This window comes from Streptomyces sp. NPDC030840 (assembly GCF_055572015.1).
This window is the reverse complement of sequence record NZ_JBVIEE010000011.1, coordinates 172,714-230,384: the sequence shown is the minus strand read 5'-3', so window position 1 is coordinate 230,384 and position 57,671 is coordinate 172,714. Positions and strand designations below refer to the sequence as shown.

Annotated in this window: 44 protein-coding genes and 2 pseudogenes (1 of these 46 running past the window's edge); 32 read left to right on the top strand and 14 right to left on the bottom strand. The window is 70.3% G+C overall.

Annotated features, from left to right (window positions below; genetic code table 11):
* Positions 1-245 precede the first annotated feature (245 nt).
* Positions 246-707: a nuclear transport factor 2 family protein gene (locus ACZ49J_RS24375; protein ID WP_467452545.1), complete on the top strand. Its 462-nt coding sequence runs from the start codon at positions 246-248 to the stop codon at positions 705-707.
* Positions 708-737: 30 nt separating this feature from the next.
* Complete coding sequence (locus tag ACZ49J_RS24370; protein WP_467452546.1) at positions 738-1,328, top strand: flavin reductase family protein; 591 nt, start codon at positions 738-740, stop codon at positions 1,326-1,328.
* Between the two features lie 46 nt (positions 1,329-1,374).
* Here the strand turns inward: ACZ49J_RS24370 and ACZ49J_RS24365 are convergent, their stop codons facing one another.
* Positions 1,375-1,995, bottom strand: coding sequence for a MerR family transcriptional regulator (locus tag ACZ49J_RS24365; protein ID WP_467452762.1), 621 nt, complete (start codon positions 1,993-1,995; stop codon positions 1,375-1,377).
* A 185-nt stretch (positions 1,996-2,180) separates the two neighbouring features.
* Here ACZ49J_RS24365 and ACZ49J_RS24360 point away from each other — a divergent pair, with 185 nt between their 5' ends.
* Genes ACZ49J_RS24360 through ACZ49J_RS24350 form a run of 3 tightly spaced genes read left to right on the top strand, consistent with a single transcriptional unit; the run spans position 2,181 to position 5,769 of the window.
* Entirely contained in the window at positions 2,181-3,884 is a 1,704-nt protein-coding gene (locus tag ACZ49J_RS24360; protein ID WP_467452547.1) for a flavin-containing monooxygenase, read from the top strand.
* Positions 3,881-4,873 carry an alpha/beta fold hydrolase gene (locus ACZ49J_RS24355; protein ID WP_467452548.1) on the top strand — a complete coding sequence of 331 codons (993 nt, stop codon included), beginning with the start codon at positions 3,881-3,883 and terminating at the stop codon, positions 4,871-4,873. The genes ACZ49J_RS24360 and ACZ49J_RS24355 overlap by 4 nt, the downstream gene beginning before the upstream one ends.
* Positions 4,870-5,769, top strand: coding sequence for an SDR family oxidoreductase (locus tag ACZ49J_RS24350; protein ID WP_467452550.1), 900 nt, complete (start codon positions 4,870-4,872; stop codon positions 5,767-5,769). Before ACZ49J_RS24355 ends, ACZ49J_RS24350 begins: the two co-directional genes overlap by 4 nt.
* Before the next feature lie 299 nt (positions 5,770-6,068).
* On the opposite strand, the gene ACZ49J_RS24345 is transcribed toward ACZ49J_RS24350, so the two are convergent.
* Positions 6,069-9,476, bottom strand: a complete 3,408-nt coding sequence (locus tag ACZ49J_RS24345) for a S41 family peptidase (RefSeq protein WP_467452551.1) — start codon at positions 9,474-9,476, stop codon at positions 6,069-6,071.
* 268 nt (positions 9,477-9,744) lie between these two features.
* On the opposite strand from ACZ49J_RS24345, the gene ACZ49J_RS24340 reads away from it, so the two are divergent.
* The 3 genes from ACZ49J_RS24340 (at position 9,745) to ACZ49J_RS24330 (ending at position 13,574) form a co-directional block, all read left to right on the top strand.
* Positions 9,745-10,344 (top strand): TetR/AcrR family transcriptional regulator, encoded by a 600-nt coding sequence (locus ACZ49J_RS24340; protein ID WP_467452552.1) that lies wholly within the window; start codon positions 9,745-9,747, stop codon positions 10,342-10,344.
* Between the two features lie 297 nt (positions 10,345-10,641).
* The gene (locus tag ACZ49J_RS24335) at positions 10,642-12,903 is read left to right on the top strand and encodes an MMPL family transporter (protein ID WP_467452553.1); all 2,262 of its coding nucleotides are present in this window, start codon (positions 10,642-10,644) and stop codon (positions 12,901-12,903) included.
* A 116-nt stretch (positions 12,904-13,019) separates the two neighbouring features.
* Positions 13,020-13,574 (top strand): cysteine hydrolase family protein, encoded by a 555-nt coding sequence (locus tag ACZ49J_RS24330; RefSeq protein ID WP_467452554.1) that lies wholly within the window; start codon positions 13,020-13,022, stop codon positions 13,572-13,574.
* Positions 13,575-13,589: 15 nt separating this feature from the next.
* Here ACZ49J_RS24330 and ACZ49J_RS24325 read toward each other — a convergent pair whose 3' ends face one another.
* On the bottom strand, positions 13,590-14,081 hold the full coding sequence (locus ACZ49J_RS24325; protein WP_467452555.1) for a Uma2 family endonuclease: 492 nt from the start codon (positions 14,079-14,081) through the stop codon (positions 13,590-13,592).
* 383 nt (positions 14,082-14,464) lie between these two features.
* On the opposite strand from ACZ49J_RS24325, the gene ACZ49J_RS24320 reads away from it, so the two are divergent.
* On the top strand, positions 14,465-15,343 hold the full coding sequence (locus tag ACZ49J_RS24320) for an intradiol ring-cleavage dioxygenase (protein ID WP_467452556.1): 879 nt from the start codon (positions 14,465-14,467) through the stop codon (positions 15,341-15,343).
* Between the two features lie 17 nt (positions 15,344-15,360).
* On the opposite strand, the gene ACZ49J_RS24315 is transcribed toward ACZ49J_RS24320, so the two are convergent.
* Positions 15,361-15,732: an SsgA family sporulation/cell division regulator gene (locus ACZ49J_RS24315; protein ID WP_467452557.1), complete on the bottom strand. Its 372-nt coding sequence runs from the start codon at positions 15,730-15,732 to the stop codon at positions 15,361-15,363.
* A gap of 241 nt (positions 15,733-15,973) precedes the next feature.
* Here ACZ49J_RS24315 and ACZ49J_RS24310 point away from each other — a divergent pair, with 241 nt between their 5' ends.
* From ACZ49J_RS24310 to ACZ49J_RS24285, 6 genes are all read left to right on the top strand, one after another.
* On the top strand, positions 15,974-17,053 hold the full coding sequence (locus ACZ49J_RS24310) for an energy-coupling factor ABC transporter permease (protein WP_467452559.1): 1,080 nt from the start codon (positions 15,974-15,976) through the stop codon (positions 17,051-17,053).
* 1 nt (position 17,054) lies between these two features.
* Complete coding sequence (cbiQ, locus tag ACZ49J_RS24305; RefSeq protein ID WP_467452560.1) at positions 17,055-17,816, top strand: cobalt ECF transporter T component CbiQ; 762 nt, start codon at positions 17,055-17,057, stop codon at positions 17,814-17,816.
* Positions 17,804-18,562 (top strand): energy-coupling factor ABC transporter ATP-binding protein, encoded by a 759-nt coding sequence (locus ACZ49J_RS24300; protein WP_467452561.1) that lies wholly within the window; start codon positions 17,804-17,806, stop codon positions 18,560-18,562. Before cbiQ ends, ACZ49J_RS24300 begins: the two co-directional genes overlap by 13 nt.
* Positions 18,559-19,038 (top strand): MarR family winged helix-turn-helix transcriptional regulator, encoded by a 480-nt coding sequence (locus tag ACZ49J_RS24295; RefSeq protein WP_467452562.1) that lies wholly within the window; start codon positions 18,559-18,561, stop codon positions 19,036-19,038. Before ACZ49J_RS24300 ends, ACZ49J_RS24295 begins: the two co-directional genes overlap by 4 nt.
* A gap of 232 nt (positions 19,039-19,270) precedes the next feature.
* Positions 19,271-19,675, top strand: a complete 405-nt coding sequence (locus tag ACZ49J_RS24290) for an organic hydroperoxide resistance protein (protein WP_467452763.1) — start codon at positions 19,271-19,273, stop codon at positions 19,673-19,675.
* Positions 19,676-19,740: 65 nt separating this feature from the next.
* Positions 19,741-20,901, top strand: coding sequence for a serine hydrolase domain-containing protein (locus tag ACZ49J_RS24285; protein WP_467452563.1), 1,161 nt, complete (start codon positions 19,741-19,743; stop codon positions 20,899-20,901).
* A 60-nt stretch (positions 20,902-20,961) separates the two neighbouring features.
* On the opposite strand, the gene ACZ49J_RS24280 is transcribed toward ACZ49J_RS24285, so the two are convergent.
* On the bottom strand, positions 20,962-21,237 hold the full coding sequence (locus ACZ49J_RS24280; RefSeq protein WP_467452564.1) for a DUF1876 domain-containing protein: 276 nt from the start codon (positions 21,235-21,237) through the stop codon (positions 20,962-20,964).
* A gap of 137 nt (positions 21,238-21,374) precedes the next feature.
* On the opposite strand from ACZ49J_RS24280, the gene ACZ49J_RS24275 reads away from it, so the two are divergent.
* Positions 21,375-21,791, top strand: coding sequence for a hypothetical protein (locus tag ACZ49J_RS24275; RefSeq protein WP_467452565.1), 417 nt, complete (start codon positions 21,375-21,377; stop codon positions 21,789-21,791).
* A gap of 184 nt (positions 21,792-21,975) precedes the next feature.
* A complete protein-coding gene (locus tag ACZ49J_RS24270; protein ID WP_467452566.1) occupies positions 21,976-22,659 on the top strand; it encodes a maleylpyruvate isomerase family mycothiol-dependent enzyme in 684 nt (227 codons plus the stop codon).
* A gap of 28 nt (positions 22,660-22,687) precedes the next feature.
* Here the strand turns inward: ACZ49J_RS24270 and ACZ49J_RS24265 are convergent.
* From ACZ49J_RS24265 to ACZ49J_RS24245, 5 genes and pseudogenes are all read right to left on the bottom strand, one after another.
* A pseudogene (locus ACZ49J_RS24265) lies at positions 22,688-22,774 on the bottom strand (EamA family transporter); the annotation flags it as partial.
* Positions 22,771-23,286 (bottom strand): YbaK/EbsC family protein, encoded by a 516-nt coding sequence (locus ACZ49J_RS24260; RefSeq protein ID WP_467452567.1) that lies wholly within the window; start codon positions 23,284-23,286, stop codon positions 22,771-22,773. The pseudogene ACZ49J_RS24265 and the gene ACZ49J_RS24260, both read right to left, overlap by 4 nt.
* A gap of 196 nt (positions 23,287-23,482) precedes the next feature.
* A complete protein-coding gene (locus ACZ49J_RS24255) occupies positions 23,483-25,195 on the bottom strand; it encodes a penicillin-binding transpeptidase domain-containing protein (RefSeq protein ID WP_467452568.1) in 1,713 nt (570 codons plus the stop codon).
* A gap of 100 nt (positions 25,196-25,295) precedes the next feature.
* Positions 25,296-26,924 (bottom strand): penicillin-binding transpeptidase domain-containing protein, encoded by a 1,629-nt coding sequence (locus ACZ49J_RS24250; RefSeq protein ID WP_467452569.1) that lies wholly within the window; start codon positions 26,922-26,924, stop codon positions 25,296-25,298.
* Positions 26,925-27,156: 232 nt separating this feature from the next.
* A complete protein-coding gene (locus ACZ49J_RS24245; protein ID WP_467452764.1) occupies positions 27,157-28,875 on the bottom strand; it encodes a dolichyl-phosphate-mannose--protein mannosyltransferase in 1,719 nt (572 codons plus the stop codon).
* A 92-nt stretch (positions 28,876-28,967) separates the two neighbouring features.
* On the opposite strand from ACZ49J_RS24245, the gene rsmI reads away from it, so the two are divergent.
* The 9 genes from rsmI (at position 28,968) to ACZ49J_RS24200 (ending at position 40,500) form a co-directional block, all read left to right on the top strand.
* Positions 28,968-29,819 (top strand): 16S rRNA (cytidine(1402)-2'-O)-methyltransferase, encoded by an 852-nt coding sequence (gene rsmI, locus ACZ49J_RS24240; protein WP_467452570.1) that lies wholly within the window; start codon positions 28,968-28,970, stop codon positions 29,817-29,819.
* Positions 29,820-30,363: 544 nt separating this feature from the next.
* The gene (locus tag ACZ49J_RS24235) at positions 30,364-30,798 is read left to right on the top strand and encodes a hypothetical protein (RefSeq protein WP_467452572.1); all 435 of its coding nucleotides are present in this window, start codon (positions 30,364-30,366) and stop codon (positions 30,796-30,798) included.
* Between the two features lie 47 nt (positions 30,799-30,845).
* On the top strand, positions 30,846-31,718 hold the full coding sequence (locus ACZ49J_RS24230) for a TatD family hydrolase (protein WP_467452573.1): 873 nt from the start codon (positions 30,846-30,848) through the stop codon (positions 31,716-31,718).
* 181 nt (positions 31,719-31,899) lie between these two features.
* Positions 31,900-33,279 carry a ubiquitin-like domain-containing protein gene (locus ACZ49J_RS24225; protein WP_467452574.1) on the top strand — a complete coding sequence of 460 codons (1,380 nt, stop codon included), beginning with the start codon at positions 31,900-31,902 and terminating at the stop codon, positions 33,277-33,279.
* 294 nt (positions 33,280-33,573) lie between these two features.
* Positions 33,574-34,470, top strand: coding sequence for a 16S rRNA (adenine(1518)-N(6)/adenine(1519)-N(6))-dimethyltransferase RsmA (gene rsmA / locus ACZ49J_RS24220; protein WP_467452576.1), 897 nt, complete (start codon positions 33,574-33,576; stop codon positions 34,468-34,470).
* Entirely contained in the window at positions 34,467-35,384 is a 918-nt protein-coding gene (locus tag ACZ49J_RS24215; protein WP_467452577.1) for a 4-(cytidine 5'-diphospho)-2-C-methyl-D-erythritol kinase, read from the top strand. The genes rsmA and ACZ49J_RS24215 overlap by 4 nt, the downstream gene beginning before the upstream one ends.
* A 227-nt stretch (positions 35,385-35,611) precedes the next feature.
* On the top strand, positions 35,612-37,423 hold the full coding sequence (locus ACZ49J_RS24210; RefSeq protein ID WP_467452578.1) for an ABC-F family ATP-binding cassette domain-containing protein: 1,812 nt from the start codon (positions 35,612-35,614) through the stop codon (positions 37,421-37,423).
* Between the two features lie 318 nt (positions 37,424-37,741).
* On the top strand, positions 37,742-39,517 hold the full coding sequence (locus ACZ49J_RS24205; RefSeq protein WP_467452580.1) for an outer membrane protein assembly factor BamB family protein: 1,776 nt from the start codon (positions 37,742-37,744) through the stop codon (positions 39,515-39,517).
* 278 nt (positions 39,518-39,795) lie between these two features.
* Positions 39,796-40,500, top strand: a complete 705-nt coding sequence (locus ACZ49J_RS24200) for a helix-turn-helix transcriptional regulator (RefSeq protein WP_467452582.1) — start codon at positions 39,796-39,798, stop codon at positions 40,498-40,500.
* A gap of 168 nt (positions 40,501-40,668) precedes the next feature.
* On the opposite strand, the gene ACZ49J_RS24195 is transcribed toward ACZ49J_RS24200, so the two are convergent.
* Positions 40,669-44,178: a DNRLRE domain-containing protein gene (locus tag ACZ49J_RS24195; protein WP_467452584.1), complete on the bottom strand. Its 3,510-nt coding sequence runs from the start codon at positions 44,176-44,178 to the stop codon at positions 40,669-40,671.
* A gap of 629 nt (positions 44,179-44,807) precedes the next feature.
* Between ACZ49J_RS24195 and ACZ49J_RS24190 the strand changes: the two genes are divergently transcribed.
* The 3 genes from ACZ49J_RS24190 (at position 44,808) to ACZ49J_RS24180 (ending at position 53,824) form a co-directional block, all read left to right on the top strand.
* A complete protein-coding gene (locus ACZ49J_RS24190; RefSeq protein ID WP_467452585.1) occupies positions 44,808-52,442 on the top strand; it encodes a ricin-type beta-trefoil lectin domain protein in 7,635 nt (2,544 codons plus the stop codon).
* A gap of 100 nt (positions 52,443-52,542) precedes the next feature.
* Positions 52,543-53,079, top strand: a complete 537-nt coding sequence (locus ACZ49J_RS24185; RefSeq protein WP_467452586.1) for a hypothetical protein — start codon at positions 52,543-52,545, stop codon at positions 53,077-53,079.
* Positions 53,080-53,161: 82 nt separating this feature from the next.
* A complete protein-coding gene (locus ACZ49J_RS24180; protein WP_467452588.1) occupies positions 53,162-53,824 on the top strand; it encodes a hypothetical protein in 663 nt (220 codons plus the stop codon).
* Positions 53,825-54,182: 358 nt separating this feature from the next.
* Here ACZ49J_RS24180 and ACZ49J_RS24175 read toward each other — a convergent pair whose 3' ends face one another.
* Together ACZ49J_RS24175 and ACZ49J_RS24170 are read right to left on the bottom strand one after the other, a co-directional pair.
* Entirely contained in the window at positions 54,183-54,386 is a 204-nt protein-coding gene (locus tag ACZ49J_RS24175) for a DUF397 domain-containing protein (protein ID WP_467452589.1), read from the bottom strand.
* Positions 54,387-54,394: 8 nt separating this feature from the next.
* Positions 54,395-55,246 (bottom strand): helix-turn-helix domain-containing protein, encoded by an 852-nt coding sequence (locus ACZ49J_RS24170; protein WP_467452590.1) that lies wholly within the window; start codon positions 55,244-55,246, stop codon positions 54,395-54,397.
* A 236-nt stretch (positions 55,247-55,482) separates the two neighbouring features.
* Here ACZ49J_RS24170 and ACZ49J_RS24165 point away from each other — a divergent pair.
* Positions 55,483-55,927 (top strand): annotated as a pseudogene (locus tag ACZ49J_RS24165) (ATP-binding protein).
* Here ACZ49J_RS24165 and ACZ49J_RS24160 read toward each other — a convergent pair.
* The gene (locus ACZ49J_RS24160; protein ID WP_467452591.1) at positions 55,928-56,161 is read right to left on the bottom strand and encodes a hypothetical protein; all 234 of its coding nucleotides are present in this window, start codon (positions 56,159-56,161) and stop codon (positions 55,928-55,930) included.
* Between the two features lie 305 nt (positions 56,162-56,466).
* On the opposite strand from ACZ49J_RS24160, the gene ACZ49J_RS24155 reads away from it, so the two are divergent.
* Positions 56,467-57,027, top strand: a complete 561-nt coding sequence (locus ACZ49J_RS24155) for a hypothetical protein (protein WP_467452592.1) — start codon at positions 56,467-56,469, stop codon at positions 57,025-57,027.
* Between the two features lie 162 nt (positions 57,028-57,189).
* A protein-coding gene (locus ACZ49J_RS24150) for a hypothetical protein (protein ID WP_467452593.1) crosses the window boundary here: on the top strand, positions 57,190-57,671 show its 5' portion. 73 nt of this gene lie beyond the right edge of the window; the window shows 482 of its 555 coding nt (coding positions 1-482); its start codon is at positions 57,190-57,192; the stop codon falls past the right edge of the window.

The following is a 57,671-nucleotide window of genomic DNA, read 5'->3' as shown; positions in this document are numbered from 1 at the left end:
CGTTGAATCTTTCAGCACGTGTTCGACGCTAGGCAGAGCCCTCGGGGCATGTCAAACCTTCCCGAAGGTTTTTTATGGTCGGTAACGCAGGGTTAACCAACGCCCGCGCGACCCGCGGGCATCGAACGGCTGGTGGCAGCACCACCACGAGCTGTGCCCCTGGGAGAAGTTCGCTCTGGCAACCCGTCGGTCGCGCTGCGAATACTCGCCATGACCGACCGACACCACCGAACACAGGAGTCACCGTGACCGATCAGCAGCTGCGCGACCGCTACGAGATCGTCGAACTGTGCTCCCGCATGGGCTGGCACCTCGACCACTGCGAATGGGACAGGCTGCCCGAACTGTTCACCGACCACATTCGGCTCGACTACACCAGCCTCAACGGCGGTGAACCGGTGACACTCCCGAGCAAGGAGGTCATCGAGAAGTGGCGCGGCAACCGCGAGGGCCTCGCCGCCACCCAGCACCTCGTCTCCAACCAGCTCGTGGACCTCCACGGCGACACGGCGAGCGCCACCGCCATGTTCCAGGCGACCCACCTGCTCCCCAATCGCTTCGGAGGGCCCACGTGGACGCTGGGAGGCGAGTACCGCTACGGCCTGACCCGCACGGACGACGGCTGGCGTATCAGCGCCCTGACCATGAACATCATCTGGGCCGACGGCAACCGCAACATCAGGGATCTGGCCGTACAGGGCAGCTGACCGCCTCCACCCACTCTCCGAGGAGCCTGCATGGCTACGGACCTGACCGTCGTGACCACCGCCGACACCACCGCAACTGACGACATGAACCCGCCGCACCCGAGCCCGCCGACGCTGCCGCCGGTCGCGCCGGCGCACTTCCGCCGCGTCCTCGGCCACTTCCCGACCGGGGTCGTGGTGATCTCGGCCGTCGACGACGGCGAACCCGTGGGCCTCGCCGTGGGGTCCTTCGCCTCCGTGTCCCTCGACCCGCCGATGGTCGGCTTCTTCCCGGACAAGTCCTCGACCAGCTGGCCGCGCATCCGACGCGCCGGCTCGTTCGTCGTGAACGTCCTCGGCGACCACCAACAGGACATCTGCCGGGCTTTCGCCGCCAGCGGCGGCGACAAGTTCGCCGGAATCGACTGGCATCGCGCATCCAACGGCGCACCCGTCCTCCACGGCGTCACCACCTGGATCGAGTGCGACCTGCACGACATCACCGACGCCGGTGACCACTGGTTCGTCCTCGGCCGGGTGAGGGACCTGGCCGTGACCAGCGACCGCGGCCCCCTGCTCTTCTTCCAGGGCCGCTACGCCCGACTCCAGACCCCGGCGGGCGGCGTGGGCGTGGACCAGTAGCCGGACGGGCGGGAGCAGGCCCGGAGCAGGCCCGGACCAGGGTTGGCTAGGGCTGCTTCCTCAGTTTCCTGTCCAGCGCCAGTGACAGCTCCGCCTCCACCACGCTCCGTGCCAGTGGGCGCAGGCGTGGGAGGTCGGCCTCCGAGGCGTGGGTGAGGACCAGCTCGGTGAACAGTTCCGCGAGGGCGTCGGCGTGTTCGCGTACGCGCTTGCCCGTCTCCAGGACGGCGGACAGCGGGATGCCCTCGCGGACCAGCTGGGACGACACCTCCAGCAGGCGGCGGCTGATGTGCACGATCTCGCCGCCGTCCGTTCCCAGGTAGCCGAGTTCCAGCGCGGCGGCCAGGTTCTCCGGGGTGGCCTGGTCCGCGAAGGCATCGGCGAGTTCCTCGGGCGAGAGGCGGACCGGTATCTCCTCGGTGGGGGCGCCCAGGCCGAGGAGTTCGGCGACGTCGCGGCCGTGGTCGAAGGCCTCGGCCAGCTCGGCTATGCCACTGAGGGTGTGGCCGCGTTCCAGGAGCGCGGCGATGGTGCGCAGACGGGCCAGGTGCGTGTCGTCGTACCAGGCGATGCGGCCCTCGCGGCGGGGTGGCGGGATCAGCCTGCGTTCCCGGTAGAAGCGCAGGGTGCGTACCGTGATGCCGGCCTCCTCGGCCAGCTCCTCCATGCGGTACTCGCGTCGTCCGCCGTGTTCTCCCGATTCGTCAGCCACGACCGGAAGCCTATGTTGTACCGCCGGTAACTTCTTTGGTTCCGCCCCCTACCCATCGGTACGGTCCTGCCCTACGCTCCCACTGCGCCAGTGTTCACTGGCACGGTGGCGAGGCCGGTACGAGGCAAGGAGGCGTCGGGATGGCCGAGCGCGAGCGTGAGCCGGAACGGGAGCCGGACCAACAGACACCGCACCAGCGGAAGTCGGCACCGCCGAAGCCGGAACAGCACAAGTCCGAACAGCGCAAGTCGGTACAGCGGAAGTCGGCACAGGGGAAGAACCAGAAGCCGGGACCGGGGCACCCGCACGTGCGGGTGGCCGTCGTCGGCTCCGGGTTCGGCGGGCTGGGCGCCGCCGTGCGGCTGCGGCGCGCGGGTGTCACCGACTTCGTCGTGCTGGAACGGGCCGGCTCCGTCGGCGGCACCTGGCGGGACAACAGCTATCCGGGCTGCGCCTGTGACGTGCCGTCGCACCTGTACTCGTTCTCCTTCGCGCCCAACCCCGACTGGCCGCGCGCCTTCTCCGGGCAGGAACACATCCGCGCCTACCTGGAGCACGTGACGGACGTCTTCCGGCTGCGCCCGCACATCCGCTTCAACTCCGAGGTGCGGCGGATGACATGGGACGGCGAGCGGCTCCGCTGGGACATCGAGACCAGCGGGGGCCGGCTCTCCGCCGACGTCGTCGTCTCCGCCACCGGGCCCCTGGCCGACCCCAAAATCCCAGACATCCCCGGGATCGGCACCTTCCCCGGCAAGATCTTCCACTCCGCCCGCTGGGACCACGACTACGACCTGCGCGGCAAGCGGGTCGCGATGGTCGGCACGGGCGCGTCCGCCATCCAGATCGTGCCGGAGATCCAGCCGCGGGTCGGCCGCCTCACCCTCTTCCAGCGCACCCCGCCCTGGGTACTGCCCCGCGTCGACCGCGCCATCAGCGGCCTGGAACGCCGGCTGCACCGGGAACTGCCCTTCACCGCCCGGCTCAGGCGCGGATTCCTGTGGGGCGTACGGGAGTTGCAGGTACAGGCGTTCACCAAGCACCCGAACGAGCTCGGGCTGGTCGAGCACATGGCGAAGCGGAACATGGCCCGCGCCGTCAAGGACCCGGCCCTGCGCGCCAAGCTCACACCCGACTACCGCATCGGCTGCAAGCGCATCCTGCTGTCGAACACGTACTACCCGGCGCTGACCCGGCCCAACGTCGACGTCGTGGCCTCAGGCCTCGCCGGGATCGACGGCTCCACCGTCATCGCCGCCGACGGCACCCGCGCCGAGGTCGACGCCATCGTCTTCGGCACCGGCTTCCACGTCACCGACATGCCCATCACCGACCGGGTCGTGGGCGCGGACGGCCGTACGCTCGCCGAAGCCTGGTCCGAGAACGGCATGCAGTCCCTGCGCGGCGCCTCCGCCGCCGGCTTCCCCAACTGGATGACGATCATCGGCCCCAACACGGCCCTCGGAAACTCCAGCATGATCCTGATGATCGAGTCCCAGCTGAACTACATGACCGACTTCCTGCGGCAGTTGGACGCACTCGGCGGCCGTGCCGCCCTCGACGCCCGCCCGGCCGCCGTCACCGCCTGGAACCGCCGGGTCCAGGAACGCATGAAGCGCACCGTGTGGAACACGGGCGGCTGCACCAGCTGGTACCTCGACGACAGCGGCCGCAACACGACCATCTGGCCGGGCACGACGACGGAGTTCCGTCATGCCACGCGCCGCGTGAACCTGGGCGAGTACGAGGTGCTGCGCGCCCCGGACCCGTCGGCCGCCCCGCGGCCCGGCACGCCCGGCACGGAGAAGTCCCGTACGACGACGAAGGTGGAGGCCGGAGCATGACCCGACTGATGCATGTGAGGAGCGGTCCCTACGCCCCGCCCGTGCCCGTACGGGAGTTGACCGCCGTCTCCGCCGACGGCGCGCGGCTGCACGTGGAGGTGCACGGACCCGAGGACGCGCCCGCCGTGGTCCTCGCCCACGGCTGGACCTGCTCGACCGCCTTCTGGGCGGCGCAGCTCCGGGACCTCGCCGTCGGCCACCGGGTGATCACCTACGACCAGCGCGGCCACGGACGCAGCCCGGCCACTCCCACCTGCAGCACGGACGTGCTCGCCGACGACCTGGAGGCGGTGCTGAAGGCCACGCTCGCGCCCGGCGAACCGGCGGTGGCCGTGGGGCACTCCATGGGCGGGATGACCGTGATGGCGGCCTCCGCGCGGCCGGTGTTCCGGGAGCACGTGGTGGCGGCGCTGCTGCTGAGCACGGGCAGTTCGAACCTCGTCGCCGAGTCACTCGTCGTCCCGATCCGCGCGGGGCGGCTGCGCACCTGGCTCACCCGGAAGATCCTCGGCTCCCGGCTTCCGCTCGGGCCGGTGACACCGGTCGCCATGGCGATCCTCAAGTACGGGACGATGGGCCCCGGTTCGTCGCGGCTGATGGTCGAGGCGTGCGCGCGGATCGTGCACGCCTGTCCGACGCGGGTGCGCTACACCTGGGCACACGTCCTGGACCTGCTCGATCTCGACCACGGCGTACGGGAGTTGCGGGTGCCCACGGCCGTGGTCGTCGGCACGGCGGACCGGCTGACCCCGCCCGTGCAGTCGCGCGCGCTGGCGGCCGCGCTGCCCGAGTGCGTCGGCCTCACCGAACTGCCCGGCGTCGGGCACATGACGCCGGTGGAGGCGCCGGAGCTGGTGTGCTCGCGGATCAGGGAGCTCGTCGCGACGTACGTCACCGACGGCGCGAGTGGTGCCGGTGCCGGTGCCAGCGCCAGCGCCCGTACCGGCTCCGGCTCCGGCGCCGGAGCCGGCGAGGAGGCGAGCGCGTGAGCGGCGGGGTGAAGCTGGCCGGGAGGGTCGCGGTCGTCACCGGTGCCGCGCGGGGCGTGGGTGAACTCCTCGCCCGCAAGCTCTCCGCGCGCGGCGTCAAGGTCGCCCTCGTCGGCCTGGAACCTGACGCGCTGAAGCAGGTCTCGGAGCGGCTGCACGGCGAGAGCGAGTACTGGCACGCCGACGTCACGGACCAGGCGGCCATGGCCCGGGTCGCACGTGAAGTGGGCGAGCACTTCGGAAGGGTGGACATCGTCGTCGCCAACGCGGGCGTCGCGACCGGCGGCCCCTTCGCCGCCTCCGACCCCGAGGCATGGCGGCGGGTCATCGAGGTCAACCTCATCGGGTCGGCGGTCACGGCACGCGCCTTCCTGCCCGCGCTCACCGAGACCCGGGGCTACCTGCTCCAGATCGCCTCGCTCGCGGCGATCACCCCGGCGCCCATGATGAGCGCGTACTGCGCCTCCAAGTCGGGCGTGGAGGCGTACGCGCACTGCCTGCGCGGGGAGGTCGGCCACAAGGGTGTCGGTGTCGGGGTGGCGTACCTGTCGTGGACCGACACGGACATGGTGCGGGGCGCCGACCAGGACGACGTGATGCGGGAGCTGCGGCAGCGGCTGCCCTGGCCCGCGAGCAGGACGTATCCGCTGGGCCCGGCGGTCGACCGGCTCGTGGCGGGCATCGAACGCCGGTCCGCGCACGTCTACGGGCAGTGGTGGCTGCGCGGGATGCAGGGCGTACGCGGCTACCTGCCCGGAATCATCGCGACGGTCGGTCGCCGGGACATGCGAAGGTTCGAGCCCCGGCTGTCGGAGGTCCGCACCGGGCTGGTGGGGGCGGGCGGGGAGGCGGACGAGAGGGAGCGTGGTGGAGCGGCGTCTCACCGCCCGTCGTGAGCCCAGGGGGCTTTTTTCACCCCCGCCGCCCCTACCCGTCCCGTCCTTGGGGGCTGCGCCCCCAGACCCCCGCATCGGCCTTGCGGCCTCGTCCTCAAACGCCGGACGGGCTGGATGTGCCCGGCCTCGGCTGGAGATCCAAGCCCCGGCCGCGGAGATCCAGCCCCTTGGGGGCACCTCCCAGCGGTAGCTGGGGGAGTTTGAGGAGCGGGGTCCGGAGCGGAGCCCCGGGGATGGGACGGGTCGGGGCGGCGGGGGCGAACAACCCCGACCGAACCCCGACCGCCCCCGAACTCCGCTCACGGCCTCGGCGGCAGTCCCGGACGGGACCGGTCCGGGACGTGGCCGTGGCCGTCCGGGGGGACCGCCGCCGGGTGCGGGTGGAGGAGGTCGAGTGCCAGGCGGACCGCGTCGGCCAGTTGCGCGTGCCGTCCCTCGGCCCAGTCCAGTGGTGTGCGGAGGATCTCCAGATCGGGGGCGACCCCGTGGTTCTCCACCGACCACCCGTACGCGTCGAACCACGCGGCGTTCATCGGCACCGTGATCACCGTGCCGTCGCCCAGGCGGTGGCGGCCCGTCATCCCCACCACCCCGCCCCACGTCCGCTGCCCCACCACCGGCCCCAGCTTCAGCAGCTTGAACGCCGCCGTGATCATGTCGCCGTCCGACGACGTCGCCTCGTCCGCGAGCGCGACCACCGGCCCGCGCGGGGCGTTCGACGTGTACGACACCGGCTGGGCGTTCCGCGTCACGTCCCAGCCCAGGATCGTGCGGGTCAGCTTCTCGATGACCAGCTCGCTGATGTTGCCGCCCGCGTTGCCCCGGACGTCCACGATCAGGGCGGGCCTCGACACCTCCATGCGCAGATCCCGGTTGAACTGGGCCCATCCCGAGCCACCCATGTCCGGGATGTGCAGATACCCGCAGCGGCCACCGCTCAACTCCCGCACCACCGCACGCCGTTTCGCCACCCAGTCCTGGTACCGGAGCGGTCGCTCGTCGATCAGGGGCACCACCGCGACCCGGCGCGTCCGCCCCTCGCCCTCGCCGGGCGCGCCGTCCCCGGGCGTGAACGTCAGCTCCACCGTCGTACCGCCCGACCCGGCGAGCAGCGGGTACGGGCCCGCCACCGGATCCACCGGCCGCCCGTCCACATGCGTGAGCACCGCCCCCTCACGGATCCCCGAACCGGCCAGCGGCGAGCGGGCCCTGGAGTCGGAGGACTCACCGGACAGGATGCGCTTCACCGTCCAACCGCCGTCCCCCCGTGTGAAGTTCGCGCCCAGAAGTCCCTGCAGGCGCTGATAGTGCGCCGGCCCCTCGTTGTGGCGGGACGGCCCGACGTACGCGTGGGACGTGCCCAGCTCGCCCAGCACCTCACGCAGCAGGTCGGCGAACTCGTCCGGCGACGCCACCCGTTCGACCAGCGGCCGGTACTGCTCCAGCACCGCGTCCCAGTCGATCCCGCACATCTCCGGCTCCCAGAAGTAGGCGCGGATGATCCGCCCCGCCTCCGCGTACGACTGCCGCCACTCGGCCGCCGGGTCCACCACGTGCGGGATGCGCCGCAGGTCGATCCAGGCCGTCGTGTCGCTGTCGCCCGGCTCGGTGGACGGCACCGCCCGCAGGTCGCCCTCGTCGGCGACCACCAGGCGTGACCCGTCCCCGCTGACGGAGAACCAGTCCAGGTCATCGACGAGTTCTGACCGCCTGGCCTTGGTGATGGTGAAGTACTCGAGGGTGGGGCGGCCGGACAGGTTGTCCGGGTTCGCGAACGTCTCGCCCAGCGCGCCCGAGATCGGCCAGCGCAGCCAGACGAGGCCGCCGCCCTCGACGGGGCGCAGCCCCGAGTACTTGGAGGCCGTGACCGGGAAGGGCGTCACCCGGTTCTCCAGGCCCTCGATCTCGACGGTCACCGTTCCGTCGCCGGTCTCCTGCTCGTCCTCGGCGGGGCCCATGCCTCCGGCCACCGGCCGCCCGTCCGGGTTCAGCGCGAAGGGCGAGGGCGTCGCCGAGGACAGGGGGACGAGGTACGGGCGGCAGCCGAGCGGGAAGGACAGGTCGCCGGTGTGCACGTCGTACACCGGGTCGAAGCCGCGCCAGGACAGGAACGCGAGGTAGCGGCCGTCGCGCGTGAACACCGGGTTCTCGTCCTCGAAGCGGCCGTTCGTGACGTCGACGATCAGCCGGTCCTTGATCCGTGCCAGCTTGATCTGGCGCAGGGTGCGCCCGATGCCCGGGTGCGACCAGGTCAGCCATGCCCCGTCCGGGGAGAACGCGAGGTCGCGCACCGGTCCGTTGACGGACCGGATGATCTCCGTCGTCCCGCCGTCCGGTGCGGGGGCGGCCGCCGGCCCGTGAGCCGCTTCCGTCTCCTCGTTTGCCTCGGTTACCTGGAGTGCCTCGGTGGCCTCGGTCGCCTCGGTTACATCGGTCTCCTCGGTGGCCTGGAGCACCTCGGTCGCCTCCGCCGTCTCGTCTGCCACCGTGAGCAGCAGCAACCGCCCGTCGTGCGCCGCGATCGCCAGCCGCTCGCCCTCCGGGTCGGACACCATCTCCAGCACCCGCCCCAGCTCGCCGGAGGCCAGGCGCCGTGGCGCGCGCGTGCCGCTGGCCCGGGGCAGGTACGCGATCTCGACGGCGTCCTCGCCCTCCGCGTCCGTCACGTACGCCACCCGCCCGCCGGCGCCGAGCATCTCGGGCAGCCGCACCCGTACGCCCGGGGTGTCCGTGAGGGTGCGCGCGGGGCCGTCGCGGTGTGTGAGCCAGTACAGGCTGCCGCGTACGACGACCGCGCTGGCCCGGCCCGTCTCGTCGACCGAGATCCCGTCCACGTGCTGGGCGGCCGGCACCTGGTAGGGGCGCCGTCCCGCGCGCGGCCCGCCCAACCGGACGTCGAGACGCCGGGGGACCGAGTCGGGGGAGAGGTCGTCGACGATCCACAGGTCGCCCGCGCACTGGTACACGACCCGCGTGCCGTCGGAGGAGGCGTGCCGTGCGTAGAACGCGTCGTGGTCGGTGTGGCGGCGCAGGTCGCCACCGTCGTACGTGCACGAGTACAGGTTGCCGACGCCCTCGTGGTCGGAGAGGAAGGCGATGCGGCCGCCGGCGAACACGGGGGAGTGCAGGTGCCCTTCGAGGGAGGCGAGCAGGCGCCGCCCGTGCAGCCACAGCCTGCCCATGGCCCCGCCGCGGTACCGCTTCCAGGAGGCGGGTTCGTGCGGCGGGGTGCCGGTGAGCAGCAGGGTCCTGCGCTCGCCGTCGATGTCGGCGACCTGGATGTCGGCGACCGGGCCCCAGGGCAGCCGCTCCCCGGGGTCGCCGTTCGCGGGGACCTTGTAGGCCCAGGTGAAGTGGGAGAACGGCTGACCGTGCGAGGCCACGGCGAGGATGTGGCCCTCGGGGTCCCAGCCGCACACCCGGGTGTCCGCGCTGCCCCAGTAGGTGAGCCGTGTCGTGGGCCCGCCGTCCACCGGCGCGAGGTGGATCTCGGGGACCAGGCTCCGCCAGCTCGTGTACGCGATACGGCGGCCGTCGGGCGAGAAGCGCGGGTGCCCGGCCTTGGTCCGGTCCACGGTGAGGCGCCAGGCACGGCCCGGATCGTCGAGAGGCGCCAGCCACACGTCGTCCTCGGCCACGAAGCAGAGCCGGTCGCCGCTGAGGTGGGGGAAGCGGAGATAACCGGGGGCGGTCTCGTACTCGCTCACCTCTCCCATGCTTTGCCGGGTGAGGGGCCCCGGCAACTCGTGGCGGGGGTGACATGACCCAGTGCGTGTGCCAGCGCGTGTGCCGGCCCATGACCAGCGCTTGACCAGTACGTGACCCAGGACACGTACGAAACGGTTTCGTTTCGAAGCTTCACGGGGTATCTTCTCAAGCGTACGAAACGGTTTCGTTCGGAACGGCGCCGGGCAGTCCTCCTACTAGGCTGTCCTCATGCCGGGCCGGACGCGGAGTGGGAAAGAGGAGAGTGGGATGACTGAGACCGCGACAGTGCGACGCAGTCGACTCACGCCCGAGCGCGAGGCCGAGCTGTACGGCGCCGTGCTCGACCTGCTCCGGGAAGTCGGCTACGACGCCCTGACCATGGACGCCGTGGCCACCCGCACCCGTTCCAGCAAGGCCACCCTCTACCGCCAGTGGGGCGGCAAGGCCGAACTGGTGGCGAAGGCGATGCGGTTCAACAAGCCGGGCGGCCTCGCCGACGTCGACACCGGGTCCCTGCGGGGCGATCTGCACGCGCTCGTCCTGAAGGAGGACGACTGCACCATGGAGCAGAACGCCGCACTGGTGCGGGGCCTGTTCATGGCGGTGCACGGGAACCCCGATCTCCTGCAGGCGTTCCGGGAGTTCCTCATCGATCCGGAGCTGGCGGAGTTCCACGCAGTGGTGCAGCGGGCCATCGACCGCGGGGAGGTCCGTGCGGACAACCCGGCGATCGGGTTCGTGGTGCACATGATGCTCGGTGGCTTCGTCACCCGGACGCTGCTCGACGAGCGGCCACCGACGCAGGACTTCCTCCGTTCGTACATCGACGCCGTGATCCTCCCCGCCCTCGGCGTGCGAACCCACTGAGACATCCCCGGGTCACTGCCGTCCGGCAGCTGACCACCACCTGAGCACGACCTGACCACCACCTGACGCCACCGCTCACGTCGTCGGGCTGATCACCCCTGCACACCCTGCACAGCCTGCGGACCCCTGCAGTTTCCTGCGGCCCTGCAGTTCCCTGCAGTTCCCTGCAGTTCCCTGCAGACCAAGGCCCTGCACACGCCTGCAGGCCCTGCACACCCCCTTGCCCTCCCCGGGCTTCCCCAGGGCTGATCACCCCTGCCGTATGCACGTCCACGACCTGAACGGGAGTACGCCCCCGTGGCCACGTTCCTCTACAAACTCGGCCGACTCGCCTTCCGGCGACGGCATTTCGTCGCCCTGTTCTGGGTGGCCCTGCTGACCCTCGCCGGGGTCGGCGCAGCCTCCGCGCCCCCCGCGGGCTCGACTTCCTTCTCCATCCCCGGCACCGAGGCGCAGAAGGCCTTCGACCTGCTGGAACAGCGCTTCCCCGGCTCCAGCGCCGACGGAGCGACCGCGCGCGTCGTGTTCAAGGCGCCCGCGGGGGAGAAGATGACGGACGCCGGCAACAAGGCGGCCGTCGAGGAGACGGTCAAGGAGCTGGGCACCGGCTCCGAAGTCACCTCCGTCACCGACCCGTTCACCACCCGGTCGATCTCGAAGGACGGGACGATCGCGTACGCGCAGGTGGCGTACAAGGTCCCCGGCATGGAACTGGAGGACTCCTCGCGGGACGCCCTGGAGGAGGCCGCGCAGAACGCGCGTGACACCGGCCTGACCGTCGAGGTCGGCGGCGACGCGCTGCAGGCACCGGCCGAGACCGGGGCCACGGAGATCATCGGCATCGCGGTCGCCGCGGTCGTCCTCGTCATCACCCTCGGTTCGCTGGTGGCGGCCGGACTGCCGCTGCTGACCGCGGTGATCGGTGTGGGCATCGGCGTCGCGTCGATCACCGCGCTGGCGAGCACCCTGGATCTGGGTACCACCACCTCCACCCTGGCCGCGATGCTGGGCCTCGCCGTCGGCATCGACTACGCCCTGTTCATCGTCTCCCGCTACCGCGGCGAACTCGCCGAGGGCCGCGAGCGCGAGGAAGCGGCCGGCCGGGCCGTCGGCACGGCGGGCTCGGCGGTGATCTTCGCGGGCCTCACGGTCGTGATCGCGCTGGCCGGCCTGTCGGTCGTCAACGTCCCGATGCTGACGAAGATGGGCCTCGCGGCGGCGGGCACGGTCGCCGTCGCCGTCCTCATCGCGCTGACGATGATCCCGGCGCTGCTCGGTTACGCGGGCCGGAAAATCCAGCCCGCGGGCACGAAGGCCCGGTGGATGGGCGGCGGCCGGGCAGGGAAGAAGGCCCCCGACACCCAAGGGGACGCGCAAGGGGACGGGGCCAGGCCCGCGAAGCCGAACCTGGGCACCCGCTGGGCGAGCTTCGTCGTCCGCCGTCCCGTCGCCGTGCTCCTCGTCGGCGTCGTCGGCCTGGGCGCGGCCGCCATCCCGGCGAGCGACCTGCAACTGGGTCTCCCGGACGACGGCTCCCAGCCGACCTCCACGACCCAGCGCCGCGCGTACGACCTGCTGTCCGAGGGCTTCGGTCCCGGCTTCAACGGTCCGCTGATGGTCGTGGTCGACGCGAAGTCGAGCGACGACCCCAAGGGGGCCGCCACCGAGGTCTCCGACACGGTCAAGGACATCAAGGGCGTCGTGTCGGTGAGCCCGGCGGTGTTCAACAAGGCCGGGGACACCGCGATGATCACGGTGATCCCCGACTCCAAGCCGTCCTCGGCCACGACCGAGAACCTGGTGCACGAGATCCGTGACACCGGCGCCGACATCAGGACGGACACGCGGGCGAACGTCGTCGTCACGGGCACCACGGCGATGAACATCGACTTCTCGCAGAAGCTGAACGACGCGCTGATCCCCTACCTCGCGCTGGTGGTGGGCCTCGCCTTCCTCCTCCTCATCGTGGTCTTCCGCTCGATCCTGGTCCCGCTGAAGGCGGCCCTCGGCTTCCTGCTGAGCGTGCTGGCGGCGCTGGGCGCCGTGGTCGCGGTCTTCCAGTGGGGCTGGCTGGCCGGGGCGATGGGCGTCGAGGAGACCGGCCCGATCATGTCGATGATGCCGATCTTCATGGTGGGCATCGTCTTCGGCCTGGCGATGGACTACGAGGTCTTCCTCGTGACCCGCATGCGCGAGGCGTACGTCCACGGGGAGAAGCCGACCCAGGCGGTGGTCACCGGCTTCCGGCACGGCGCCCGGGTCGTCACGGCCGCGGCGGTCATCATGATGGCGGTCTTCGCGGGCTTCATCGGCTCCCACGAGTCGATGGTCAAGATGATCGGCTTCGGCCTCGCCATCGCCGTCCTCTTCGACGCCGTCATCGTCCGCATGGCCATCGTCCCCGCGGTGCTCGCCCTGCTGGGCGAGAAGGCCTGGTGGCTCCCGAAGTGGCTGGACCGCGCCCTGCCGAACGTGGACGTGGAGGGCGAGGGCCTGCGCGACCTCGACGACGACCGCCCGAAGGACGAGGACGAGGACAGGGAACTGGCACGCGTCTGACGCGACGGCCCTGACGAGGGACGGACAGGACCAGCCGGTGAGGGCTCCGTGGGGACGGGGCGCCCTCACCGGCTTCTCACGCGCGTTGTCAGTGGCCCGGTCTAACGTGATGCACCATGACCACACTGCCGGACCGGCCAAACACCGCCCTGCTGGTGATCGATGTCCAGAAGGGCGTCGTGGCGGAGGCGTACCAGCGTGACGCCGTCGTCGCCAACATCGGCACGCTCGTCGAGAAGGCCCGCGCGGAGGGCGTCCCCGTCGTCTGGGTCCAGCACTCCGACGAAGGCCTGCCGCAGGGGAGCGACGCCTGGGAGTACGTCCCGGAGCTGACCCGCGAGCAGCCCGAGCCGCTGGTGCACAAGGCGTACGGCGACTCCTTCGAGGACACCGACCTGGAGGAGACACTGGCCGCGGCCGGCGTCGGCCGCCTGGTCGTGACCGGCGCGGAGACGGACGCCTGCATACGGTCCACCATCCACGGCGCCTTCGTCCGCGGCTACGACGTGACCCTCGTCGCCGACGCGCACACGGCCCCCGACAACAGCGCGTGGGGCTCCCCGCCACCGGACCAGGTCATCGCTCACACCAACTTGTACTGGCAGTACCAGAGGGCACCGGGCCGGACGGCCGCCGTGACCACGACGGAGGAGGTCGGTTTCCGAGGCTGAGGTCGCCTGGTCTCATCAGCCTTCGTCCTCGGGCTTCTTCGTGTAGCGCGGCAGGTTCTCCGTCGAGATCGTCCAGTCGCCGATGGTGACGTCCTCGCCGTACACGAAGTCCTTGCGTGTCGCGTAGCGCGGGCCGTCAGGAGTGGAGTGGATGTCGGAGAGGACGGCACCCGTGCCGGTGCGCGGGTCGACGATGGCGTAGACAGGGATACCGATCAGGGGATAGTCGCGCATCTTGACCACCCAGTCATTGTCCGGGTTGGGGGAGGAGACCACCTCGATGGCGGCGATGAGGGTGCGGGGGCCGAAGGACCCGGGAACGTCCATGTCCGTCAGGGCGATCACCATCACGTCGGGGCGACGCATGATGCCTTCTGACTCGTCTTCGACATCAGGCTCGCCCGTATGGGCCACGATCTCTTCCGGCATCACCTCCAGGAAGGCCTTCACTTCCTCGGTGGTCAGGCCCTCGCACTGGGATGCCAGTCCCGGCGAGGGCCGCCGCATGTCTGCTGTTGTGCCGCGCTGAGCGTAAGGCAGGCAAGGGCTCCCGAATCCAGCCGAGTTGGACATGTTCACCCGCGCGGGTGATGGTGCGCCGTGGGTGGGAGGGGTGGGGCTTGGTGGGGGTTCTTTCACCTGGTCGTTTCTTGGAAAAGAAGACCGCGCATGCCACCGGAGCACGAGCGCGTGAGTTCCGGTTCCGCCGGCAGGGCGACTTGCAAGGCGCCGGGGGAGCGATGAATACCGCGGAACTCCACCGTCGCCCCCGCCACCGGGACGCGCTTCCTCAAGAACCTCTCGGCGTACCGACAGGGAGCTCACAGGTAGCGCTCATAGCATCACGCGCATTCCATGACGGGAACGGACAGAAAGCGCGCGGGCACACCATGAGCGGACACAACAGAGGCCAGGGCCAGGGCCAGGGCCACGGCGACAGTCACGACCACCACCACGACGACGAGTTCGACAGAGGGCTCGCCTACGACCTTCCCGTGCTCGCCCGCCGCCGCGTGATCAGGCTGCTGGCCGGCGCGAGCATGGTGCAGGTCGTGGCGGCCTGCTCCACGGACGACTCGGGAAGCTCGTCCGCGGCTTCCTCCTCGTCCTCCACCGGAGGGTCGTCCGCGTCCGACGCGGCCTGCGAGACCATTCCCGAAGAGACGGCGGGCCCGTACCCCGGCGACGGTTCGAACGGAGTGAACGTCCTCAAGGAGAGCGGCGTCGTCCGCCGCGACATCACCAAGAGCTTCGGCTCGGCCAGTGGGGTCGCCGAGGGCATCCCGCTGACCATCACGCTCACCGTCGTCGACCAGGCGTCCGGGTGCGACACCCCGAAGAAGGGAGCCGCCGTGTACCTCTGGCACTGCGACCGGGACGGCAACTACTCCCTGTACTCCGAGGGCGTCACCGAGGAGAACTACCTGCGCGGCGTCCAGGAGACCGACGACAAGGGCCAGGTGACCTTCATGTCGATCTTCCCCGCCTGCTACGCGGGCCGCTGGCCGCACATCCACTTCGAGGTGTACGGGAGCCTGGACGACGCCACCGCCGCCCAGTCCATCGTGGCCACCTCGCAGCTCGCCTTCCCGAAGGACGTCTGCGACACCGTGTACGCCACGGACGGTTACAGCCAGAGCGTGACGAATCTGAGCCGGCTGTCCCTGGAGACGGACAACATCTTCAGCGACGGCTACGACCAGCAGCTGGCCACGGTCAAGGGCGACGTCGACAAGGGCTACACGGCCACTCTCACCGTCCCCGTGTAGTCGCCCTGTACGCGTAGTCAGCCGTGCACCCGCGTCCCCGTCATGTACGTCTGCCGGAGGAAGCGGATCAGGACCTTCGCGTCGAACTGCATGACCTCCACGCCCTCGGCCGAGTGGAACTCCATGACGGCCTGGACCCGGCCGAGGGGCCAGACGCTCACATCGCCGCTGGAGGCGGGGGCGCGCAGGCCGCGTTCGATGAGTTCGCGGGAGACCTCCCAGTCGTGGGGTTCCTGGTGGAGACCGGGCTGATGGAGGCCGGGGAGGTTGACGTGAACGGCGCGGGGGTCGTCCTCGGAGTCGTAGCGCAGGAGCACCCGGACCGTGTCCTCGGACTCGATGGAGTCCGTGACGACGTGGGCTCGCGCGTACTGTTCGACAACGGACATCGGACGGCTCCCTACGCTGAGTGACCCAAGCAGAGAACCAGCAGAGGCTGGGCATCCGCTTTGTGTCCAATGTGCCATATTTTCCGCATTCCGGCCGGAGCGCCGGTGCGTGCGCCCGGTTGTTGGCCGTCACGCGCTCTTGCAAGAAGTTCGCAACAAGGCTCTATCATCGTACGGTTCCAGCCACGCACCGTACGCAGCCGACCGCGGCCCGACCCCGAGCAGGAGAGCGAGCCAGCCCATGCATGTGCCCGACGGATTCATCAACGCCCCCGTCTCGGCGGCAGCCGGAGTCGTCGCGGCGGGTGCCGTGGCCGTGAGCCTGCGCGGAGCCCGGCGCGAGCTCGACGAGCGGACGGCACCGCTCGCCGGGCTCGTCGCCGCGTTCATCTTCGCCGTGCAGATGCTGAACTTCCCCGTCGCCGCGGGCACCAGCGGGCATCTGCTGGGCGGCGCGCTCGCCGCGATACTCGTGGGGCCGTACACGGGGGTCCTGTGCGTGTCCGTCGTGCTGCTCATGCAGGGCATCCTGTTCGCGGACGGCGGCCTCACCGCGCTCGGCGTGAACATCACCGTGATGGCGGTCGTGACGTCGGTCGTCGCGTACGCCCTCTTCCGCGGCCTGGTGAAGATCCTGCCGAAGAGGCGGCCCTCGGTCACCGTCTCCGCCTTCGCCGCCGCCCTGATCTCCGTGCCCGCGTCCGCCGCCGCCTTCACCCTCGTCTACGCGGTCGGCGGCACCACGGACGTGCCGATCGGGCAGGTCCTCACCGCGATGGTCGGCGTGCACGTCCTCATCGGCATCGGTGAGGCCACGATCACCGCGCTCACCGTGGGCGCCGTCATCGCCGTACGGCCGGACCTGGTCTACGGCGCCCGTGGCCTGACCGCCCCGCTGAAGCTCCGCGTGAACGGCGAACTCGTCGACGCGCCGGCCACCCCCGCCCGGCCCGAGCCCGTCGCCGCCGCCCGCTCCCCGCGCAAGCTGCTGCTCGCGGGCCTCGCCACCTCCCTCGTCCTCGCCGGGTTCGTCAGTTTCTACGCCTCCGCCAACCCCGACGGCCTGGAGAAGGTGGCCGCCGACAAGGGCATCGACGCCAAGGTCGAGGAGCACGCCGCCGCCGACTCGCCGCTCGCCGACTACGGCGTCGAGGGCGTCACCGGCACCCGACTCTCCGGCGGGCTCGCGGGTGTGATCGGCGTCGGCGTCACCGTCGTGGCCGGGACGGGCGTCTTCTGGGCCGTCCGCAAGCGCCGTACGGGTGAGACGTCCCCGGCCGCGGTGCCGTCCGACGCGTCCGACGTCCGCGAGAACGTCTGACATGGGGGCGGGCCACGCGCACAAGCTCTACCGGCACGGGCACTCGCCCGTGCACGCCCTGCCGCCGCACACCAAGCTGACGGCCGTCTTCGCGTTCGTGGTCGTCGTGGTGTCCACGCCGCGCGAGGCCGTGTGGGCGTTCGCGCTGTACGCGGCGCTGCTCGGCACGGTCGCGTACGCGGCCCGCGTGCCCGCCACGTTCCTGCTGAAGAGGCTGCTGATCGAGGTCCCGTTCGTGGCCTTCGCGGTGCTCATGCCGTTCGTGGCCCAGGGGGAGCGCGTCGACGTCCTGGGCATGTCGCTGAGTGTGAACGGCCTGTGGGGCGCCTGGAACGTGCTCGCCAAGGGCACCCTGGGCGTCGCCGCCTCCGTACTCCTCGCCGCCACCACCGAGCTCCGCGAGATCCTCCTCGGACTGCAACGGCTCAGGCTCCCGCCGCTCCTCGTCCAGATCGCCTCCTTCATGATCCGCTACGGGGACGTCATCACCGACGAGATGCGGCGCATGCGGATCGCCCGGGAGTCGCGCGGCTTCGAGGCCCGTGGCGTACGGCACTGGGGCGTGCTCGCCAAGTCCGCGGGCGCCCTCTTCATCCGCTCCTACGAGCGTGGCGAACGCGTGCACCTGGCCATGGTCAGCCGGGGGTACGCGGGTTCCATGCCCGTGATCGACGAGGTGACCGCGTCCCGGGCGCAGTGGTCGTACGCCCTCACCCTCCCGTTCGCCGCCCTCGTCGTCTGTCTGCTGGGATGGGCCCTGTGACTGTTTCCCTGGAGGTCTCCGGCCTCGCCTTCGCCTACCCCGACGGCCACCAGGCCCTGTTCGGCGTGGACTTCCGCATCGAGCGCGGCGAGCGGGTCGCGCTGCTCGGGCCGAACGGCGCGGGCAAGACCACGCTCGTGCTGCACCTCAACGGCATCCTCACCGCGGGCGCCGGGACCGTGCGGGTCGCCGGGCTGCCGGTCGGCAAGGAGCACATGGCCGAGATCCGCAGGCGCGTCGGCATCGTCTTCCAGGACCCGGACGACCAGCTCTTCATGCCGTCCGTGCGGGAGGACGTGGCTTTCGGGCCCGCGGCGGCCGGGCTGAAGGGCGCCGAGCTGGAGGCGCGCGTGGACCGGGCGCTGGATCGCGTCGGCATGGCGGAGTTCAAGGACCGCCCGCCCCACCACCTCTCCTTCGGGCAGCGCCGCCGGGTGGCCGTGGCGACGGTACTGGCGATGGAGCCCGAGATCCTGGTCCTGGACGAGCCGTCGTCGAACCTGGACCCCGCCTCCCGGCGCGAACTCGCCGACATCCTGCGCTCGTTGGACGTCACGGTCCTCATGGTCACGCACGACCTGCCGTACGCGCTCGAACTGTGCCCGCGCTCGCTGGTCCTGAGCGACGGCGTGATCGCGGCGGACGGCAGGACCGGCGAACTCCTCGCGGACGACGAGCTGATGCGCGCCCACCGTCTGGAGCTTCCCTTCGGCTTCGATCCACGGTCCGTGACAATGGGCGCGTGACGAATCCAGAGGTCCCGCAGGACGCCGGTTCGCAGGCGTCGCTGATCCTCGACGAGCAGCTGTGCTTCGCGCTGTACGCGGCCCAGCGGGCCGTGACCGCCGCGTACCGTCCCCTGCTCGACGAACTCGGCGTCACCTACCCCCAGTACCTGGTCCTGCTCGTGCTCTGGGAGCGCGACGAGATCACGGTCAAGGAGCTGGCGGCCGCCCTGCGCCTCGACTACGGCACGGTGTCGCCGTTGCTGAAGCGGCTGGAGGCGCTGGGGCTCGTACGGCGTGAGCGGTCGTCGCGCGACGAGCGGACGGTGTTCGTCACGGTCACCCGGCGGGGCGAGGAACTGCGGGAGCGGGCGAAGTGCGTACCGGGGACGCTGCTCGCGGCCACCGGACTGGACTCCGACGATGTGGTGAGGCTGCGCGGGGAGCTGCGCCGGCTGGCGGAGCGCGCCGAGGACGCGGCGGCCCGCCGTCGCTGACCTCGGGTTACCCACGGTTGCTACCCCCGGGTAGGAACACTGCTCCTACCGGAAAGTACCTTGTGCGCGATGTACTTGTGCGCACTTGACCCGGGGGGAGCCGGCCATGATGGACACGAGAGACGCGACGACTGAGGGCGTCACCGCGGACGGCGTCACCGCGAACGGCGTCACCGCCGCGGACGGCGTCACGGAGGGCACGGCCGTCGTCGACACCCGCCCGGTGAAGATCATGTACGTCGCCGAGGCCACCGCGCACGGCGGCCGGGACGGCTACGTCACCAGCCAGGACGGCCACATCGACGTGCGGGTCGCCATGCCGCCGGAGATGGGTGGCGACGGCAGCGGCACCAACCCCGAGCAGCTCTTCGCCGCCGGGTACAGCTCCTGCTTCCACAACGCCCTGGTCCTCGTCGGCCGCCGCGCGGGCTACGACCTGACCGGCTCCACGGTCGCCGCGAAGGTCGGCATCGGCCCCAACAAGCAGCGCGGCTACGGCCTCGCGGTCGCCCTCAGCGTCTCCCTCCCCGTCCTCGACCAGACCGTCGCGGCCAAGCTCGTCGACGCCGCCCACCAGGTCTGCCCGTACTCGAACGCGACACGCGGCAACATCGACGTCACCATCGTGCTGGGCTGAGGAATCGAAGGCTCCGGGCGGGTGTTGCACCCCATGGCGTAGGTGAGCGAACAGGGAGCACGGGCGTGGACGTGAACGGCACGGTGGCGGAGGGCTTCGAGCCGGTCAGGGACGCGTTCGTCAGGAACTTCGAGGAGCTGGGGGAGCGGGGCGCGGCGGTCGCCGTGTACCGGGACGGCCGCAAGGTCGTGGACCTGTGGGGCGGCACCCGGGACGTGGACGGAGACGCCCCGTGGGAGCAGGGCACCGCCCAGGTCGTGCGCTCGGCGACGAAGGGCGTCGCGGCCGCCGTACCGCTGATGCTGGCCGAGCGCGGGAAGCTGGACCTGGACGCGCCCGTCGGCGCGTACTGGCCGGAGTTCAAGACCCACGGCAAGGAGCGGACCCTGGTCCGGCACGTGCTGAACCACCGGGCCGGACTCCCGTACCTCGACCGGCCGTTGACCCCCGACGAGGCGCTGGACCCGCACCGGGGCCCCGAGGCGGTCGCAGCCCAGGCCCCGGCGTGGGAGCCGGGCACCGACCACGGCTACCACCCGCTGACGTACGGCTGGATGGTCGACGAGTTGGTGCGGCGGGTCACGGGACAGTGGACCGGCGCGTGGATCGCCTCGGAGATCGCCGCGCCGCTCGGTCTCGACCTGTGGCTGGGACTGCCTCACGAGCAGGCCGCCCGGGTGGGCCGCGCCGGCCGCACCGAGGCACCCGAACCCGTCGGCGGCCTCCGCCTCCGCCCGAAGCGCTCGGTCACCGAGGCCTACGAGGACCCGTCCTCGCTCACCCGCCGGGCCTTCGCCGCGATCAGCCCGTTCCCCGACCAGAACGACCCCGCCTACCGGGCGGCGGCGCTCCCCGCCACCAACGGCATCGCCACGGCGGACGGACTGGCCCGCTTCTACGCGTCCCTGATCGGGGAGGTGGACGGCACCCGCCTGTTCACCCCCCGGACCATGGAGTCGGCCCGCGCCGAGGAGTCCGCGGGCCCCGACCGCACCCTGATCGTCGGCACCCGCTTCGGCCTGGGCTACATGCTGCACGGCAGCGCGTCACCACTGCTCGGCCCCGGCTCCTTCGGCCACCCCGGCCGGGGCGGCCCCCTCGGCTTCGCCGACCCCGCCTCGCGGATCGCCTTCGGCTACGTCACCAACGGTTTCCGCAAGACGGTGACGGCCGATCCCCGGGCCCAGGCGCTGGTGCGGGCGGTACGGACGGCTGTCGCGGGCTGACGCACCAGCCCACTCAGGCCACTCAGCCCCCTTGACCAAAGCTCGTCCCGCTGCCCGCGCTCAGAGCGCGATCGGGTGGGACGTCCTGCCGGACGCCTCGTCGATCTCGTCGTGCGCCTTGGTGAGCAGTTTCATCGCCAGCTCGTTCAGGGCCCTCGCCCCGGCGACCTCCTCACCGACCCGCGGCTGATTGGAGTCGGTGTGGTGGCGGCTGGCAAACCCGTGGGCCCGTACCTCGTTCCCATCGGGCAGCCGCACGAGAGCCGCCGCCTTGGTGCGCTGATCGTCCTCCTCGAACTCCAGCTCCACGTGCCATCCCACTGCGGTGTGCATCATCACGATCACCTCCGGAACCGCTGCTTCCAGAGTGCTCCTCCCCGCCCGCCGATGCACGACGTCGGCCGGGCCCGGCCCAGGCCCAGGCCGTTTCAGCCCCTGTAGCCTGGCCTCGCTGTACGTGGGGGGAGCTGATCGTGGAGAACATCCTGTCCGTGGCCATCGGCGCCGCTGTCGGCCTCATAGGGGTCGTGTTCGGTTCGTGGTTCACCGCGCGCCGACAGGACCGCATGTGGCTCCGCGAACAGAAGCTGAAAGCCGGGATCGGCTTCAACACGGCCGTAGTTCAGCTACTGGACTACCTGAAGGAAACACAGCTGAGTGACGATGGTCCCGGAGCCAACGAGTTGGCGAACCAGATGCAAGAAGCGCGCTCAGCTCTCTATCTGCTCTGCGCCAGTGACACCGTCGATCTCGCCAATGCTCTCGCGCGTCGGGTCTGGAGCACCCGGCCCACCGAAGGCAGGGACGATCGCAAGGCCGATCACCAAGAGACGTTGGACCTCCTGCGCCGCTTCACCCACCAGCTCCGGCAGGAGATCGCCAGATCGTAGTCTCCATCGGATCACCGGGCGGACCAGAGGAAGACCGCTGACGTGCCCGTACTGCGAACTGGCGAACGCACACCAGCCGCCGTTCCTGCCGAGGGCGGAACACAGTTGGGCATGGTCACGGCGTTGCGCCGCCATCCCGTCGATCCCGCTGTTCCACCAGTTCTGCCCGGGTAGCTTGATCGGCATGGATCAGGGGCGGGTAGTTGAAGCGTTTCGTCTTGAGGCCGGGGAACTCGCGCGGGCGATGAGCGGGGTGTCGGCGGCGGAGTGGCGGCTGCCGACGCGGTGTGCACCGTGGACGGTGAGTGACTTGCTGGCTCATGTCCGGGTGGTGATCGCCTGGCTGCCGGGCATGCTGGCCGCTCCGGCGCCGACTCACGCCGAGGTCACGGCGGTGGAGTACTACCGGCCCGATGACCGTTTCGCTCCGGACACCAACGCGGCTCGGGTAGCTCGGGCCCAACAGCACGCGGCCGAACAACTCAGCGGTGCCGCGCTCGCCGACGACTTCACCGCCACCTGGCAACAGGTGGACCGGCTGTGCCGCGCCGAGCCCGAAGGGCGTGTGGTGCGCACCCGGCACGGTGATCCGATGCTCCTGTCGGAGTTCCTGCTGACGCGCGTGGTCGAGGTCGCCGTGCACGGCCTGGACCTGGCCGACGCCCTGGGGCGCGAGCCGTGGCTGACTTCCCGGGCCGCGGATTTGGTGCAAGACCTTCTGCTCGGCCCGGATGGGGCAGCGGCACTGGACAAGTTGGGATGGGGCCAGCTTCGTTTCCTGCGCAGGGCGACAGGGCGCGAGGCGATGACCGGAGAGGAAGCATCAGACGTCAGCCGCCTGGGCATCCGATGGCTCACGCTGGGTTGAGAAGGCCGCCAACTGAGGTGGATCACCGCTTCTCGGCGACGCGGTGGGCGATCGCGTTCCCGCCGGCGTGTGTGACCGCGGCGAGCTGGACGGCCGCGGTCACGGTCGGGGTCACGCGGTGCGTTCCCGTACGTCGACCAGGGTGGCGCCCGCGTGGGTGACCAACTCCTTCGGGGCCATGGGGAACACGGTGTGCGGGGTGCCGGCGGCCGCCCACACGGTGTCGTGGTCCAGCAGTGAACGGTCCGCGAGCACACGCGTCTTCGTGCGGTGCCCGAAGGGCGGCACGCCGCCGATCGCGTAACCGGTCGTCTCCCGTACGACGTCGGGCCTGGCGCGCGTCACCCTCTCGGCGCCCACTTCGCGCCGTACGAGTTCGACGTCGACGCGGGAGGCTCCGTCCATGAGGACCAGCACGGGGACGCCGTCGGCCGCGAAGACGAGGGACTTGCAGATCTCGCTGAGTTCGCAGCCGATCGCGGCGGCGGCCTCGGCGGCGGTGCGGGTGGCGTCCGGGAAGCGGCGGATCTTGTCGTGGAGCTCGCCGAGTCCCAACTCGCCGAGCGCCTCGGCGAATCGGGGGCTGGCGCCGGAAGCGGTGGGGGCGGGGGCGTCGGAAGTGGTCATGGACGGCACGGTAGCGGTGTGTGTATGCGGCATGCGACTGGGTTACCGGGTGTGTTGCGCACCCGCCGCCCCTGCCCGTCCCGTCCCCAGGGGCTCCGCCCCTTCAACCCCGCGCGGGGCTCCGCCCCAAACCCCGCTCCTCAAACGCCGGAGGGGCTGAGGATTCAGCCCCTCCGGCGTTCGAGGGAAACGTCGGTCAGCTGCCCGCCTTCAGCAGCGCCGCCACGATCGGACCGGCCGACTCGCTGCCGTGGCCGCCCTGCTGGACCACGCCCGCCGACGCGAGGTCGCCCTTCCAGGCGGTGAACCAGCCGTTGGGCTCCTTCTGGCCGTCGACCTCCGCGGAGCCGGTCTTGGCACCGTAGTCGGGGCCAAGACCGGCCATGGCCTCGGCCGCCGTACCGGCGGCCGCCGTGTACTGGAGGACTTCCTTCAACTGTGACTGGACGGACGGCGACAACGTGCGGGAGGCGGTGGCGAGGGTGCGGTTGTCCACCGACGGGGACACCAGGTACGGCTGCTTGAAGACGCCCGTCTTGGCCGTGGAGACCACCGACGCCATGTTCAGCGGGTTCATGCGCACCCCGCCCTGCCCGATCAGCGACGCGGCCATCTGCGCGGCACTTTGCACCGGCACCGAACCGTCGAACGTCGGCACTCCGACGGCCCAGTTGTTCATGCCGAGCCCGAAGACCTGCTGGGTCTCCTTCGTCAGCGAGTCGTTGTCCAGCTTCTTGGCCTGCGAGATGAAGGCCGTGTTGCAGGAGCGCGCGAAACTCGCCTTGAACGTGCCGCCCTTGATCTCGAACTTGTCGTCGTTCTGGAACTTCCAGCCGCCGTACGTCACGTACTTGGGGCAGGGGTGGCCCTTGTTCGCCGAGGCGAGGCCCTTGTCCATGAGCAGCGCCGACGTCACGATCTTCATGGTGGAGCCGGGGGCGAGCGAGCCCTGGAAGGCGACGTTGAAGTTCGGGTTGGAGTTCGCCACGGCCAGGATCTCGCCGGTCGAGGGGCGCATCACCACGACCGAGGCCTTCTTCTTCGCCGCCACCTGCTGCTCGGCGGCCTTCTGCAGGGTCGGGCTGAGGGTGGTCTTCACAGTCCCGGGCGTGCCCTTGCTCAGCTCCAGCAGGGTCTTGTCCGAGGCCTCCTGGTCCGCTTTCTGGTCCGCCTTCCCGTCCTCTTTCCCTTCCTTCGAGGACTTCGCGTGGACCACGCGCAGTTCGATGCCCGCCTTGCCGCCGGCCTTCTTGCCGTACTTCTCGCGCAGACCGTCCAGCACGGTCCCCAGGGACGGGTACGTGGCGGCCGTCAGCTCGCCGCCGTCCCGGTCGAGCGCCTTCACCGGGGGCGTGCCCGACTCGCCGGTGACCAGCCGGTCGCCCTCGCCGAGGTCGGGGTGGACCACCGACGGCTTCCAGCCGACCAGCGGCTTGCCGTCCTTGGCCCGCCGTACGACGGTCAGCGACGACTCGTACGCGATCGGCTTGCTGGGGACGCCCTTGTAGGACACGGTGCCCTTCACGGAGAAGGCGACCTTGTCGCCCGTGCGCTTGCCGCGGGTGAGCGTCACATCGGTGATGTGGGCGTCCTCGCTGAAGCCGGTCAGCGCGGTCCTCGCGGCCGCCGAGTCGTCGGTGGCGGCCGCCGCCTTCCTGACGGAGTCGCCCTGCCAGGCGGTGAGGAACGTCGTGGCGGCGGTGGTGACCTCCTTCGCCGACAGCGGGCCCTTCTTCACGGGCTTGCTGTCGGCGGCGGGGGACGAGCCGTCCTCCGCCGCGGCGCCCCCGCCGACCAGGGCGTACGCGCCGAACGCGCCGCCGCCCACGAGCGCGGCGATCAGCCCGCCCACCACGAGCGGGCGTTTGCTGCTGCTCTTTTCCTCGGTGACGCGCCTTCTCTTGCCCACAGCCCTACGTTCCTCCGCTGTAACCCGGCCCCCGCTGCCATCACGCTCCTCAACGAGAACGACGGCACCACCCTAGAGTCCCGGTGTGACAGGAGTGACGTCAGCCGGCGGCTCGTAGCACGGTTGCGACAATCGGACCGGCCGCGTCGCCGCCGTGGCCGCCCTCCTGGGTCACGGCCGCGGCCGCGACGTCGCCCCGGTAGCCGGTGAACCAGCTGTTGGACTTGGCCTGTCCGTCGACCTCGGCGGAGCCGGTCTTGGCGCCGATGCTGCCGGTGAGCTGGGACATCGCGCCCGCCGCGGTGCCGCTGGTCGCGGTCCGGTTCATCATCTGGCGCAGCTGCGCCACCGTGCTCGCCTTCAGGCCCTGGGCGGTGGCCAGCTGCCGGCCGTCGAGCCGTTGCGGGACGATGACCGGCTGGCGGAAGGTGCCCGTCATGGCGGTCGCGGTGACGGAGGCCATGTTCAGCGGGCTCATCTGCACGTCGCCCTGGCCGAGCATGTTGGCGGCCGTGTTGGGGCCGCCGGAGGCGGGGACCGAGCCGTCGAAGGAGGGGATGCCGACCTTCCAGTTGTCCCGGCCGAGCCCGAACCGCTCCTGGGCCTCCTTCGTCAGCGAGTCGACCCGCACCTCGTCCGCGTACTTCACGAACGCGGTGTTGCAGGAGCGCGCGAAGCTCTCGGAGAGGGTCGCGTTGTCGTTCGGGGTCATGCCGTCGAGGTTCTTGAAGGTCTGGCTCTGCCAGGTGGCGGTGGACGGGCAGGGGGCCGGTCCGGTCGCCGTCGTGATCCCGTTGTCGATGAGCGTGGCGGCGCTGATGATCTTCATGGTGGAGCCGGGTGCCAGCTCGCCGAGGAAGGCCGCGTTCCACCCGTCGTTCCGGTGGTTGGCGACGGCCAGCACCTCACCGGTGCTCGGCTTGACGGCCACCACCGACGACTCGGAGAACTCCGCGACCGCCTTCTCGGCCGCCGCCTGCGCGGTGGCGCTGAGCGTCGTCCTCAGCTCGCCCGCCCTGCCCTTGGCGAGGGTGACCAGCGGAGTGTCCCCCTCACCTTCCCCGCTGTGCCGGATCGCGAGCTCGATCCCCGGCTCGCCTCCCGCCTTGTCGCCGTACTTGTCCCGCAGGGCGTCCAGGATCGGCCCGAGGGAGGGGTACTTCTCCTTCGTGAGCTCGACGCCGTCGCGGTCCACGGCCTTGATCGGCGGGGCCGCGGCCTCACCCGTGACCAGCGTGTCGCCCTTGCGCAGCTTCGGATACACGACGGCGGGGTTCCAGTCGACCAGCGCCTTGCCGGTCGTCTCCCCGCGGACGACGGTCAGTTCGCTGTCGTACGCGAGCGGCTTGCTCTTCCCCTCGTACGACACCGTGGCCTTCACCGAGAACCGCACGGTCCGGCCGGACGCCGTCCCCTGCGTGATCTTCACGTCACGTATGTGCGCGGCGCCGCTGTACGCGGCCAGCAGGTCCTCGGCGTCGGACGCGAAGTTCGTGTAGTCCGCGGCCTCGGCCGCATCCCCCTTCTCCCAGGCCGCGAAGAACTTCCGGGTCGTATCCCTGACCTCGTCCCGGCTCGGCGGCCCGGTCTTCACCACGGGCGTGTCGGCCGAGGCGGAACCCCCGTCCTCGCTGAGCGCACTCACGACGTTGTACACGCCGTACCCGGCGCCCCCCACCATCACGGCGAACACCCCGCCGACGACGGCGACCTTTGCCCCCTTGCGCATCGCGCGATTCCTCCCCGTTGACGCCCTCGCGGGCGATACCCCCTGAAGCATCCCGAACAATTTCTGAACGTGTTCAGAAAGCTTGGTCGTTGGCACTGTAAGCGACCTGAGGGGCGGCTGCGGAAGGAGTTGCCCGAAAGTTGGCCGAAGCGAGATCAGTTGTATGGCTCAGATCCATGGCTCAGGTGTGGGGCCCAGATTCATGGCCCAGGTCTGAGGCCAGGTCCGTTGTTCAGACCCAGGTGTCCAGCCACATTCGCGACCGCCACGAGTCGATCGGGATCGCCGTGCCCGTGTACAGGGGCCAGAAGTAGATGAAGTTCCACGCGATCAGCAGGACCAGGACGCCCGCGCCCGCCGTTCCCACGACGCGGCGGCGCTCCGTGGAGCCCGGGGGGCCGAGGATCGCGCCGGTCATCATGGCGACGGCCAGGCAGAGGAAGGGCAGGAACACGATCGAGTAGAAGAAGAAGATCGTGCGCTCCTGATACATGAACCAGGGGAGGTAGCCGGCCGCGATACCGCAGGCGATGGCGCCCGCGCGCCAGTCGCGGCGGAAGAGCCAGCGCCACAGGACGTAGGCCACGGCGAAGGCGGCGGCCCACCACAGCAGCGGCGTACCGATGGCCAGGACCTCGCGGGCGCACTTCTCGCCCGCGTCCGCCGGGCAGCCGTCCTTGCCGGGCACCGGGGACTCGTAGAAGTACGAGACCGGGCGGCCGTCGACGATCCAGCTCCACGGGTTCGACTGGTACGTGTGCGGTGACGACAGGCCCACGTGGAACTTGTAGACCTCGTGCTCGTAGTGCCACAGGCTGCGCACCCAGTCGGGCAGCCAGGTGAAGTCGCCGCCCTTGCCCGCGGTCGCCGCCCAGTTGCGGAAGTAGCCGCCCGAGCCGTCGCTGGGGGAGAGGATCCAGCCGAGCCAGGAGACCAGGTAGGTGGCGACGGCGACCGGGACGGTGGCGAGGAACGTCAGGCCCGTGTCGCGCCTGAGGACCGTCGCGTACGGATGCTGGGCACCGGCGGTCCGGCGGGAGCCGACGTCCCACAGCACCGCCAGCACGCAGAACGCGGCGAGGACGTACAGGCCGCTCCACTTGGTGCCGCAGGCCAGGCCCAGGCAGAGGCCCGCCAGCCAGCGCCACGGGCGTGGACCGAAGCGGGTGGCCTCCGCCACGTGCGCGTTCGGGCGGACCACCCCGTCGCCGTCCGGTGGCAGCGCGGAGGCGAGCCGCTGCCTCGTCCTGTCCCGGTCGATCACCAGGCAGCCGAACGCGGCCAGCACGAAGAACATCAGCACCTGGTCGAGCAGCGCCGTGCGGCTCATCACGAAGTGCAGTCCGTCCACCGCCATCAGCGTGCCCGCGAGACAGCCGAGGAAGGTGGAGCGGAAGAGCCTGCGCCCGATCCGGCACAGCATCAGCACGGAGAGCGTCCCGAGCAGCGCCGGCATGAAGCGCCAGCCGAACGGCGTGAACCCGAACAGCCACTCACCGATGCCGATGACGTACTTGCCGATGGGCGGATGCACGACGTACGCCGGGTCCGTGGGGATCGGCACGTTGCCGTTGTTCTGCAGGATGAGGTCGTTGGCGTTCTTGGCCCAGTTGACCTCGAACCCGCGGTGGATGAGCGCCCACGCGTCCTTGGCGTAGTACGTCTCGTCGAATATCACCGCCTTCGGGCTGCCCAGGTTCCAGAACCGCAGCAGCCCGGCGAGCAGCGTGACCAGCAGCGGGCCGCCCCACGCCGACCAGCGTGTGATCCGGACGGCCACCTCCTCGCGCAGCCCGAGCACGGCCCACAGCCGGGGGCCGGGCCGGGTGTACGGGGGCACCAGCCGGTCACGGACGTCGCCTCTCGGCCTCGCCGTGTATCCGAACCGGCGCAGCCGCTGCTGCCACGACGGCCGCTGGTCTTCGACGGCGTGGCCCTGCCGGTTGTCCATGGAGGACGCGGTACTCGCGGTACTGGTCACCGCGCCATCGTAGGGAACACGTCTGTGGGAGTCCCGTGTATGGCCCCTGCGAGGATGGAAACGTGACAGGAACCCTAGTGTTGGCAGGCACCCCCATCGGCGACATCGAGGACGCCCCGCCCCGGCTCGCCGAGGAACTGGCCGGCGCGGACGTGATCGCCGCCGAGGACACCCGGCGGCTGCGGCGCCTGACGCAGGCGCTGGGCGTGCAGCCCTCCGGCCGGGTCGTGTCGTACTTCGAGGGCAACGAGTCGGCCCGTACGCCCGAGCTCGTCGAGGCACTGGTGGGGGGCTCGCGCGTGCTGCTCGTCACGGACGCCGGTATGCCGTCGGTGTCCGACCCGGGGTACCGGCTGGTCGCCGCGGCCGTGGAGAAGGACATCCGTGTCACCGCCGTGCCGGGGCCGTCCGCCGTGCTCACCGCGCTCGCGCTGTCCGGGCTGCCCGTGGACCGGTTCTGTTTCGAGGGCTTCCTGCCGCGCAAGGCGGGCGAGCGGCTGTCACGCCTGCGGGAGGTCGCGGACGAGCGGCGCACGCTCGTGTACTTCGAGTCTCCGCACCGGCTGGACGACACGCTCGCGGCGATGGCCGAGGTGTTCGGGGCGGCGCGGCGGGCGGCGGTGTGCCGTGAGCTGACGAAGACGTACGAGGAGGTCAAGCGCGGGCCCCTGGGCGAGCTGGCCTCGTGGGCGGCCGAGGGAGTGCGCGGGGAGATCACGGTGGTGGTGGAGGGGGCGCCCGAGAGAGCCGAGTCGGTCGGCGCGGAGGAGCTGGTGCGGAGGGTGCGGGTGCGGGAGGAGGCGGGGGAGCGGCGCAAGGAGGCGATCGCGGCGGTGGCTGTGGAGGCGGGGGTGGCCAAGCGGGTTGTCTTTGACGCGGTGGTGGCCGCGAAGCGGGAGCGCTCCGCTGGGTGAGCCGGTTTCGGGGTGCGCCGTTGGGGGTGCGGTTTGTTGCGGGGTGCGGGTTGTGTGGGGTTGTTCGCGCGGTTCCCCGCGCCCCTTTTGTTCGCGCGGTTCCCCGCGCCCCTTTGGGGGTGCGCCGTTGCGGGTTTGGTTTGTTGCCGGGTGCGGGTGGTTCGTGGCTGGTCGCGCGGTTCCCCGCGCCCCTGGCGGGGGCGTCGTCGGGGGTGCGGTTCGGTGCGGGGCGCGGGTGGTCTGTGGCTGGTCGCGCCCACGCGGCGGAGCCGCACATTCAACACAGCCCCGCGCCCCCATGGGGCGCCCCTGCGCCCCATGGGTGGGTAAATGCGCCCCGGGGAAAAGCAAAGCTCAGGCCTTGTGTCAGGGGGGTTGGTGCAAGGGGAGGCCAAGACCGCTCCAATACTCGACAGGGCTGATGCGCTCCTGTCCGCGGAGCAGTCCACTGGAGGGCAGGGACGCACCCGTCCTTCGCCCCCACTGGGATTCAAGGGGGAATCCCGCGCCGTGGGGGCTTGCCCAGCGGACAACAGGAGCTGGCATGACCGAGAGCGCAGGGCAGATCGGCCACCGCGGCACGGCGACCTCCGTCGTCAACGAGTCCTATTCCTTCGCCTGCATGCGCTGCGGGTACGGCTGGGAGCAGGCGTACGAGATAGAGCACCACATCGATGGCGACGGCCAGGAGTTCGTGATGTACGTGGCGAACGGAGAGGTCGTCCCGTCGCCGCTGTCCAAGCCCACCTGCCAGAACTGCGACAACCACGTGGTGCGCATCATGAAGGCGGGGCAGGTGTCCTCGGTGCAGAGCCACCTCCACCGGCAGCCCCGCCCGGTGCCGCGGCAGGCCCGGGCGGACGAGGGCCAGGAGCACGAGGGTCAGAAGAACGAGGGTCAGGAGCCCGGGGGAGTCAGGGGCGACCATCACTGGCACTTGTCCGACCTTCTGCACCCGTTCCAGCGCAAGGCGAGCTGACGGCCACCGGACGCCGTGAGGGCATGCCCCCTTCGTAGGATCGGGGCATGCCTTCGAACACCTCCGGCGCGCCTCCGCTCCCCGAGCCCCTCCGCGTTCCCGTCGCCGACTCGCACACCCACCTCGACATGCAGACCGGCACGGTGGAGGAGGCCCTCGCCAAGGCCGCCTCAGTGGGAGTGGCCACGGTCGTGCAGGTCGGCTGCGACGTGAAGGGTTCCCGCTGGGCGGCGGGGACGGCGGAGGCGTACGAGAACGTCCACGCGGCCGTCGCGCTGCACCCCAACGAGGCCCCGCGCATCGTCCACGGCGACCCCGACGGATGGTCCCGTCAGGGCGCCCGGGAGCCCGGCGGGGACACGGCCCTGGACGACGCGCTCGCCGAGATCGACCGGCTGGCCGCGCTGCCGCACGTGAAGGCCGTGGGCGAGACCGGGCTCGACTACTTCCGCACCGGGCCCGAGGGCAAGGCGGCGCAGGAGCGGTCCTTCCGGGCCCACATCGAGATCGCCAAGCGGCAGGGCAAGGCCCTTGTCATCCACGACCGCGAGGCCCACGCCGACGTGCTGCGCATCCTCAAGGAGGAGGGCGCCCCGGAGCGGACGGTCTTCCACTGCTACTCCGGCGACGCGGAGATGGCCGAGGTGTGCGCCGAGCACGGCTACTTCATGTCCTTCGCCGGCAACGTGACCTTCAAGAACGCCCAGCCGCTGCGCGACGCCCTCGCCGTGGCCCCGCTGGAGCTGGTCCTCGTGGAGACCGACGCGCCCTTCCTGACTCCGGCGCCGTACCGCGGACGGCCCAACGCGCCGTATCTCATTCCGGTCACGGTCCGGGCCATGGCCGCCGTGCGGGGCATCGGCGAGGACGCGCTGGCGACGGCGATCGAGGCGAACACTGCGCGCGCGTTCGATTACTGAGGGGTAACGCTTTCGGTACAGCCGCGGGGCCGTTCGGGTGATCAAGGTCACCCGCCGCGCGCCCGTGTCGCCACGCTGCGTAGTCGCGTTGCTTGGGAGAGTGAGGGCCGCTCCATTAGGTTGCGGTCGCCCGATCCGGTCACCGGCCACCGGCCTCCGGCCTCCCGAGGAGCGTGTCGTCGTGAGCAGAGCGCAGCACGAGACGTATGGCGAGACGTACGGCGAGATGTTTGGCGAGACGTACGGCGCGGCGTACGGACCGATTCCCTTCCCTCCGTCGTACGGCGACGGTCTCGGGACCCATGAGGCGGTGACCCTCCCCTACGGCCTGTACCAGGACACGTACCGTCCGGCCTACGAGGCGGCGGCGGAGCCGGTGGTGTTCCGGCCGGATGACCCGGCGCTCGGGAGAACCGGCGGCCGGGCCCGTTCCCGGCGGGCCGCGCGCCGCAGACGCGCGGCCGAGCGGCCGGTGCCGTTGCGCCGCCTGGTCCCGCAGGCGCTCGTGGTGGCGTTCCTCGCCGGTGGCACGTCCGCCTTCGTCGCCAAGGACAAGGCGATCGAGCTCAACGTCGACGGGAAACCGCGCACCCTGCACACCTTCGCGGACGACGTGACCGAACTGCTCGCCGACGAGGGCGTCACCGTGGGCGCCCACGACGTGGTGGCGCCCGCGCCGGGCACCGCCCTGGCGAGCGGTGACGAGGTGGCGGTTCGTTACGGGCGGCCGGTGCGCCTCACCCTCGACGGACAGCGGCGCCGGGTGTGGACGACGGCGCACACGGTGGACGGGGCGCTCGAACAACTCGGGGTGCGCGCGGAGGGGGCGTACGTGTCGACCTCGCGCTCCCGGAGGATCGGGCGTGAGGGGCTGGAGCTGGACGTCCGCACGGAGCGTACGGTCACGATCGTGGCGGACGGCCGCGCGCGGACGATCCGTACGAACGCGGCGACCGTGCGGGAGGCCGTGGAGGAGGCCGGGATCACGCTGAAGGGGCAGGACACGACGTCCGTTCCGCAGAGTGGCTTCCCGCGGGACGGGCAGGCGGTCACGGTGCTGCGGATCACCGGGTCCAGGGAGGTCCGCGAGGAGTCGATCCCGTTCGACGTGCGCCGCACCGACGACCCGTCCCTCTTCCGGGGCACGGAGGTCGTGGAGCAGGCGGGCCGACCGGGGGTGCGGCGCGTCACGTACTCCGTGCGTACCGTCAACGGGGTCCGGGAGAGGCCGCGGCGGATCCGTTCCGAGGTGGTGCGGGAGCCGCGGACGCAGGTCGTGAAGGTGGGGACGAAGCCGATGCCGACGTCCGTGCGGGGAGCCGATCATCTGAACTGGGCGGGGCTGGCGGCGTGTGAGTCCGGGGGGCGGGCCGATGCGGTGGATCCGTCCGGGACGTACGGGGGGCTGTATCAGTTCGATACCGGGACGTGGCGGAGTCTCGGGGGGAGTGGGAGGCCTCAGGACGCGTCGGCGGCGGAGCAGACGATGCGGGCGAAGAGGCTGTATGTGCGTCAGGGGGCGAGTCCGTGGCCCCACTGCGGGGCGCGGCTGCACGGCTGAGGCCGAGGGAGTCCTGTCTCGCCCCCGCCGCCCCTACCCGTCCCTCCCCACTCTCGGCTCCGCGCGAGCGGGGGGACCCCCATCCGGGGCTCCGCCCCGGACCCCGCTCCTCGAACTCCCCCAGCTACCGCTGGGACGTGCCCCCAAGGGGCTGGAAAATCCAGCCCGTCCAGCGTTTGGGGACGAGGCCGACAGGCCGATGCGGGGTCCGGGGCACAGCCCCCAGTGATGGGACGGGCAGGGGCGGCGGGGGCGAGAAACAACCCAGCCGCCACCCACCCGTACCCTTGGCACGTGAGCAGTCCCACCCCCGACGCCCTGCTGGGCCCGGCCGACGTCCGTGACCTGGCGGCAGCCCTCGGCGTACGCCCCACCAAACAGCGCGGCCAGAACTTCGTGATCGACGCCAACACCGTACGGCGCATCGTCCGCACCGCCGAGGTACGCCCCGACGACGTGGTGGTCGAGGTGGGACCGGGACTCGGCTCCCTCACCCTCGCCCTGCTGGAAGCCGCCGACCGCGTCACGGCCGTCGAGATCGACGACGTACTCGCCGCCGCCCTCCCCACCACCGTCACCGCCCGCATGCCCGAGCGCGCCGACCGCTTCTCGCTCGTGCACTCCGACGCGATGCACGTACGGGAACTGCCGGGCCCCGCGCCCACGGCCCTCGTCGCCAACCTCCCCTACAACGTGGCCGTCCCCGTGCTGCTGCACATGCTGGAGACCTTCCCGAGCATCGAGCGCACCCTCGTCATGGTGCAGTCGGAGGTCGCCGACCGGCTCGCCGCCCCACCGGGCTCCCGGGTGTACGGCGTACCGTCCGTCAAGGCCAACTGGTACGCCGAGGTCAAGCGGGCGGGCGCCATCGGCCGCAACGTCTTCTGGCCCGCGCCCAACGTCGACAGCGGACTGGTCTCGCTCGTCCGCCGCTCCGAGCCGGTCAGCACCGCGGCCTCCCGGCAGGAGGTCTTCGCCGTCGTCGACGCCGCCTTCGCCCAGCGCCGCAAGACCCTGCGCGCCGCCCTCGCCGGCTGGGCGGGATCGGCCGCCGCCGCCGAGGCCGCGCTCGTGGCCGCCGGGGTCTCGCCGCAGGCGCGCGGGGAGTCCCTCGGCGTCGAGGAGTTCGCCCGTATCGCGGAGCACCGTTCCGCGCACACCGCAGAGCACGAGGAGCCCGTCCAGCCGTGAGCGCGAGCGTCACTGTCCGCGTCCCCGCCAAGGTCAACGTCCAGCTCGCGGTGGGCGGCGCCCGCCCCGACGGCTTCCACGACCTGGCCAACGTCTTCCTGGCCGTCGGCCTGTACGACGAGGTCACCGCGACCGGGGGCGGAGAACCGCGCGTGACGTGCGCGGGCCCGGACGCGGACCAGGTCCCCCTGGACCGCACGAACCTGGCGGCCCGTGCCGCCCTCGCCCTCGCCGAACGGCACGGTCTCGACCCCGCCGTGCACCTGCAGATCGTCAAGGACATCCCCGTCGCGGGCGGCATGGCGGGCGGCAGCGCGGACGCGGCGGGCGCGCTGGTGGCGTGCGACGCGCTGTGGGGCCTGAACACCCCCGACGACGAACTCCTCGCCATCTGCGCCGAGTTGGGCAGCGACGTGCCCTTCAGTCTGGTCGGTGGCGCGGCCCTGGGCACCGGGCGGGGCGAGCGGCTGACGCCCCTCGACGTGGGCGGCACCTTCCACTGGGTGTTCGCCGTCGCGGACGGGGGTCTGTCGACCCCGGCCGTGTACAGGGAGTTCGACCGCCTCACCGAGGGCACGCGCGTTCCCGAGCCGGTCGCCTCGCAGGAACTCCTCGAAGCCCTCGCCAAGGGCGACGCCACGGCCCTGGCGAGCGCCCTCTCCAACGATCTCCAGCCCGCGGCGCTCTCCCTCTTCCCGTCGCTCGCCGACACGCTGGCCGCCGGCCGCGCCGCCGGCGCGCTCGCCGGGCTCGTCTCCGGCTCGGGCCCCACGACGGCGTTCCTGGTGCGGGACGCCCAGGGCGCCGCCGAGGTCGCCGGGGCCCTCCTCGCCTCCGGTACGTGCCGCACGGCCCGCACCGCCACGTCACCGGCGCCGGGGGCGACGGTGATCCGGGGCGCCCGGCGCCGGTGACGCGGACAGCCGTGCGCCCGGGGCGGTGTGGGGGTGCCTGGGGTGGGGCGGCTGCGGGTTCGTTGTGGCTTGTCGCGCAGTTCCCCGCGCCCCTTCCGGGGCGCGAGTCCGCTCGGCGCCCCTGGGGACGGGACGGGTAGGGGCGGCGGTGGCGAAACACCCCCGGCGGGCAGCCGAGCGCGGCGCGTACCCTTGAGGGTCGATCCGCCCCCGCGCTCAGGAGCAAAATGGCCGTCAACCTGGTCAATGTCGAGAACGTCAGCAAGGTGTACGGCACCCGTGCCCTGCTCGACGGAGTCTCCCTCGGCGTCTCCGAAGGCGATCGCATCGGCGTGGTCGGACGCAACGGCGACGGCAAGACCACCCTCATCCGCATGCTCGCCAAGCTGGAGGAGGCCGACACCGGCCGCGTCACCCACTCCGGAGGCCTGCGCGCGGGCGTCCTCACCCAGCACGACTCCCTGGACCCCGAGGCCACCGTCCGCCACGAGGTCATCCGCGACCTCGCCGACCACGAGTGGGCGGGCAACGCCAAGATCAGGGACGTGCTGACGGGCCTCTTCGGCGGGCTCGACCTCCCCGGCTTCCCGCAGGGACTCGACACCGTCATCGGCCCCCTCTCCGGCGGCGAGCGCCGCCGCATCGCCCTCGCCAAACTGCTCATCGAGGAACAGGACATCCTCGTCCTCGACGAGCCCACGAACCACCTCGACGTCGAGGGCATCTCCTGGCTCGCGAACCACCTCCGCGAGCGCCGCTCCGCCCTCGTCTGCGTCACCCACGACCGCTGGTTCCTCGACCAGGTGTGCACCCGCATGTGGGACGTCCAGCGCGGCACGGTCCACGAGTACGAGGGCGGCTACTCCGACTACGTCTTCGCCCGCGCCGAACGCGAGCGCATCGCCGCCACCGAGGAGGTCAAGCGCCAGAACCTGGTCCGCAAGGAACTCGCCTGGCTCCGTCGCGGCGCCCCCGCCCGCACCTCCAAGCCGCGCTTCCGCGTCGAGGCCGCCAACGAACTCATCAAGGACGTGCCGCCGCCGCGCGACACCAGCGAGCTGATGAAGTTCGCCAGCACCCGGCTCGGCAAGACGGTCTTCGACCTGGAGAACGTGACCGTCCAGGCGGGCCCCAAGGTGCTGCTGAAGCACCTCACCTGGCAGCTCGGCCCCGGCGACCGCTTCGGCCTCGTCGGCGTGAACGGCGCAGGCAAGACCTCCCTGCTGCGGGCCCTCGCGGACGCGGCACGCTCCGGGGGCGAGGAGCAGCCCGCCGCGGGCCGGATCGTCGTCGGCAAGACCGTACGGCTCGCCTACCTCTCCCAGGAGGTCGCCGAACTCGACCCGACCTGGCGGGTGCTGGAGGCCGTCCAGCGCGTCCGCGACCGGGTCGACCTCGGCAAGGGGCGCGAGATGACCGCGGGTCAGCTGTGCGAGACGTTCGGCTTCGGCAAGGAGAAGCAGTGGACGCCGGTCGGCGACCTGTCGGGTGGTGAGCGCCGGCGCCTGCAGCTGCTGCGCCTGCTCATGGACGAGCCGAACGTCCTCTTCCTCGACGAGCCCACCAACGACCTCGACATCGAGACCCTCACCCAGCTGGAGGACCTCCTCGACGGCTGGCCCGGCTCGATGGTGGTCATCTCCCACGACCGGTTCTTCATCGAGCGCACGACGGACCGGGTGTACGCGCTGCTGGGTGACGGGGCGTTGCGGATGCTGCCGCGCGGCATCGACGAGTACATCGAGCGGCGCCACGCGATGGAGGAGCAGGCGGCGAGGGCGGCCGCGCCCGCGCCGGCCGTGGAGAAGGCCGCGCCGGAGAAGAGCGCGGCCGACCAGCGGGCCGCGAAGAAGGAACTCCAGAAGATCGAGCGGCAGTTGGACAAGATCTCCGAGAGGGAGACGAAGCTGCACGCGGCGATCGCCGAGAACGCGACGGACTTCGCCAAAGTGGCGGAACTGGACGCGGAGTTGCGGGACCTGGTGGGGCAGCGGGAGGAATTGGAGCTGCGCTGGCTGGAGTTGGCCGAGGACGCGTAGCGCTCCGCGGGTGCGCCGTTGAAGGCTCGGTTCGTTGCGGGGTGCGGGTCGTGTCTGGTTGCTCGCGCCCACGCGGCGGAGCCGCATATCAGACACAGTCCGCGCCCCTTACAGGGGCGTGTCCTGCCCGCCGTGAAGGCCCCGTGAAGGACCGTAACGACCGCATTACGGGCCGGTCCTCCCTTGGGAACGGGGGAGCCGGCCGGGCCCTGCGGGACAGCGCCGCAGTGGTAGAAAGGGCCGTCCGAGTTCGGACTGAGAACCGACACCTCGCGTGACGCGGGTGGCTCAGAAGCAGCGAAGAGGGGGAGCGCGCTGATGACTCAGCCGCCCAGCCGGCCACCGCACAGCGGTTTCGGCCCGCCGCCGGGGCAACCACCGCAGGGGCCGCCGCCCCCGCCCCCCAACCAGCCACCCCAGCCCCCTCCGCCGCCCGCTCCCTCGCAGGGCCCCGGCTACGGCTACCCGCAGCAGGCGCCGCCCGCACCGCCTCAGCCCGGCTACGGCCCTCCGGGCCAGCAGCCCCCGTACGGCCAGCCGCCGCCGTACGGCCAGCCGCCCGCTCATGGCCAGCAGCCGCCCTACGGCCAGCCGCCGCCGTACGGCCAGCCGCCGTACGGCTACCCGCAGCCGGTCCCGCCCCAGCACCCGCAGGGCGGGCGGAAGGTCAACGCCCAGCTGGTCATCATCGTCGCGGCCGTCGCCGCCATCGCGCTGATCATCGGCGGTGGCGTCTGGTACGCCTCCTCCGGGGGCAAGGACGACGACACGGCCAACTCCGCGGACTCCGGCGGCGCCGACGGCCAGGGTGCCGGCGGCGCGTCCGGCGGGAACGGCACCGCCCAGGAGGTGGTGCCCTCCACCACCAGCGCCAAGGTCCTGTTCCAGCTGCCCGCGCCCGAGGTCAGGGAACGGTCACAGGTCGACAGCATCAAGGGCTCCTGGCTCACCGACTCGGTGTACGCCAAGGGCGGTGTCTACAAGATCACGGGATACGACCCCGGCAGCGGCAAGGCCGAGTGGACGCTCCCTCTGAGCGGTCAGATCTGCGCGGCCTCCCGTGAGGTCACCGACGACGGGATCGCCGTCGTCGTGCAGGAGGAGAAGAAGCGAGGCAGCAAGGCCACCGCCGTCCAGCCGTGCAACAAGATCACCGCGTTCCGGGTGGACGACGGCAGGAAGCTGTGGACGAAGGACGCCAGGCTCAGCGGCGAGCCCGTCACCTTCACCCAGGTGACCATCTCCGGCTCCACGGTCGCGGTGGGCGGCCTCTACGGAGGCGCCGCCTTCGACGCGGACACCGGTAAGTCCCTGTGGGCGCCCAAGGTCGGCGAGTGCGTGGACGTCGGCTACGCCGGCGGCCCCCAGCTGGTCGCCGTCCGCAAGTGCGGCCAGTTCGGCGACGAGACGTACGAGGTCCAGCTCCTCGACCCGAAGTCCGGCTCCAGCAAGTGGAGTTACAAGCTGCCCGCCGGTCTCGACAACGCCAAGCTGATCTCCACCGAGCCGGTCGTCTTCGGTGTGGACTCGGGCGAGATCACCGCCACCGGCTTCACGGACGTCTTCTCGCTGGACGACAGCGGCAGGCTCCGTACGAAGATCACCATGCCGAAGGGCAGGTACAAGTCCGACTGCGAGGTCAACAACGTCTGGAACTGCAGGGGCGTCACGGTCGGCAACGACAAGCTGTACGTGCCGACCGAGGAGCACAGCGGCAGCGGGAACGCCCGGACCAACGAGATCGTGTCCTTCTCGCTGGGCACCGGCAAGCCCACCGGCGAGCGGGTCGACGCGGGCGACGGCTACACCCTGTTCCCGATCCGCATGGACGGGCCCGACATCATCGCCTTCAAGAACGGCCCGTACAACAAGGGCGCCCAGGTCGTCTCCGTCGACACCTCCACGCTGAAGACCACCAAGCTCCTGGAGACCCCGGCCTCCCGGGACGTGCTCATCGCGATCAGCAGCATGGTCCCGGACACGGCCGAGATGCTCTACGCCGACGGACGGCTGTTCATGGGCAGGCAGCTGGTCGGCAAGGCGTACTCCGCGGACGAGAAGAGGTACGCGGCGCTCGCCTTCGGCGCGAAGTGACCGGTGTTCGGTGCCGAGTGATCCCATGCGCCCCCGGCTCCCCGGCGGAACGGCCCCGTCCCTGCTCAGGGGCGGGGCCGTGCACTTACCCCTCATCACTCTCGAATGGGAGGGATTTCGATAATCCGGGGCACTTCTCCCGCCAAGGGGAAGCGCAACGTCGAACAAGCGTGTAGCTTCCGTGGGCATGAAGAGCGGGGGCGGCAGGGGGGATCTGTCCCTGGGGACCAGTGGGCGGCCATAGTGGTGATCCATTGGGGGGACTGGGGGGTTGCTCGATGGGAGTGCGGCTCATGGTGGTCGACGACCACCGACTGCTCGCCGAGGCACTGGCCTCGGCGCTCAAGCTGCGCGGGCACAGGGTGCTCGCCGCGGCGGCGCCCGCCGCGGGGGCGGCGGAGCTGGTGATCACCAGGGCACCGGAGGTGTGCCTGTTCGGTACGGCGGCACCCGCCGAGCCGGGAACGTTCGATCCGGTGGCACGGATCAAGCGGGAGCGTCCGCAGGTGGCGGTGCTGGTCCTGGGACCGGTGCCGAACCCGCGCGGCATCGCGGCCGCGTTCGCGTCGGGCGCGTCGGGCTACGTACGGCACGACGAGCGCATCGAGGGCGTCGAGCGCGCGATCATGAAGGCGCGGGCGGGCGAGGCGGCGGTGGCACCGGCCCTCCTCCAGGGCGCCTTCAGCGAAGTGCTCAACCCGGCCGCCCAGCCCGACGACGAGGGCCAGCGCCTGCTCCAGATGCTGACCCCGCGTGAGGTGGAGGTCCTGGTCCGCGTCGCCGACGGCGAGGACACCCGCCTCATCGCGGCCGGCATGGGCATCGCGCCCAGCACCGCCCGCACCCACGTCCAGCGCGTCCTGATGAAGCTCGGCGTCGGCTCCCGCCTGGAAGCGGCGGCGTTGGCGGCCCGCACGGGCCTGCTGGACCGGGCGGGCCCGCTGCCGCGCCCGGTCGAAGAACTGGACGCAGGCCCGGAGTAACGCCTGCGGGGCCCCGCGCCCCAAAGGGGCCGCAGGGCCCCCAAGGGGCGCGGGTCGGTGTCTGATATGCGGCTCCGCCGCGTGGGCGCGACCAGCCACAACAAACCCGCAGCCGGCCGACCACAGCAAGTCCCGAGCTCTCAACGGCTCACCCGGTGGAGCGAACCGTCATCCGAAGCTCAGCTTGGTCGTAGCCCACTCACTCGCCGCACTGATCACCGCCGTCCCCGCCCCCAGCGTCGCCGCCCCGCCCTTGTAGAACTTGACGGTGCCGTCACTCGCCAGGGCCCAGATGTCGGGGATGTCGTCGCCGGTGACGTCGGGCGAGCCCAGGATGTGGGTCGCGGGCACGGTGGTCGGCGACCACCCCTCGGCGTAGACCTCGTCGGCACCCGTCTTGGAGTTCGCCGCGGCGGACAGGGACGCGAGGGTGGAGCCGCCCGCGGTGTCCTTGACGCCGAAGCGGATGTAGAGACGGCTGGAGGCACCGGACCGCCACACCAGGTCGGGGGCGCCGTCCTTGTCGTGGTCGCCGACGGAGACCAGGTCACGCTCCGTCCACGCCGACGAGGCCATCTTGGTGGCGGAGAGGAAGCTGACGCCGGTGTAGCCCTCGAAGGCCCACAGCGAGCCCGCCGTGTCCGTCGCGAACAGGTCCGCGCGGCCGTCGACGTCGTAGTCGCCCACGATGATCTGGGTGAGGGCCGACGGGGCGGGGGCACCCGAGGGCATCCTGACCTTCATACGGCCGGAGATGTCCACGCTGCCGTAGCCGTCGCCGGGGTACACGTACAGCTCGCCGTCCGGCATGCGGGCGAACAGGTCGCCCACGCCGTCCGCGCCCATCGCGTCGCCGCCGTGCGCGATCAGCGCCGGTTTGCCGTCCGCACCCATCCAGTAGCCCGGCAGGTGGTCCTCGCCGTCCTCGTCGGGGTCGGAGAGCAGCCCGGTGCCGTTGTCGTGCGCGGCCTCCATACCGGCGTGCAGGTCGCCGCTCGTGACCGCCGGGTACATGTTCAGGTTGCCCCCGGACGTGATCGCGAACAGGTCCGGTGTGGTGTCACCCGTGACGTCACCCGGCTCGTCACCGCTGTCGCGGGGCGTGACGTAGAACAGGTACTTCGCGCCGAGCGAGGGGTTGCCCGCGCTGTCCACCGCCCGTACGTACAGCACGTTCGGGCCCGCGTTGGGCGGCTTGCGGTTCACCGTCACCGAGGCGCCCGCGCTGACGTTCACGGTGGTGTCATAGGTGGTCGTGTTGAACGAGTACTGGAACTTCGTGATGTCGGTGTCCTCGTCCGGCGCGAACCTGAAGTTCCCTGCCGTACCGAACTTCACCTCCGACCACACCGAGCCGTCCTCGTCGGCGGCCGGGAAGTCGGTGGACGTGACGATCGGTTCGTTGGGCACGGAGCTGTCGAAGAGGAAACGGCACACCTTCGGATCGGCCGTCGGCGAGTAGCTGGAGGCCGCGCCGCTGGAGTCGATGGCGCGCACCCGCCACGAGTACTGGTGGCCGTTGGTGAACGAGGACTTGGAGACGGTGACGGACGCCTTGCCCGCGCTGGTCACGGTGACGTTCTTGTCGAGGATCTTGTCGTCGCCGTAGCCCGTGCGCCACAGCTCGAAGTCCAGGTACTTGAGGTCCTGCCGGGTGGAGGTGTCGTCCGCGTCGGAGGAGGCGGCCGACAGCACCAGGTCGCGCTTGCCGACGTGGACGTACGGGGTGGTGCGGTCACAGCCGCCGCCGGGGGACTGGGCGAGCGAACTCGGCGTCTTCGGCTTGCGGTTGTAGACCATGGTCAGCTTCGGCGCGCTCTCGCCCTCCGCGCGGAACTTCTTCCACGAGTACGCGGAGTCCTCGGTGGAGGCCTGCAGCCCGATCGTCATCTCCTTCCAGCCGCCGTCGGCCGCGTCCTGGGCGACCGACTTCGCGTCGTAGGTGACGTACGCGTCGGGACAGGACGAGTTGTAGCCGTGCGAGAAGGACTTCTTGCCGATCTGCGACTTCTTGTCGGGCTGGTTGTTCCAGGTGGTCTTGGAGGAGATCCCGCTGGTGTGCCACACCTGCATCTCACGGTCCTGGCAGGACCAGGCGTACGTCTCGCGCAGCCGGATCGACGCGGACGAGACGTGCGCCCCCTTGATACTGGTGGACCAGCCCAGCCGGAAGTAGGAGCGGGACAGACCCCAGGTGGTGGACTCGTAGCCGACCCGGGCCTCGGTGGTGCCGCTGTTGTAGTTGGCGCCGTCGTAGAAGCTGGAGGTCGGGTACTTCTTGTACGCCGTGGTCCAGTTCTTGGTCTTGCCGTAGATCGTGGGGTCGATGAAGACCGGGTAGACCGTGTCCTTGTCCTTGAGGTACTCGGCGTCGGGGACGAGGGACAGGGCGGTGGAGCCGGTGCCGGGCGCGCTCAGTTCGGCGCCGGCGAGGGCCAGATGGCTGCCGGGGTCGGCGCCCGCGAGACCGGGGAGGGCGAAGACCTCCTCGTCGGTCAGGGCGGCGGTCAGGGCGGTCCGCACGGTGCGGGTGCCCGCGTACGCGGCCCTGGCCGGGGAGCCCTTCCCCCGCGCACCGCTGCGGAACGCGGCCGGGTCCGCCGACGTCTCGGCGGGCGCGTCGGTGTCCAGCCCGTCCTCGGGTGCCGCGCTCTCCTCGCCGGGCTCCTGACCGGGCTCCTCGGAGTACGACGGCGTGGGCTCGGCGTCCTCCTCGGAGGGCTCCGGGTCGTCCCCCTCGGTGACCGCGTACTTTCCGGCGGAGTCCCACAGGTAGGGGGTGGGGGATACGGCGATGTCCTGGCCGTCACGGTTCCGGCCGGTGACGACCTTCGTGACCGGGTCGAGGTGGAAGGTCAGGTCCGGTGAGGACAGCCCGTACGACAGCTCTGTGAGCGCCGGGTCCGCCGCCGCTTCGGCGCTGTGCACGATCAGCACGTGGCTGAAGCCGCTGGCCTGCGCCGTCAGCAGCAGGTCGACGCCGTCGAACACGTTCCGGTACAGGGCGCTCGCCCCGCTGATCACCGGCTCGGGCAGCTCTCCCGGCCAACTCAGCGTGACCTCGTGGCCGCCGCTGCTGAGGACGGCCAGCTCGGTGTAGTCCTCCGCGTCCGCGGCGGCCCGGACGGCGCGCCCGTCGTCCGCGACGGTGTACACGGCGCCGCGGACGCCGCCGTCGGTGCCGGTGGTGTCCGCGAATGCCTTGCGACCCGTGCCGGTGCCGTCCGTGGACGCCTTGCGCGCCGACCCGCTGATCGGCCCGTCCCCACCCGCCGAGAAGACCACGGGATCAGCGGCGGCCTTCGGGGCCCAGCCGCCGTCGACCTCGACGAGCCTGGTGTCGATGGGCTTCCAGGCGCCGTTCACCTTCGCCCGTACGGGAGCGCCGTAGGCGACCAGCTCGAAGCGGCCGTCCGGGCGGGCGTACGTCGAGGAGGCCTCGTCGCGCAGCGCGGTCACCTCGACGCGCTTGCCGGAGGAGACAGCCCGCTCCAGCGCCGCGTCCTGGTCCACCGGCCCGGAGGCGGACTTCTTCGTGCCGGCCCGGGGGGCGGAGGAATCCGGATCGTCGAGGAGGGGAACGGTGAGCAGCCCGAGGCCCAGCGCGCCCGCGACGAGGGCGGCCACCCCCGCGCGGGCGCGTCTGGACGCGGGCAGGCCGAAGCGACTTCGTTGCATGGTGCTGGGTCCCCTCCCCCTGAATCCCCGAGAACCGGGAACTCCGTGCATCCCCTGTGAATTCCCTGCGCGGCCGGGCGTGACGTGGTGCGGCCCGGGAAGGCGCGGACCAGAGCATGACCCATGCATGGGGATTGCGCCAGAGATTCCGGACTCTTTACCCGGTCCGGACCGGTGAACGGATCGCCGGGGTCCGCTCGTACGTCTCTGTGGACGAGGCCGGCGGCGGGAGAGCTGCGGGAGTGATCCGGGCGGGGCGAAGTGGGCATGGCGCATCAAATGCCCATCGCCAGTGGCGACCTGACGGGTAGTTGTCTCCTCTTTGACTTGATCACCCGGAATTGGTCACCTCTGGTGATCATGGGGGAATAGTCTCCGAATAAACCCCGGCTCCCTACTTGCCGGTGGAATTGGGTAATTCGCTCTGTGAGCTAAATCACCACCATCAGGCGGCTTGTTGACATTCGGTGAAAACCTGCCGGAGCATTCGTGCTCGTCAATTGCAGAGAGCGGGGGGCCGCGCTATGTGGGGAACGCTGTCGTGGTGCGGCCGGAGACGGCTCGCGGGGAATCGTGCCGAGCGCCGGAGACGGGCGAGAGCGCGCGCCGGGGTCATCGGCGCGCTCACCGTGGCGCTGCTCGTGGGTGTCGTACCCGGTGCCTCCGCGCTGCCGCCCGGCGACGACCGCAGCGGCGTCGACCTGGTCGACCTGCCGAACTCCGACGACGCCGAGGGCGAGAACGGCGGAAAGCTCGCCGAGCTGACCACCTCCGAGGCCGAGGACCCCGAGGAGTACGACCCGGCCAAGGTCACCGCTCCCGCCGGCGGCACGGTGACGGAGGACATCGCCGACCTCGCTCCCGGCGAACTGGTCCCGGTCAGCCAGGACGGTGTGAGCCTCCCCGTCGAGGTCGGCGCCCCCAAGGACGCCACCACCACCGAGGCCGCCGCGCTGGAGGGCGAGTGGCAGGTCTCCCTCGCCGGCCAGAACGAACTCGCCGACACGGCCATCGAGGGCATGGCGCTGACGGTCACCCCGCCGGCCGAGGCCACCGGCGACGCCGTGATCGCCCTCGACTACACGGACTTCTCCGAGCTGTACGGCGCCAACTGGGCCGACCGGCTCTCCTTCGTCCAGTACCCGTCCTGCTTCCTGACCACCCCGGACACCGACGGCTGCTCCGAGCCCACCGAGGTCGGCACCGACAACGTGGTCGAGCAGACCGGCACCGACGGCGACGGCCGGCCGGTGTACGAGCGCCGCATCCTCGCCACCATGGACGTCGAGTCCCTGGCGGCCGGCGGCACCTCCACCGAGCCCTCCACCGGCACCTCCACCGCGTCCGCCGCCTCGGCCTCCGACGACGGCACGGTCGGCGACGCCGTCTACCGCGAGCGGCCCGAGGCGCGCCTGGCCACCCTGGCCGCCGCCACCGCCGGTTCGGGATCCTCCGTGCTGCTCGCCACCGACTCCGGCAGCGGCTCCAAGGGCGACTTCTCCGCGACCCCGCTGGTCAGCGCCGGCTCCTGGTCGGCCGGCGGCAACTCGGGCGCCTTCACGTACTCGTACACGCTGCAGACCCCGACGGTTCCCGGCGGCCCCTCGCCGTCCGTCTCCTTCGGCTACAACTCGCAGGGCGTGGACGGCCGTACGTCCGCCTCCAACAACCAGCCCTCCTGGATCGGCGACGGCTGGGAGTACAACGCGGGCTCCATCACCCGCACGTACAAGTCGTGCCGCGACGACCAGACGGGCGGCAACAACACCAAGAAGACCAGCGACCAGTGCTGGGGCTCGTACAACGCGGTCATGACCCTCGGTGGCCAGACGACCGAGCTCGTGCTGCCCGACGGCGCCGACCCCACCAGCGACAAGTGGGTCACCGCCAACGGCGACGGCTCCCGCGTCGAACTCGTCAAGAACACCGGCCTCGACAACGGTGACGCCGACGGCGAGTACTGGCGCGTCACCACCCGCGACGGCACCCAGTACTACTTCGGCCGGCACAAGCTGCCCGGCTGGGCGAGCGGCGACCCGACGACGAACTCCGTCCTCGCCGCCCCCGTCGCCGGCAACCAGAGCGGTGAACCCTGCTACAAGTCCGGTGACTTCGCCGGCTCCTTCTGCGACCAGGCCTGGCGCTGGAACCTCGACTACGTCGTCGACACCGACGGCAACGCCATGACGCTGTGGTGGGAGAAGGAGACCAACTACTACGCCAAGAACCAGAAGTTCAAGGCGACCGTCGCCTACGACCGCGGTGGCTACCTGAAGAAGATCGAGTACGGCCTGCGCACGGGCGCCCTCTTCGGCACCCCGATCGCCAGGGTCACCTTCGACGTCGACGAGCGCTGCTTCAAGGAGGGCGAACTCGCCTGCACCGAGGAGAACTTCACCTCGGGCGACTTCGGGAAGAACCGCATCTGGTACGACACCCCGGCCGACCTGTACTGCGCCAAGGGCAAGGAGTGCTACGTCCCCGTCCCCACCTTCTGGTCGCGCAAGCGCCTCTCCCAGGTGACGACGTGGGCCCAGCGCACCCAGGGATCGACGGCTCTGTCGAAGGTCGACAGCTTCAAGCTCCAGCAGTCCCTGCCCGCCGACCTCACCGACGAGGGCGTGGCGCTGTGGCTGGAGTCGATCACCCGCACCGGCTACGACACCGAGGGTGAGGCCATCGCCCTCAACCCCGTACGGTTCCTCGCCAACGCCCAGCCGATGCCGAACCGCGTCAAGGAGGGCTCGAACGACCCGAACCCGGCCTTCGACCGCCTGCGCATCACCCGGATCGTCAGCGAGTACGGCGGCGAGACCGACATCACGTACAAGGCACCGGAGGGCGCCTGCAAGGCGGGCAGCGGATTCCCCGACGTGGAGGACAACAAGGGCCTCTGCTACCCCGTCTACTGGAACCCGGACCCGGACAAGGAGACCATCGACTGGTTCCACAAGTACGTCGTGGAGAAGGTCCAGGAACTGCCGGCCCTGACCGGGGTCGACCCGGTCACCACCGAGTACGACTACCTCGACGGCGCGGCCTGGGCCCTGAACCAGGCGGAGTTCAGCAAGAAGAAGACGCGCACGTACGACCAGTGGCGCGGCTTCTCCCGGGTCCGCACCTACACGGGCGCGGACTCCTCCACCGCGTACATGTCCACCGAGAAGGGCATGACCGAGACCCGCTACTTCCGCGGCATGCACGGCGACAAGCTGCCGGGCGACGAGGGAACCCGCGAGGTCACGGTCACCGACTCCAACGGCTCGACGATCGCCCTCGACAAGGAGCCCTTCGCGGGCCGGGTCGCCGAGACGATGACGTACACGAAGAAGGGCGGCTCCCTGCTGACCCGTGACGTCGACTACCCGACGGCCACGGTCCTCGCCACCCGCACCCGCTCCGGCGGCATCCCGGCCCTCAAGGCCTACCGCGTCCTGGACGAACACAGCATCTCGGTGACCAACTCCTCGGGCACCGGCGACGACAAACGCACCTGGCGCGTGCTGAAGACGGCCACCGAGTACGAGGACACGTACGGCCTGCCCGTCAGGGTCGAGTCGATCGGCGACACCGACAAGGGTGGCGACGAGACGTGCACCGAGATGAGTTACGTCCACAACACGGACAAGCACCTCATCGGCCTGCCCAAGCAGACGCTGACCACCGCCGGTACCTGCGGGGAGACGCCCACGGCCGAGGACTGGATGGACGGCTCGCGGGTCGCCTACGACAAGGGCGCGTACGGCGACACCCCGACCTCCGGCTCGGCGACGACGACATGGGCGGTCAGCGGCGACGGCGGCAGCTGGACGAAGGACGGCGAAGTCTCGTACGACGACTACGGCCGCACGACGTCCACGACCGACGCGGCGGGCAACGTCGACAAGACCACCTACACCCCGTCCACGGGCCAGGTGTACGAGGTCAAGACGACCAACGCGCTGCAACAGAGCGAGACGACCGTCCTGGAGCCGGCCCGCGGCGTGTCCCTGAAGGAGACGGACGTCAACGGGCGCACCACGACCTTCACCTATGACGCGCTCGGCCGCACCACTCAGGCATGGTCCCCGACCCGGTCCACGTCCAAGTCCCCGTCGGCGAAGTTCACGTACGACACCACGATCGGCCAGCCGGTCTCGGTGACGACGGAGGCCCTGAAGGACGACGGCGACTACGAGACGTCCACGGTCATCTACGACGGCCTGGGCCGCGAACGCCAGAAGCAGGAACCGGCGGTCGGCAAGGGCCGCCTCATCACGGACATCCTCTACAGCGCCAACGGCACCATCGCGCGGACGAACAACGCGTACTACGACACGGGCAACCCGTCGACGACGCTGTTCGAGCTGGACTCCGACTACCAGGTCCCCAACGCCACGCTGTACTCGTACGACGGCCTGGGCCGCACGCTGACGGAGACGCCGTACCTGCACGGCACCGAGAGCACCGCCAAGCAGACGCGTTATGTCTACGGAGACGACTACTCCACGGTGATCCCCCCGTCGGGCGGCGCGGTGCAGCGCAGCTTCTCGGACGCGCAGGGCCGCACGGTCCGCGTGGACACGTTCACCAACGCGGCCCGTACGGAGTTCCGCTCGACGCGCTACACGTACGACTGGCGCGGCGACCGTGTGAAGGCGGAGGACTCCGAGGGCAACACGTGGACCTGGCAGTACGACGCGCGCGGCCGTGAGGTCGAGGCGGTCGACCCCGACACGGGCACGACGACCACGAAGTACGACGCGCTCAACCGCCCCACGCTGGTCACCGACGAGAACGCGACGGTGTGGACGAAGTACGACGCGCTGTCCCGCCCGGTCGAGCAGCGCGAGAACGGTGAGAACGGCACGCTGCTGGCGTCCACGGAGTACGACACGCTGATCGGCGGCGTGGGCCTGCCGACGTCGCAGACCCGCTACACGGACGGGATGGCGTTCACGACGTCGGTGACCGGCTACACCGCCGACTACCAGCCGCTGGGCAAGCGCATCACGATCCCCGAGGCGGTCGCGACGGCGTCCGGCCTGCAGAAGGAGTACGCGTACAGCTTCGAGTACGCGGAGTCGGGTCAGCTGAAGTCGGTGAACCTGCCGTCGGTGGGAACGCTGCCCGCCGAGAAGCTGGTGATCCGCTACAACGAGGACGGCCTGCCGGTCTCGACGTCGGGCCAGGAGTGGTACACGGCACAGACCTCGTACTCCCCGTACGGCCAGGTGCTGCGCACGGTCAGCGGCGAGAACCCCAACCGGGTATGGACGACGAACCTGTTCGACGAGGCGACGGGTGAGCTGCAGCGGAGCATCGTCGACCGCCAGTCGACGAGCGACACGACTGCGGTGACCGGCCACCGGGTCAACTCCCGGGCGTACGCGTACGACCCGGCCGGCAACGTCACGTCGATCGCGGACACCTCAAACTCGGTGACGGACCGCCAGTGCTTCACGTACGACGCGCTGGGCCAGCTGACCGAGGCCTGGACGGCACCGAGCAGCTGCACCGCTTCCGGCAAGACGAAGGCGGCCCCGAAGTACGACGACGGCACGACGAACGTGACGGCGGCGAACGAGGGTTACTGGCAGACGTACGAGTACGACGCGCTGGGCAACCGCAAGAAGCTCATCGAGCACGACCCGGGCCTGGACACCTCGAAGGACGCGACGACGACGTACACGTACGGGGCGTCGGACGGCACCCAGCCGCACACCCTCACCGGCATGTCCTCGACGTACAAGGCGGACTCGGGCGCGCAGGTCACCAAGGCGACGAAGCTGGAGTACGACGACGCGGGCAACACGACGAAGCGCACGTACGACGGCGACGAGCAGGCGCTGGAGTGGACGTGGGACGGCCAGGTCAAGTCGGTCACGGGCTTCGGTGAGAACGGCTCGGGCGCGTGGAAGGGTCTCGCGAACAAGTGCCTGGACCTGGCGGGCGGGCTGACGACGGCGGGCACGCCGCTTCAGCTGTACTCCTGCAACGGCACGAAGGCGCAGAAGCTGCGGATCGACGCGCCGGCGGGTTCGTCGGACCCGTCGACGGGCGCGCTGAAGATCATGGGCAAGTGCGCGGTGCCGTCGGGTGGCGGCACGGCGAACGGCACGGCGATCGTGATCGCGGACTGCACGGGCGCGAACGCCCAGAAGTGGACGGCGACCTCGACGGGCACGCTGAAGCACGTCGACTCGGACAAGTGCCTGGACGTGCCCAGTTCCAACTCGGCGGACGGCACGGACCTGCAGCTGTACACCTGCAACAGCTCGGCGGCGCAGTCGTGGACGCCGGACAAGAAGACGGTGTACGTCTACGGCGGTGACGGCTCGCGTCTGATGGCGCTGTCGGCGACGGAGCGGACGCTGTACCTGGGCGAGGCGACGATCTCGCTGAACGCCAACAAGACGCCGGCGTACACGGAGCGGTACTACTCCCAGCCGGGTGCGCCGACGGTGATGCGGCACGCGATCGGTTCGGGTGCGTCCGAGTTGTCGGTGCAGGTGGCCGACCAGAACGGCACGGCGTACGTGAACGTGGCGCTGACGTCGGGCAACCGGGTCAAGTTCTCCAAGACGGACCCGTTCGGTGTGGAGCGCTCGGAGAGCACGGCCTGGCGTTCGCACCGCTCCTACGTGGGCGGCGACGACGACGCGGCCGGTGGTCTGGTGCACCTGGGGGCGAGGGAGTACGACCCGACGACGGGCCGCTTCCTGTCCGCGGACCCGGTCCTGGACCTGGCGGACCCGGTGCAGATGAACGGGTACGTGTACTGCGAGAACAACCCGGTGACGTTCGCGGACCCGTCGGGGCTTGCGTCGGAGGGCGGCAACGGCGGCTACGGCGGTCCGTCGGCGTCGGCGGAGGCGTGGGCGAAGAAGACGCTGAACACGTCGATCGCGGACGTCATCATGTCGGTCGGCTGGGCGGCGCTGAAGGACTTCGTCGGCTGGAACGACCTGGTGGGCTGCTTCTCCCGGGGTGATCTGTGGGCGTGCGGCAGCATGGTCGTGGGCGCGATCCCGTGGACGAAGCTGGGCAAGATCCCGGGGGTTCTGAAGGCGGCGGCGAAGATCGCGAGCGCGGTCAGCGCCCTGTTGAAGGCCAAGGAGAAGGCCCGCAAGATCATCGAGATGGCCAAGAAGGCGCGTGAGCTGGCGCGCAAGGCCAAGGAGGCGAAGAAGCGGGCGGCTGAACGGGCGGCCCAGCTGAAGAAGAAGGCCAAGGAAGCGGCCACCAGACAGGCGAAACGGGCGGCGCAGAAGACCGGGAACACGGTCCAGAAGGCGCGGAAAACCTCGGCGAAGAAGGCGGAAACGCCGAGACCGCAGACGAAGCAGGCCAAGGCGAAGTCGTCCAGCGGCGGCGGCAAGGGCAACAGCAGTGACGCCGGCGCGAGCTGTCCGATCAACAACAGCTTCGTCCCGGGCACGCAGGTCCTGATGGCCGACGGCACCACCAAGCCGATCGAGGACGTCAAGAACGGCGACAAGGTCCTGGCCAGTGACCCGAAGACCGGCGAGACGACTGCCGAGACGGTCACGGCCGAGATCAAGGGCGAGGGCGTCAAGCACCTGGTCAAGGTCACCGTCAGCACGAACGGCAACGACGCCGAGACCACTGCTGAGGTGACGGCGACCGAGGGGCACCCGTTCTGGGTCCCGGAGATTGGTGAGTGGATCGACGCCACCGACCTGAAGGCGGGCCAGTGGCTGCGCACCAGCGCCGGTACCCACGTCCAGATCACAGCGATCGAACGCTGGACGGCGACCTCCGCCACGGTCCACAACCTCACTGTCAGCGACCTGCACACCTACTACGTGCTGGCCCGTCAGACGCCCGTCCTCGTCCACAACTGTGGTACGGGCGGGGCCGATATCGACCACCTGACCGACATGGTGGACGACATCACGGACGCCGTGGGAGCCGGAGCCGGCTGGCGCACCATGGGTGCCCTTCACGCGGATGTCCCCGGCAACTCTCGCGGCCTGGACATCGTCGCGGTCGGAGCTCGCGCCGACCTGACCCAGGGGCAGTGGCAGAGGCTGCCGGACCTCGGGACCGGAACCCTTGCCATTCGTGTGCCTCAGCCTCTGAAGACGGTGGCGAAGGAGAACCTCTGGCACGCCGAGGTGAAGATGTTCACCGAGGCGGCGGGGATTTTGCAGATCCAACCGCGGCTCCTGGTGGTGAGCAGGCCGATCTGTACGCCCTGCCAGAACTACCTCAGGAGAGTGGGAGCCAACATCACGTCGGACACCACGGCTGAGTGGTGACGATAGGGTCGGTGAGTCCTTCGCGGAGCCAGGTGACACCTGGCTCCGCGGTTTTCTCCGATGGTTCGGAGACGCGGGGAAGGTTGTTGAGATGCCGGGTGTGAGTGGTCAGGAAGCAGTCGCCTGTGGCTGCTCCGCAGCGGCGAGGATGGGTGGTGCTGTCTTTGCCGCGTGCGGCGACAACGAACGGCTCCAGCAGCTCTACTACCGGGTGGACGCGGGCGTGCGAGGAATCTGGCGATTCTTCCGTGGGTACGAGTTGAGGGAGCAACTCCTGCGGGACGCAAGCGCGGCGAATGAGATGCTTTCTGGTGAATTCCCCCCGGACCTGCTGCCGCGAGACTTCGTTGCCGATTACTCGCGAGTTGTCAGGCGGGTCTTCAAGGCGCTGGAGAACGTGGAAGGCGAAGCCTCGGGAGCCGAGGTCGAAGAGATCGCATTGCGCGCCGCCACCGCCCTGGAGAGAGGACTGCCCACGGCCGACGGTGCGGCTGAATTCGAGCGACGTTGTCAGGAAGAGTCCCATCGGATCGTCACAGCTCGGGGCTTGGACGAGAGCGCGGTTCGGGAGATCCGTAAGGCGTCCGGCGTGTGGGCGCTTCATTATCAGAGGTTCGTGCTTCCTGAGAACGCCTGACAAGGGACGCGGCGGGTCGGACGGTGGGCAAGTGGGGGGCGGTATGGGAGCGTTGAGGGTGGCGCGACTGGGAGTGGCGGCAGTGCTGGCCATGCTGTGCGCATCGGTGTCCGCCTGCGATGTGGCGAGCGGTAGCGCCGGCGGTGATCCGGACCTGAAGGTGCCGCAGGTGAGTGCCAGTTCGGTGGCTCAGCGCGGGGGGCTCGACGGGGTGGCTCTCGGGCCGCGCAACGCGGACGGATTCGACGTCACTGCGCCTGCGACCAGCGATGTGGTCGGACAGACGGACGTGCGGGTGACACAGAGTGCCTGTGCCGCGGCAGGTTACGTTCTGGCAGGCACTGTGGTGGCGAATCCGGTGTCCACAGTGGTGCGTGAGGCGTCGGGCGAGGGTGTCGACGTGACCGTGGTGCTCGCCCACTATGAGGGGGAGCAGGCACAACGCGCGATGGAAGACCTCAGCACGGCCGTCGCCGAGTGCGCTGACGGGTTCGCCATGACCGTGGATGGTGACGAGCGGTCGACGGGGAAGGTCGCTCCGGAGATCGCGCCGGAAGGCGCGGAGCAGGCGCTGGGGCTGGGGGCGGTCGTCGAGTCGGCTGGGGTGAAGACGCCGGTGAAGGTGGTCGTGCTCCGCAAGGGTGCCACGGTCGGCTACATCACCGCCGTGCCGACGGGCAAGGCCGGCAAGGGCTTCGCTGTTCCGTCCGCCGTGGTCGATGCCCAGCTCGCCAGGCTCCAGTGACCTGGACTCGGCTGACGTCCTGTCAGTCGCGGCTCCGGGAGGGCACTCACCGGAGCCGACTGCGTATGAAGGTAAGAATCGAGGACCAACGCGGCGGAGAGCGTGAAGCTCAACGCCCGCTGGGTGTTCCTCTACCGGGGCAAGCTCAACGGCAATGAGAAGTCGCTGGGTTCGGGCGGTGAGAGGCCGTACTGCACGGCGAACAGCGCCGGTACGCGAGAGTTCTGCGAGATGGCGGTCGACATTCCTCGCGGTCGGCAAGTGGCCGCTGAGTCCCACGGGCTCCCGGAAAACACCTGGTGGGGGCGGACCTTCGATGGGACTCAGCGGACAATTGCAGGCACCATCGGGTGGTGCGTCATGCTCGTGGCGCGGCGAGCCTGCCGGACTTTATGCCCTGGAGGAGGAGGGCAAGAGGAGCGGGAGCGGTGGTGACTTCGGTGTGTGGGGTGTCGCTTTCGCGGAGGCGAATGGTGCGCGGGGTAGCGGCGAGTTCGACGCAGTTGTTGCCGTCGCCGCTTCCGGAGAAGGACGACTTCTGCCAGTTGCCAGGGGTGGTCACGGCGTTCCTCACAGTTCCTTCGCCAGCCGGTGGATGAAGTCACGCGACCGCTCAGGGTCGAGTGACACAGCTTCCACTCTACGGAAGAGCGTTCGAAATGCGCCGAGTTGGGCTTCGGAGTCGATGAAAGCCGCGCCATGGGGCGCGTCCCGTACCGCTGTGTCCAGCTTGGGCACAGCACCACCTGCGTACATCATGGCGTTCGTGGCTCCGGCGAAGCCGTCCAGGTCGAAGGGGATGACGCGAACGGTGATGTGGTCTGCCTCGGAGAGCTCCAGGATGCGGGCGAGTTGACTGCGTGCTGAGGCCCGGTCGGCGACTCTGATGCGTAGCGCCGCCTCGTGAATCACCGCTTCATACGGAACGGGAGTGGGGCCTTCGATGATCGCTTTGCGTTCCATCCGATGGCGGACGCGCAACTCAAGGTCGTTCTTGGGAAGTTCGGGGACTCGGTACGAGAAGACGGCGCGGGCGTAGTCTTCCGTCTGGAGCAGGCCGGGGACGTGTAGGAACTCGACATCGAGTCGGTACGTGGAGTGGTGCTCCAACTCGGCGAGATCCAGGAACACTGTGGGCAGCAGGTCCCCGTACTTCTCCCACCAGCCGCGTGTCCTGTCGGCTGCCATCGCAGCCAGCGCCGCGATCAACTCGTCGTCCGTGCAGGAGTAGTGGGCGGCAAGCCGTCGTACGCGCCCTTCGCTCACACCCGCAAGGCCGAACTCGATCTGACTCACCTGGCCTGAGTCCGTGCCGAGCAGTGCGGCGGCTTCACGCCCCTTGAGTCCTGCGGCCTCGCGAAGTTTCCGCAGTTCAGCCCCTAGGCGCACCTGGCGTGCGGTGGGCTGCTGCCTGCGCGGCATGGCTTCCTCCTTGCCCTCAACTGCTGTGAGGCACTGACGCGTTCGAGGGGCAGATTACGGGAGTGACTTGCAGGGTCCCAAATTATGGCCCTACTGTCAGTGATGCGACGCACACGCTGCGGAATGCCGGGACCCCCGGAAGCGCACCACTCCGTCCTGCCATGACGGCTGCGGCAATGCCACCGCCCGCACCCGCCGCGACCTGCGGACCCTTCCCCTTCGAACGGAGCTCACTCATGCCCGAAACCGAGTCTCCCCAGCTGAACGGTGACCCTTGGGAGTACTGGCTCCACATCCCCAACGACCCCCGAGCTGTCACCATCAGCCGCCGCACCCTCCGCCTGATCCTCACCGTGCACGGCCTCATCCGTCTCGTCGACACTGCCGAACTGCTCGCCGCTGAGCTGGTTTCCAACGCCGTACGCCACACCAAGGGCCCCGCAGCCCTCCGTGTGCTCTGGGCGGGCGGCGTCCTGCGGATTGGCGCCTGGGACACCGACCCCGAACCGCCAGAACCTCATGGGCCGTTGGATCAACGCGTCGGCCTCGACTTGGAAGGTGGGCGCGGGCTGGCTCTCGTCCGTTCCTGTGCCGACCCTGTGGGGCTGGCAGCCGCTGGCCAGAAACGGCGATCACGGCAAATACGTGTGGTGTGACTTGGCTGCAGGGGTAGCGAGCTGATCACGCCGGGGCGGAGCGCGCCCCGGGTCTGGACGCGTAGAAGCCCGCTACGACGCCGTACACGTACGGGGCTTCGGACGGCTCGCAGCCGCAGCTGACGGGGATGTAGCCGGGTGCGCCGACGGTGATGCGGCACGCGATCGGTTCGGGTGCGTCCGAGTTGTCGGTGCGGGTGGCCGACCAGAACGGCACGGCGTACGTGAACGTGGCGCTGACGCCGGGCAACCGGGTCAAGGGGAGCGCTCCGAGAGTACGCGAGTTGGCGTTCACACCGCTCGTATGTGGGCGGCGGCGACGACGCGGCCGGCGGTCTGGTGCACCTGGGAGCGAGGGCAGGCGACGGACAGTTCTGTGCCGAAGATATTTGCCGGGCCGAATTGGTGAAGCAGGGGGCAGATCCGGCGGATATCGTGTGCAGCGCCCCTCGGCGTCCCTCAGCGTCCTCTGAAGCGAGAGCCTGCACCGGTGCGCCCTCGTTGTGAGAGCCGGACGTCTTGCGATCAGTTCGCGCCAGGAACGGAATGGGAGAGCGACCTCCAATGAGTGGAGACATCGGGCTGGCAGTGGTCCCTCCTGGAAACGCTGGGAGGGACCGAGAGGAAGCGCTCCCTGCCTATCTGGTCCGGCTTTTGCACGACGACGAGGCCGAGCGGAAGAGGGCCCATGGCGTCCTCCACTGCGAGGTTGCGAACCAGGGACATCTGTACTCGGCGGCGGCCGCTTGTGTGGACGTGATCGTGAAGCACGTCGACTCCGGTGGCCACGCCTCGGCCGAGGCGCTCAGCCTTCTCGAAAGCATCCTCACCGCGCGCACTCCAGGGCTCCATGTGACCGTGAACGGGAAGGCGGTGGAGGCGGCTGAATACTGCCGCGAACGGATCCTCTCGGTGCTTCCTGTCCTGTTGGCTGCCGCGGGGGAGAGCGACCTCAAGTGGTTTCGCGAGCTCTGTTTCCTCATCCCCCAACTCGCTGACTCGTCGGGCGCAGTCGTCCCGTTCTTGCGTTCGTGTCTTTCCGATACTTCCGGGGAACGGCGAGAGATGTGTGAAGAAGCGCTTGAAGAGGCGGATGAAGTTGTAAGAGATGGGCACTTCTTGTGACGGGTAATGGTCCCGCAGTGGGCGTGGGGCAGCGCATGCTGCTCAGTGGGGTGGCGGTGCTGCTGTGCGCGTCGGTGTCCGCATGCGATGGGCGGCGGCTCCAAGGGGGAGGCCGACAGCTTCACCCCGTCGGCGCGTTGGCTGACCAGAGGGGGTGGGAGCGTGAAAGTCGAGATCGCGAGGCATGATTGGAGTTCGCTGAGGAGTCTGAGCGGCGAGGATTCGCTAATCCTGTGTGCGGCGCTCTGTGACCTGTGCGAAGCAACCTCTGAGAGTGATGTGGATCTGGCAATTCAGCGGATCGAGGATGAGGCTGTCACGCAGGGACTCCTGTCGGAGTCATCGGCTGCCGCGGCTCGGTGTCTCGTTCACGGGCTGTATACCCTCACCGGTTATGCCTTGGTCAGATCCTTGGAGACTCTGGCCGCCATCGCGTCGGGAAGACCTGCGCCAGCTCAAACGGCGGCGCGAACGATTGCAGAGAGATGCCTGAAGGAGACCTCCCTAGGGTTTTCTGCATATTGTGAGATATTGGAAACCTCGAGCGACGTCGATTGCCGGAGCGCGGCCATTGACCTTGTCCTCATGTGCGGATTGCATGATCCTGAATTGAGGGCCGCTGCCAGGTGGGCTCTGCAGTCTGC

Excerpts from the sequence above, each read along its gene's own strand:
- cbiQ (WP_467452560.1), top strand. The coding sequence starts at position 17,055 with ATGGGGGCGGGCCACGCGCACAAGCTCTACCGGCACGGGCACTCGCCC.
- ACZ49J_RS24360 (WP_467452547.1), top strand. The coding sequence starts at position 2,181 with ATGGCCGAGCGCGAGCGTGAGCCGGAACGGGAGCCGGACCAACAGACA.
- ACZ49J_RS24235 (WP_467452572.1), top strand. The coding sequence starts at position 30,364 with ATGACCGAGAGCGCAGGGCAGATCGGCCACCGCGGCACGGCGACCTCC.
- ACZ49J_RS24300 (WP_467452561.1), top strand. The coding sequence starts at position 17,804 with ATGGGCCCTGTGACTGTTTCCCTGGAGGTCTCCGGCCTCGCCTTCGCC.
- ACZ49J_RS24250 (WP_467452569.1), bottom strand. The coding sequence starts at position 26,924 with ATGCGCAAGGGGGCAAAGGTCGCCGTCGTCGGCGGGGTGTTCGCCGTG.
- ACZ49J_RS24330 (WP_467452554.1), top strand. The coding sequence starts at position 13,020 with ATGACCACACTGCCGGACCGGCCAAACACCGCCCTGCTGGTGATCGAT.
- ACZ49J_RS24230 (WP_467452573.1), top strand. The coding sequence starts at position 30,846 with ATGCCTTCGAACACCTCCGGCGCGCCTCCGCTCCCCGAGCCCCTCCGC.
- ACZ49J_RS24310 (WP_467452559.1), top strand. The coding sequence starts at position 15,974 with ATGCATGTGCCCGACGGATTCATCAACGCCCCCGTCTCGGCGGCAGCC.
- ACZ49J_RS24170 (WP_467452590.1), bottom strand. The coding sequence starts at position 55,246 with ATGCCGCGCAGGCAGCAGCCCACCGCACGCCAGGTGCGCCTAGGGGCT.
- ACZ49J_RS24260 (WP_467452567.1), bottom strand. The coding sequence starts at position 23,286 with ATGACCACTTCCGACGCCCCCGCCCCCACCGCTTCCGGCGCCAGCCCC.
- ACZ49J_RS24290 (WP_467452763.1), top strand. The coding sequence starts at position 19,271 with ATGTACGTCGCCGAGGCCACCGCGCACGGCGGCCGGGACGGCTACGTC.
- ACZ49J_RS24340 (WP_467452552.1), top strand. The coding sequence starts at position 9,745 with ATGACTGAGACCGCGACAGTGCGACGCAGTCGACTCACGCCCGAGCGC.
- ACZ49J_RS24370 (WP_467452546.1), top strand. The coding sequence starts at position 738 with ATGGCTACGGACCTGACCGTCGTGACCACCGCCGACACCACCGCAACT.
- ACZ49J_RS24270 (WP_467452566.1), top strand. The coding sequence starts at position 21,976 with ATGGATCAGGGGCGGGTAGTTGAAGCGTTTCGTCTTGAGGCCGGGGAA.
- ACZ49J_RS24320 (WP_467452556.1), top strand. The coding sequence starts at position 14,465 with ATGAGCGGACACAACAGAGGCCAGGGCCAGGGCCAGGGCCACGGCGAC.
- ACZ49J_RS24205 (WP_467452580.1), top strand. The coding sequence starts at position 37,742 with ATGACTCAGCCGCCCAGCCGGCCACCGCACAGCGGTTTCGGCCCGCCG.
- ACZ49J_RS24195 (WP_467452584.1), bottom strand. The coding sequence starts at position 44,178 with ATGCAACGAAGTCGCTTCGGCCTGCCCGCGTCCAGACGCGCCCGCGCG.
- ACZ49J_RS24315 (WP_467452557.1), bottom strand. The coding sequence starts at position 15,732 with ATGTCCGTTGTCGAACAGTACGCGCGAGCCCACGTCGTCACGGACTCC.
- ACZ49J_RS24325 (WP_467452555.1), bottom strand. The coding sequence starts at position 14,081 with ATGCGGCGGCCCTCGCCGGGACTGGCATCCCAGTGCGAGGGCCTGACC.
- ACZ49J_RS24155 (WP_467452592.1), top strand. The coding sequence starts at position 56,467 with ATGAGTGGAGACATCGGGCTGGCAGTGGTCCCTCCTGGAAACGCTGGG.
- ACZ49J_RS24210 (WP_467452578.1), top strand. The coding sequence starts at position 35,612 with ATGGCCGTCAACCTGGTCAATGTCGAGAACGTCAGCAAGGTGTACGGC.
- ACZ49J_RS24355 (WP_467452548.1), top strand. The coding sequence starts at position 3,881 with ATGACCCGACTGATGCATGTGAGGAGCGGTCCCTACGCCCCGCCCGTG.
- ACZ49J_RS24245 (WP_467452764.1), bottom strand. The coding sequence starts at position 28,875 with ATGGACAACCGGCAGGGCCACGCCGTCGAAGACCAGCGGCCGTCGTGG.
- ACZ49J_RS24200 (WP_467452582.1), top strand. The coding sequence starts at position 39,796 with ATGGGAGTGCGGCTCATGGTGGTCGACGACCACCGACTGCTCGCCGAG.
- ACZ49J_RS24280 (WP_467452564.1), bottom strand. The coding sequence starts at position 21,237 with ATGATGCACACCGCAGTGGGATGGCACGTGGAGCTGGAGTTCGAGGAG.
- ACZ49J_RS24365 (WP_467452762.1), bottom strand. The coding sequence starts at position 1,995 with ATGGAGGAGCTGGCCGAGGAGGCCGGCATCACGGTACGCACCCTGCGC.